We start from the raw sequence: 54,436 nt of genomic DNA, 5'->3' as shown, positions 1-54,436 counted from the left end.
ACGCTGTCGTCCTCGCGGATGCCGACGCCTGCCGGCTCGTTGCCAACCATCCAGGCGCCGACCACGGGATACTTGCCCGCGAAGATGGGCGGCGGGTGATAGGCCTGCACGATTGCGCCCTCCTGGCCGTAGCCCTGGTCAAGCACCGGCTCGGCGCCCCCGACGATCTCGACATTGGCGCCTTCCCGCGAGAACAGCGGCTTGCGCACATGGCGAGATCCGAGGTTCGAGGCCTGCGCGTCGCCCTCGAAATAGGCTTCCAGCAGATTAGGATGGCCCGGATGCCGTTCCCACAGCAGCGGCAAGATACCCTTGTTCGACAGGATCGCCTTCCACGGCGGCTCAAGCCAACGCACCCCGGCGGTCTTCAAGTGCGCGGCATAGGGCTCGCGTAGCATGAACTCCCACGGATAGAGCTTGAACGCCGCCTGGACGATGAAGCCTTCGTGGTCGACAAACTGGCCCTCGCCGTTGACGCCGATCGCATCGATGGCCACGAACTTCGGGTCCAGCCCCGCCTGTAGCGCCAGGTCCTCAAGGAACCGCACCGTCTGGCGGTCCTCGATGGCTTGGGCGTCACTCGCGAAGTGGACGAACCCGCCCCCGGGGAACAGCGTAGCGAAACGATCCCGCAAAGCCTCGAACAGGCTGTTGAACTGATCTGTCCCCGCCGGAAACGCGCCTGAGGCCAGCAGTTCCTCCAGCCACAGCCACTGGAAGGTGGCGGCCTCGAAAACGCTGGTCGGCGTGTCGGCGTTGTATTCGTAGAGCTTGGGCTTGGAGACGCCGTCATAGCCGAAGTCGAAACGGCCATAGAGCGGCGGTTCCTTGGCGCGCCACGAGGCGGCGATGAAATCCTGGTGTTCGGCGGGGATCGCTAGCCGCGTCATCAAGGCTTCGCTGCCGACCGCCTCGTCGACGAGATCCAGGCAAAGCTCATGCAACTCCGCCGCCGCCGGCTCCAGATCGTCCTCGATCTGGGCCAAAGTGAAGGCGTAGGCCGCCGACTCGTCCCAATAGGGCTGGCCGTCGGTGTGATGGTAGACGAAGCCGACGGCGTCGGCCTTTGCCTGCCAGTCGGCGCGCGGCGTCAGGTCAAGTCGGCGCATGCGTTCTAGGTTTCGCTCGACTTCTGCTCGATCTGCAGCGGCGCGGCGGCCGGCGGAGCCAGACGGGCCAGGATGTCGTCAGCCGAGGACTGGCCCGGGCCGATGCCGGCCAGTCGGAGCTTCTCGTCCAGATCAGCGCCCGTTCGACGGTCTTCCAGTTCGCCGGCGGCCTTGATGCGCTCGCCGCGAATGGCCTGCTTTTCCTTGATGCGGGCCAGGCTGTCGGCGGCCGAGCCGAGCGAGGATCCGGCGCCCGCGCCGCGGGCGGCGACCGAGGCCTGGGCCTTCTGAACCGACTCATTGACTTTCACGACGTCGACTTCACGACGCAAAGTCTCGACGCGGCGGTCAGTGGCGGTGATGGCCTGGTGAAGCTGGTCTTCGGCCTGACGCATGCCCTCGATCTGGGGCTCCTTCAGGGCGATGTCCTGCTCGAGATCGGCGATGCGCTGGGCCACCTGGCGGGCCAGGTCCATGTCGCCCTTGGTGACGGCGGCGCGGGCCGAGCCCTCGTACTTGGTCACCTGCTCGCGGAAGCTGGAGACTTCCTTTTCCAGGATGCGGCGACGGGCCACCAGGGTGGCCATGTCGTCGCGGGCCTTGCCCTGGGCGGTGTCGGCGTCGCGGATTTCCTGATCCAGGATCCGGATGGCGTTGGCGTCGACGACGGCGGCCGAGGCTTCATGCGCGCCCGCGCGGCCCAGGGTGAACAGCTTGCGCCAGATGGACATCGGTGAGTCTCCGGGAACGGTATTAGGCGGGGGTGAAGGACGAGCGCAGGTCGGAAGCGGCCTCGATGGCGTTCTCGGCCAGCACACGCAGCTCGATCAGGATGTCGTCCAGCGACGAAGACGGGGCCAGTTCGCCGAACAGCTCGTAATAGTCGCGGTCGCCGACCGTTCCGATGCCGAAGTTCGACAGCGGCACCAGCTTCTGTGCCTTGAGCAGGAATTCGTTGAAGGCATGGCGATCTTCCTGTTCGTCCACCGGCCACAGCAGGACCGAGGCGGCGATCTGATGGTCGCTGACGCTGACGAAGATCTCCAGGTCGCCCTGTTCGTGCATGGTGACCAGCAAGATGGGATCGGAGCCCTCGACGACACGGGCCGTCATGGCGTCGCTGAGACCATCCGAGAGGGCGGTTTGAAGCGAGCGAACAGTCCAGGCGGGGGTCGTCATCGGGTCGTGTCCTCCAAGGGATGGCGTTTCATACAAGATGGGAGGGCGAACGCCAGTCGTCGAGAGCATCGTCCGTTTGATAGGCATGACAAGTTGGTAATCGCGCAGCCCCTTTTGCGCGAGCGGCGCGCGTCGTAGAGGTAGAACGAGTCGCCACTGGGTCCGCTTTCGATGTTCAGCAAGCTTTTCGGACGCAAGGACACAGCGCCAACCGCGCCGGCCCTGCCCGCCATCCGCAATGTCACGCTGGGGCGGACCGTATGGCTCGACACCCTGGCCTGGCGGCGGTTCGGCGCCGACACCCGATTCTCGCTGGACCGCGACACGCTGGAGATTACGGCCCAGGGGCTGGTCGATCTCAAGGACGGCGGCTTCGTCCATCGCTTCTACACCGACGACCATCTGATGTTTCAGGCGGTTTCCGATGATCGCGAAGGTCAGCGCCTGACCGATGTGACCGTTTTCATGCCCTGGGACAGCGCCTATCCGGGCGGCCAAGCCGATCGCGACGCCTGGGCGGCGCGTCTGCGCGCCCGCACCTTCACCGCCAAGGGTCTGGACGAGTATCCTCGGCTGTGGTTCGGCGACGAGGCCGAAAGCCAGGACCCGGTGACCTTCTGGGAAGACCTGCACGACGACCGGGACGGTGTTCCCGATCGGCGGATCTATCAGACCTCCATGCTGTTCGCCCGCGATCTGCCGGACGAAGGGCGTGAATTGCTGCTCGCCATCGAGCAAGAGACCGAAGACCATGAGGTCTCGTTCGAGATCATGCTCGGCATCCCGCTGGAAGCCGGCGAATTCAAAGCCTGACTAGAGAGACGGAAACATCATGTTCGATCTTCACGGGTTCGCCGCCAGCGCCCTCGCCTTCCTGGTGGCCTTCATCGCCGCCGGCCTTTTCACCGTGGCCTTCAAGGTCATCTACCAGTGGGTGACGCCCTATCACGAGGGCACCCTGATCCGTGAAGGCAATGCCGCCGCCGCCTTGGCCCTCGGCGGAGCGCTTGTCGGCTATGTGCTGCCGCTAGCCTCGGCGCTGAGCCACACGGTTTCGCTGGTCGAGTTCTGCGCCTGGGCCGCTCTGGCCGGCGTGATCCAGATCGCCGCCTTCACCCTGATCCGGGTGTTGGTGATGAAGGACGTCGCCGCCCGCATCGAGCGTGGTGAACTGGCGGCTGGCGTCTATCTGGCCAGCATCTCCATCGCGGTGGGCCTTCTCAACGCCGCCTGCATGACGTCGTGAGCCGCGCCATGACCGATCAATCCCAATCCCTTCAAGCCAAGCCTCGCCTGAAGCGCTCGCGCAGCCTTACCCTGACTACCCTGATGGCCGGCGCAGCGGTGTCGATCACCGCCTGCGACAGCGCTCCCGCCGTAACCCAGTGGGGCGACCCGCCTGCCGCCGCGGCGGGCAAGGCCGTCGAGGCCCGCACCTTCACCAGCCTGGACGAATGCAAGGCCTCGGGCGATTTCACCGCCCAGCAGTGTGAAACCACCCTGGCCCAGGCCCAGAAGGACAGCGCCGAGAACGCGCCGAAGTTCAACGACCAGCAAAGCTGCGAGGAGCGCTACGGCGTCGATCAGTGCGTGCCGCGCTCAAGCCAGGGCGGCGGCAGCTTCTTCACGCCGCTACTGACCGGCTTCATCATCGGTCAGGCGCTGAACAACATGGGCGGCGGCTTCCGCGGCGCGCCGATGTACCGCGACCGCAACGGGTCCTATTACGGCGGCAACGGTTATCCGCTCTCGCGTGACTACGTCACCGGTCGCACGCGGGTGCGCTCGGAGAGCTTCGACGTCCCCCGCGCCAACGCGCCCACCCGGGTCCAGAGCCGCAGTTCAGTGATCTCGCGCGGCGGCTTCGGCGGCGGTCGCTCGTTCGGCGGCTGACGCCTAAGGCGCCGGCCTGGGTCGTGTCAGGTCGAAAGACACGCGAAACAGCCGCCCCGGTCGCGCCAGTTGGTAGGTGAAAGCCTCTGCGCCCAACCCCAGCGACCAGACGTTGGTGTTGGACACGGCGCGATCCAGCCGCGTGAACAGGGCGCGCGACTCCGCATCGACCGGAAAGCTCTGCAAAGTGGCGGAGCCAACTTCGACGGTACCGCCGCCATAGCGTGACAGCTCGTCCTCGACGCCGTCGGCATGGCGGTGATCGTGCTTTAGACGCAGGCGTCCCTCCCCCACCCGGGTGATCACCCAGGTCCGCGAGCGATCCTCACCGACCCGGAAGGGAATGCGGATTTCCCGGGCGTCGCAGGCGGCCACGGTCATCACCAGTTCGGCCTTGCGGAACGAGTCGTCGATCGGATCGCCGGTCACGACCTGGCCCGTGAAGCTCTGGCCGCAGAGGCCAGCAAGCTGCTCGAAGAACCGGTCGGCGGCGGTCTGCGCCGACGCGGCCGTCGGAGCGGCGACCAGCCAAGCTATCGCGCAGAGCGCCATGATCGGTTTCATTCGCATCTCCTCTGGGTCGGCCAGCCGCCGGACGATTACCCACCGCCTGCGCGAAGGACGTGTGGGAGTGTCGATCGTCGCGTTGCACGGATCGCCACTGAGGCGGCGCACATCCGGCAATATTGCCACGAAATGCTCGAAGCGCGGCCAGATTCGGCGGCGGAGGTTATGGTTTTTCCGCGTTCAGTGCGTCGGTGATCTTTCGCTTGGCCATCTCGTATCGGCTCTCTCGGAGATGGGAATTGGGACTTGGCGACGCCTCGGCGCCGGCTTCTCGCGCCATGGTTTCCGCCGCAGCCTCATCGATTGCGCGCCGGAGCTCGTCCAATCGCCGGTCGGCGCTGGCCATGGCGGCCCAAAAGGCCTTGTCCTGAGGCGTGAGGTCCCACGGGACGCCCGCGTCGGGTTCGGAGGCGCCTGGCGAAACCTCCGGCCGCGCCGACGCAACGCCATTGTCGTCGCCCGGGGCAAGACCCTTGGCATCGTCCAGCACCACGCCAGGGGCCTTGAACAATGACGGACTAGGCAACGGCCTGGACCTTGCGTTTACAGTCGAGGAGCGCCGAATAGGTGAAGGTCACGACCCTGTCGGTCAGGCTGGAAACGTCGTCTTCAGCGAAGCCGTGATCGCGCGCCCAGATCTTCACGGCATGCTTGAGGATGCTCGCCGCAGGGTCGGAGGCGAGAGCTTCGGAAAAGGCGTCTTCGGCGATCTGGGGTTCCGTGAGGACGGCGGCGTCGAAAGACATGGCGAGGTTTCCTGATGCGACGGAAAAAGCCGCGTTCCGTTGGCGGCGCGACCTGAAATATGTTCGGGGAGCGGACCCGACCGAAGGGGGAGGTCGGGTCCTGAGGCGGCGAAACGGCCAGCGGTGGCAGGCCGTGTGCAGTGTAGGTCTTGGCGGCACTCCAACGATGGCGGTCGACAGAGAGGTTCGGCTGCCGCCCGGACTGTTGTCGTCACGGCCTACGCCCGGAACATGTCTCGAGCCGCCGGCGCATGATGTGCGGATTTGCACATCGCTCGACCATAGAACCGCGGGTTCATCCGCGTGGAAGTGGTCAGGCGCGCGTGAGATTGAAGATAGGGGTCGAAGGAAAGCCCTTGCGCCCCTGGGTGCGTCCTACATAGCCGCAACAAACGCGGTCGCCGTGAAAGGTCGCCAGCGCCCCGGCCAGGGCTTCGCTGACGCAGGCCGAGCCGGGCGCGACGTCCGGCTCGATGCGGGCGGCGACCACCACGTGAGCGCCGACCACGGCCGGGGCCTTGGTCAGCGGATTGGTGGTCAGATGCACGGGGCCATAGTGGCCGCCGATCCTGAGGCCAAGACTGCGCGGCAGGCCGAGGCTTCGAAGATCCAGCGCGCGATGGGCTTCCTGCAGAGCCAGGGCCGCGACGGCGGCGTCGATCGGCTGGTCGAAGACGAGAAAAAGACCGTCACCCCAGGTCTCGACGTGGAGTGGGCGGGCGTCGAGCTCTTCGATCACCTGCGCCATCCGCCCCATCACCGCTTCGATGAAAGCTGGGATCTGATCGTCGCGCAGCGCTCCGAACCCTTTCACGTCGGCGAAGAGCATGGCCTTCATGGCTCGCGAGTCGAGCCCGGCTGATCCCGACGCGGGAGACGGCGGCGGACGCCGAACCGAGATAACGACCTGCTGCCGGCGGCCCTTTGCCCAATAGGCCAGATCCACGGCCACACCGGACGGTCCCACGGCCGCGTGACCGTCCCACACCGCCACCTGCACCGCCTCGGTCGACAAGGTCTGGGCGCGCAACACCGCGCAACCCATCGCGATCTGGCTGGCATAGGCGAAGACCTGCTCGTCGCCGGCATAGGGATCCTGCGAGGCGTAGCGCACGGACGCGGCGCGGGCGAAGCAGCGCTCGAAGCGTTCGCTCCAAGCTGGCCCAAAGGGCGCGACCGACACCGCGATAAAGGATTCCAGGTTCACCGGCAGAACCAGATGCAGTTCGGCGCCCGCGTCCAGCAGGGCCTCCGCAAAAACGATGTCGGCCCCGGCGGCCAGACCGCCATAGGCGAAACCGATCCCCTGCTCGCGCACCGTGCGGTCGGCCTCGTCTCGCAGATCGCCGGCCAGTCCGTCGGTCAGGGCGCCTTCGCGCGAGGCGTCCAGGATGTGGCCGGTGAAGTGGGCGCAGGCCGGCGGCCGGAAGGGGGCCAGCCAGGCGGTATCGACGCCGGTCTCGCGGCACAACATTTCCAGCTGGCGCAGGGTCGAGGCATGGGCCGCGTAGGCTCGCGGCGCGCTGGCCTGGGCTTCGGCCAGAGCCTCGCGCGCGGCCTCCTGGCAGCCCGTCAGGAACAGCGCCTCGGCCCGGCTGGCGGCCTCGTAATAGGCGGCCTCCCCCGTCAGTCCCGACGGGGACGGAGCGATCATTGTCGCCGCCAGGGCCTGCGCACCCGCGCGATCTCCGGCGACGAGCGTCATCGTCGCGGCGTTGACCGCGCCGTAGAGACCGCCAAAGCGCTGGAAGAGGGCCTGGTAGCGACGGGCCGAGGCTCTGGCGAAAGCCGTCCGACGCGGACCGCGCGCGGCAAGGGCGACATCCTTCAGAAGTCGCGCGCCCAGGGCGATCGCGTCGGGATCGTCATCGACCCGATCCAGCCCGAGGCGAACATATTCGGTACGCGCGAAATCGCTCGCTCCCGCCCTCGCCAGGCAAAGCACCGCCTTGTAGGCGATCTCGCGCGACGCATCCCCCGCCTCCAGGGCGGCGCGGGCGATGTCATAGGCGGCGAGGATCTCGCCGCGCTGGATCAGCGCTGCGAGGTCTCTATCGACAACCGCCGGCTCGATCAGGGAACCCTGCCCGTGCCGTTCTCGATCTTTGGATCCAGGGTGATGTGCTGATCATGCGAGTCGGCCATGAAAAGGCTGTATTCATACTCGCCCATCCGGGCGCATTCGTAGATGATCTTGAAGCACGAGCGCGGGGCCAGTGACGTGTCGAGCCATTGCGTGACCCAGACAAAGCTCGAAAAGTTCAGCCCGAAATCGTCCTTGATGGAGATAGGCCGCCGCTGGAACTTCCAGCCAGCGCCGACGAGGGTGTCGCTGAGCCTGAAGACCAGTTCGCAACGTTGACTCAGGCCCATCGACAGCGGAGTCGGGTTCTCCGGATCGAGGACGTTCATGAAGTTGATGTTGTCGGCGATGCCGACGACCAGTTCGACGACGCGGGTCGGTGTTGATTCTTTCATTTGGGGTCCCCTTGACCTGTGGCGCCAGCTAGAGGCGACTCTCGCCAAAATGCAAGAAACCCGGGATGTGCGTAACCTTGCGCCTTCAGATCTCGCACGATAGCGGCGGCCAGGTCGCGTCGCCCCTGGGCCACGTGCGCGCGCGCCAGAATATCGAGGCCGACGGGCGAAAGCGATCCGCGCCGCAGCGCCAACGCTGACACTGCCGCGGCGGATCGCTCCGACGCCAGATAGGCGACGCCGTAGAGAACGGCTCGCTCCGACATCGCCTCGCGCGAGCCCGGCGCGGCGTCCAGGCGATCCCGCAGCGCCAGCGCCAGGCGTTTGGCGAGCGGCCCGTCGTTCCCGAGACGCGCCAAATGGATCGCCTGCTGTTCAAGACGCCCGTCCAGGTCGACGCGCCAGGTGTTGGCCTCGTCGCCCGTCCGCAGCTTCGCCAGGATCGCAGCGGCCTCGGCATGGGCGCTACGCGCCTGGACCGGCTGGCCAGACCAGGCAGCGAGGTCGACGGCGTCCATTTGCCCGGCCAGCAAGAATTCCAGCCATTGCGTGTTTGTCGGGTCCAGAGCCACTAGTTCGCGCAAGCCTCGCATGGCGCCGCCCGACCGGGTGCGCGCCTGCGCCACTCTCCCCAGATCCAGCTCCAGACGCGCGAGCGCCAACTGAGCGCCCAGGCTGCGAGCGGCCAGCGGCTTGTCCGCGGGCGCCTTCGCCGAGGTCTGGGCCAGGAGGTTCGCAGCGCCCTCGCGCTCGGCATAGGCTTCGCGAGGACGACCCAGCTTGACCAGGGAGTCGGCCACCCAGGCATGGGCGTCCACAGCGTCGACCACGCGGTCCTGGTTGTCGGGGTCCCGGGCGCGTTCGGCTTCGAAAGCGGTCAACGCGGCGCGGAAGGTTGTCAGCGCCTCCTGCGCCCGTCCCTGCTCCAGCAACAGAGTGCCGAGATTGCTACGGGCATAGGCGACCTCCAGCCGCCAGTCGGCGCGCGCCGGGTCGAGTGCGACAAGGGTTTGGGCCAACTCGCCGTACCGCTTGAAGCCATGCTCGGCCCCGGCGACGTTGCCCTGGCGCCATTCCATATAGGCCAGCCAGTAGACGTTTTGCGCTTCTTCGAAGATGCGCTCGCCGTTGCCGGGAGCGCGGACGGCTAGTTCGTGGGTGGTGGATGCGGCCTGACCGAAGGCGTCGCGGGCGCCGACCAGATCGCCGCGCCGCACCCGGATCGTGCCCAGCAGCGTCTGGGCCTTGGCGCGTTGGGTCAGTGCCCTGTCGTCGAGCTGATCGGTGCGCGACTTGCCATAATAGGCCAACACCCTGGCGCCCACGCCGTCCAGGACGTCCAGCCGCCCCACCGGTTCCAATTTCTCGCGCAGATCGCCCAACATATAGGCCACGAGGGCTTCGGTCTCGTCGCGCTGGTCGCGGGCGATCTGACGTGACTTCAGGGTGACCAGGGTCATCGCCCCCATGGCGATGGTCACCATCAACGCCGCGGCGGTGAAGCCCGCCATCAGTCGCATGCCGCGGCGGGCGTCGCGCTGGACCAGTTGGTCGAGGCTGACGTCCAATAGCTTCGCCACGATCTTCAGCCGCGACAGCCGCAGCCCGTCGCCGTCGCGCCTAGGATCCACGGCCAGCGGTTCGGCGCCCGGCGGCAGCCCCGCGAGCAACGCCGGCGGCAGTGTCTCGGTCAGCGACGTTCCTGCTGGCGTCGCTGGCGCGATCACGCAGATGATCTGGCCGAGCCCGTGGTTCTTCAGGAAATAGGCCACCTCCTGGTCCACCCAGTGCGAGCTCGCCGAGGCGGGGGAACATAGCAAGATCAGGGCGTCCGAGCGGTCCAGTGCGTCACGGATCACCTCGCCCAGGTCGGGCGAGGCGCTCAGCTCGTCGCGGTCCCGGAAGATCGGCCTTAGCCTCTGGGCTGACGCAGCACCGCCAGTCGTGGTCAAGCGGCGCGGCGCACGGTAGGTCTCCAGCGCGCGATGAACCCATCCGGCGGCTTTGCGGTCTTGGTGGCTGTAGCTGATAAAGGCGCGGTACCGCGGTCGGCTATCCATTCGTCGTCCCCAGATCGACTGTGCAGGAGCGTTCTCGATGGCCGTGATTCCCCCCTCTCCCCCGCTCGCTCCCAGCCATAGGCCGATCACGCCGGCATCTGAAGGCGACTATCGCGCCAACAGGCTTTTCCGGCACATGGCGCCCGACGAAATCGAGGCCTTGGCTCCACGGATCGAACATCTTCACTATGGCAAGGGAGAGCTTATCGTCCAACGCCTGGATGAGAGCGGCGGCATTCATCTGTTGCTGAAGGGCGCCTTGCTGGCCAACCAATACGCCCGTTCGGGCCGCGAGGTCGGCTATCGGCGTATTCCGGCGGGAAGCTATTTTGGCGAAATCTCGGCGATCGACGGCTTGCCGCGTTCGGCGAACATCGTGGCGCTGGAAGACGTGCGCCTCGCCCGGCTCCCTCAACCCCTGATCCGGACTCTTTTCGAAAGATCACCCCATTTCATGCGGGCGATCCTGGAGGACCTGGCCAGCCTGACGCGCTCGCTCACCGATCGCTTGTTCGAACTGAACGCCGTCTCGGTCGCCTGTCGCGTCGACATCGAGCTTTTGCGCATGGCGACCTCGGCCGGCGGCGACGGCCAACAGGCCACGATCCATCCCTGCCCCACCCATGCCGAGCTGGCCGTTCTGGTTGGCAGCCAGCGCGAGGTGGTGACCCGCGAACTGAACCGCCTGGCCAGCCTTAAGATCATCTCCCAGACCGGTCGCACTCTGCGGATTCTCAACCTTCCGGCCCTTGCCGACGAGATCGAACGCATCGGCGGAGAAGCCTAGTCTGGCCGACGCGCCACCTACGAGATCATTCCTGAAGGAAACGCCGCACCTCGCCAGCGAAGTCTTCTACGCCGCCCGGAACGGTTTTGGGCGGGACGCGAGCGTCCTCCGGGCATCAATTGATCGCGCCCATCCGTAGCTGCAACTGCGCAGAGCCAAAGGGCGTTGCATCCGAAATGCATGCCCGAGCCAAGCCCATCTTGGGCGCCCGACACCATGACGGGGGCCGGCACATGGGGCTGCCATATGAACCCGACGGCATTACTCGAAATGGACTCGCCGGAGGGATGGCTCGTCGCGATCGCCCGAGCCAAAGATCGGTCGGCTTTTGCGGCCCTGTTCTGTCACTTCGCACCCCGTCTGAAGACTTATCTTTTGCGCCGGGGTATGCCCGAAGGAGTCGCCGAAGAGTTGGTTCAGGAAACAATGTTGCGTGTATGGACCAAGGCCGATCAGTTCGATCCCGCCCGGGCTAGTGCCGCAGCGTGGATTTATTCGATAGCCAGAAATCTGCTGGTGGACACCCTCAGGCGAGAGCATGGCTCCGGCGATAATCGGATCGGGGAGCTGAGCGCCGGTTGCGATACGCCCGAGGACGAGTTGGGCGCCGCACAAAGCGACGAGCACTTGCACACGGCGCTGGGGCGCATCCCAAACGACCAAGCCGAGCTTTTGCGGCTATCGTTTTTCGAAGAGCGCTCTCACGCCCAGATCGCCAACCGCCTCGTGATCCCCTTGGGTACAGTGAAGTCTCGGCTGCGACGCGCGACCGCCCAACTAAGACTGGCGCTGGGCGCAACCCATTGAATGCTCCAGTTCATCCCGCGCACGTCTGGCTCGCGCAATACGCCGCGGCCGCGCTCGAAGCAGGACCTGCCCTCGTCGTCGCATCGCACCTGGAAACGTGCTTGTCCTGCCGCGCGACGGTTCAAGCGCTGGATGAGACCCATGCCTCCGCTCTGGACGCTCTGCCGCCAGCAGCCTTGTCGCACGATGCGTTGCATCGAACGCTGCTCCGTATCGATTCCCCCCGCCAGGATCCTGAGCCGTCACTCACGCGATCCAGGTTAGGCGACGTGCTGCTTCCGTCAGCCCTCGCTGAGGCGCAGTTCCACGCGCGACGGTGGATGTCTCCCGGTCTGTGGGCGGCTCACCTCAAGGCTGGGCGACAGGGCGACTGGCGGACGTTCATCCTCCGCGCGCCCGCAAACACGACAATTCCCCTGCATGAGCATCGCGGCGACGAACTGATCGGCGTGCTGCAGGGCGCCTTTCAGGATGGGCAGACCTATCGCGCAGGAGATTTCGCCACCAACATCAATGGCAGCGCCCATGCCATGCGTGTCGAGGGCGACGGGCCATGCGTGTGTTTCATCGCGGTCCGCGGCGCGTTGCAGTGGCGCGGCTGGTCGCGGGCAATCGGGCCCATCCTTGGGATATGACCGAGGCAACGGGCACGGAACGGTTGTTGGGAGGACATGATCCTCCCCTAATCCATATCAAGGGCTCACCGCCCGCCCGAAGCCGCCGGCGGGCCGGACGATCGGCAGGCATTGTGCTTGCCAGCCTGGCCGGGCATCTGCTGGTCTCGCTCATCCTTCTGCGCCCCGATCTGCCGGAACCGCCCCGTCTTCTCGATGACATCGGCTCGATCGACGCTTCACTCATCGATGGGGTCAGCGCCGCGCCCGAGGCGCCGAAGACCGCCGTTGCGCCGCGCCCAAACTCACCCGAGCAAGATCAAGCGGTACAGACACCACCCCCGCCGGACATTTTGTCCCTTGTCACCGGCCTGCTGTCGTCCGTCACCCCCACCGCCGAGCCCCAATCGGCGCCTCAGCCCGACCCTGCCGCGCATGTCGCGATAGCAGCCGCCACAACGGCGACGGCAGCGTCGGGGCAGAGGTGCAAGCTGGGGGAATGGCTGCAGGGCGCTCTGCAGCAAGACGAACAGATTGGGCTCGCGCTTGCCCGGATACCGCGACCATCACGCTCGGTGGCCAACGCGCTGATGCTATGGGACGGGTCGTGGGTCGAAGCGCCGGGCGCCGGCGCGGGCTTGCTGGTGATCCGTGGCGCGATCCTGTCGGGCGTGCAGTCGGCTCCGCAGCCCTGCAGGACTGAACTGATGACAGGGCCGGTCCTGATCACCCTGAACGACCCATCCGGCGCCACGCTGCTGGCGATAGGATCGGGCCAGTGGCGGTGGGATGATCTTCTGTCGGACGGCGGCGGCTCCGCGCCATGACGCGTCCTGGTGGCCCACGCTGGTCAAGGCCATTTTTTTGTTTCGGCTGTGACATATTTTCGCACACGCCGAGATCCAATGCATCGCGACCTTCGTAGAAAGCTTTGACCTCGCCGCTAGACCGGAGAGGAGCGCATCCGCGTAAAGCTTAGCGAGGGCAACATGAAAAGACGTTCTGGATACCTCTTGGGAACGGTGGCCTGCGCCGCCCTAGTGTCTATCGCGAGCCCCAGCTTGGCCTCGAGCCACCGCGAAGCGCCCAATCTCACCAAGATGTCGAAGGTCGACTCGACCGACCTCTACATGTTCCGTAGCTATGAGCCCGGCCGCGCGGCTTTCGTGACGCTCATCGCCAACTTCCAGCCTGGCCAAAACCCCGGCGACGGCCCGAACTATTATACGATGGATCCGGACGCGATCTACGAGATCCACATCGACAGCGACGGCGACGCCAAGGAAGACCTGACCTACCAATTCAAGTTCACCAACACCCTGCGCAACGGCGGCAAGGGTATCACGCTGAACATCGGCGGCAAGGAATTGCCAATCGCCCTGCGTCAGGCCGGCCAGATCACCCTGGCCGACGATCCGGACCTGGGCGAGGTCGAGGACTACACCCTCACCCAGATCACGGGCGATCGTCGCTCGGGCACCCGCGCCTCGGTCGCCAACGCCACGGGCGGCGCTACGACCTTCCGCAAGCCCTTCGACAACGCCGGCAAGAAGACGCTTCCGGACTACCCGGCCTACGCCAACCAATACATCTACAACATCACGGTGCCGGGTTGCGCGACGCCAGGCCGGGTATTTGTGGGCCAGCGCGCCGAAGCCTTCGCGGTCAATATCGGTCCGACCTTCGACCTGATCAATTACGTGCCGATCGACGGCGCCTCCTTCCCGGGCGGCATCACCCAGAGCCGCGACAACGACGACTTGGTCGGCAAAAAGAACGTCACCTCGATCGCGCTGGAACTGCCGATCTCCTGCGTGACCGGCACGGGCAATGGCGTCATCGGCGCATGGCAGACCGCCAGCCTGCCCCAGGCGCGGCTGCTCAATCCCAAGGCCAGCTACGCCTCGATGAGCCAGTCGGGCGGCGCCTATACTCAGGTGTCCCGCCTCTCAGCGCCGCTGGTCAACGAGCTGGTGATCGGCCTGCCGCAGAAGGATACCTTCAACGCCGCTAAGCCGACCGGCGACGCGGCCCTGGCCGACTACGTCACCAATCCGACGTTCCCGGCCATCGTCGATCTGTTGTTCCGCGCACCCATCAACGCAACCCTGGGCACGAGCTTCACCAATATCGCGCCTTCGAACCTGCCGCGTAACGATCTGGTCGCCGCCTTCCTGACCGGCATCAAGACGCTGAACCAGCAGAAGACCGTGACGGCCTCGGAAATGATGCGTCTGAACACGGCCATCAACCCGACCCCGCGCGACCAGCAGAAGACCCTCGGCGTCGCCGCCGACGATCTGGCCGGCTATCCCAACGGCCGCCGGCCGGGGGACGACGCTGTCGACCTGACCCTGCGCGTCGCTATGGGACGGCTCTGCTATCCCGTGCCGATCAACGGCGTCCAGACCGACCTTGGCCTTTGCAAGCCCGCCGATGCGCCAGTGGGCAACGCGCCCCTGACCGACGGCGCGCCGATCAGCGCCACCGAGTTTCAGAACGTCTTCCCCTATCTGAACTCGCCGCTGTCCAACTCGCCGCGCACCGCCGCGCCGCATTCGTGAGGATGACGCAATGAAGCGATCACTTTTCACGGGCGCGGCTATCGTCGCTCTCGCGGTCGGACTTTCTGCATGCGGCGGCGGCGGCAACAACGACGTCGCTGTCACACAACCGCCGTCGGCCAAGTTCGAAGATCAGTTCGGGGCCAGCTTCGGCATGGCTTTCCGAGCCGATCCCAATACCGAAGCGCGGGACATCGCCTCTGGCGACATAATCGCGCCCAACCTGACGGCCGAACCTGTCACGCTTCAGGGAAGCTGAATTGCGCGCGACTGTAGTGTCTCGCAAAGTGGGTGTCGCCGGCGGTTCACGCCGCCGGCGAGGTCCTCTGGGTCTTTGCGGCGCGCTCGTCCTTGTGACGAGCGCGAGCGCGAGCCAATGCCTGTCTCAAGTTCTGGAAATCGCCGACGACGGCGCGGTGATCACCTACGCCGCGCCGACGCGGTTCTACCAGGACGGCGCCTCGCCGATCGCCTCCTCCAGCCAGAGTGCGGTCGCTGAGAGCGCGCCAACCTCGGCGCGAGACGGCGCGCCCGACATCGCGCGCCTGATCGCGGCGGCCGCCAGTCGCCACGCCGTCAGCGCCGACCTGATAACCGAAGTCGCCCGGCGCGAGTCAGGCTTTCGCCAGACCGCCGTCTCCAACCGCGACGCCGTGGGGGTCATGCAACTGACCCAGGGCGCGGCCCGCGAGGTCGGCGTCGATCGCCACGATATCGGCCAGAACATCGACGGCGGCGCGGCCTATCTGCGCCGGATGCTCGACCGATACGGCGGCGACGTGTCCCTCGCCCTTGCCGCCTACAACGCCGGCCCCGGCGCGGTGGACCGTTATCGCGGCGTGCCGCCCTACCGGGAAACCACAGCCTATGTCAGCGCGATCCTGACGCGGCTGGCACAGCGCGCCCTCGCCGACACCTCTTCTCTGCTCGTCAATCGCTAGGAGCCCCGAGCATGCGCCTGTCCCTCAAAAACCAACTCGCCGCCGGGCTGGTCCTGATCGCCAACACCTCGGTCGCCCACGCGCAGAACCTCGACCCCGCAGGCTCGAATGTCATCGTCGGGGCCCTGTCGTGGATGCAGGGAACCTTGCTGGGCACCGTCGCAACGGTCGCCGCAGTCATCGCCATCGCCGCTGTCGGCTTCATGATGCTCACCGGCCGGCTGAACTGGCGCTACGGAGCCACCGTGATCCTCGGGTGCTTCATCCTGTTTGGCGCCGGCGCGATCGTTTCCGGCATTCGCCAGTCCGCGACGGGCTTCTGACCGGTGGCCGCGCAGTTACATCGCGATCCAGTCTTCGGCGCCCTGACCCGGCCGCAGATGTTCGCCGGCGTGACCTATAATTTCTTCGTGCTCAACGCGATTGTCACCGCCGAGCTGTTCCTGATCACCAAGTCGTTCTGGGCTCTGCTCGCCGCGCTGGTCGTCCATGCCGTGGGCTACGCCGCCTGCCTGAAGGAGCCGCGGATCTTCGAGCTGTGGCTGACCCGCGTCAGTCGTTGCCCGAGGGTCCGGAACTGGTCGGTCTGGCGCTGCAACTCGTATCGCCCGTGAGCCAGGCCCCCGACAACCGTCCAAAGGCCCGCCGCGCCCGCCCGCAACATGAGGCGCGCGCCGGCGCCCGCCTGCCCTATGCTCGCCACGTCGACGATGCGACCTTGATCACGCGGGACGGCCTGCTGATGCAGGTCATCCATCTGGCAGGCCTGCCCTTCGAGACCGCCGACACCGAGGAGCTGAACTACCGCTTGGCCCTGCGCGAAGGCGCCTTGCGGGCCTTCGCCAGCTCGCGCTTCGCGATCTATCACCACGTTGTCCGCCGCGAGGTCGTCCCCGCCAGCGAAGGTGTGTTCGACGACGATTTCAGCCGAACGCTCGACGAGGCCTGGAAGCTGCGTCTGGGCGCCAAGAAGCTCTATGTGAACGAGCTGTTCGTCACCCTAGTGCGTCGGCCGGTCCAGGGCCGCGTCGGTCTGATCGAAGGTGCGCTGCGGGCAATCACTGGCGGCGGCTCGGCCCAGAGCGCCGCGGCCTTCGCCGTGGAACAGCGCGAGCTGAACGGCGCGCGCGACGCCCTGCTGGCCAGCCTGGCCCCCTATGGCGCGCGGCTGCTGTCGGTCTATGACACGCCCGCCGGACCCTGCTCCGAACCGCTGGAGTTCCTGTCCACCCTCTACAATGGCGAAATGCGGCCGGTGCTGCTGCCCCATGCCGACCTGGGCGAGCACATCCCCTATCGCCGCGTGAGCTTCGGCGCCGAGACGGTAGAACTGTCGCGCGGCGGCGCCCTGGAGCGGGGGTTCGCGGCCCTGATATCGATCAAGGATTACCCGCCCCAGACCACCGCCGGCATGCTGGACGATCTCCTGCGCCTGCCGCACGAACTCGTCGTCAGCCAGAGCTTCGCCTTCGTCGATCGCCAGGCGGGCCTGGACCGAATGAATCTCGCCCTGCGCCGCATGCGCGCCTCCGACGAAGAGGCCGTGTCGCTACGCCAAGGCCTGGCCCAGGCCAAGGACGATGTTTCCGTCGGTCGCGCCGCCTTTGGCGAACACCACCTCACGGTCATGATCCGTTCGGCCTCCATCGAAGGGCTCGACGCGGCCGTGGCCGAGGTTCAGTCCAGCTTTACCGAGATGGGGATCATCGCCGTGCGCGAGGACGTCAATCTCGAAGCCGCGTTCTGGGCGCAGTTTCCAGGCAACTTCAAGGACATCGGTCGCCGCGCCCTGATCTCTACCGCCAACTTCGCCGGCTTTGCCTCGTCGCACAATTTCCCGACCGGCCAGGCCCGGGCCAACCACTGGGGTCCGGCGGTGACGCTGCTGGAAACCACCTCGGCAGGCCCCTACCACTTCAATTTCCACAAGGGCGACTTGGGCAATTTCACCATCATCGGGCCGTCGGGCTCGGGCAAGACCGTGGTGCTGAGCTTCCTTCTGGCCCAGGCTCGGAAGTTTGATCCCCGGATCATCTTCTTCGACAAGGACCGGGGCGCGGAGATCTTCCTGCGGGCGATCGGCGGGCGCTACGAGGCGATCCGCCCTGGCCATCCGACCGGTTTCAATCCGCTGCAGCTGGACGACACGCCCGCCAACCGCGCCTTCCTCACCGACTGGATCGCCCGGCTGGTCGCCCAGCCCGGCGAAACGCTGAGCACCGACGACATCGACCGGGTCAAGGAAGCGGTCGACGCCAATTTCGACCAGCAACCCGACTTCCGGCGACTGCGCTATTTCGCCCAGCTGTTCCGCGGCGACCGCCGCCCCCAGAGCGCCGATCTGGCGGCGCGTCTCAAGCCCTGGTGGGGCGATGGCGAGCGCGCCTGGCTGTTTGACAATCCGCGCGACGGTCTCGACCTGGAGGCGCGCACCCTGGGCTTCGACATGACCCAGATCCTGGACGAGCCCGCCCTGCGGACGCCGGCCATGATGTACCTCTTCCACCGCGTGGAGCAGCGGCTGGACGGCGATCCGACGGTGATCGTCATCGACGAGGGCTGGAAGGCCCTGGACGATGAGGTGTTCCTGGCGCGCATCAAGGATTGGGAAAAGACCATCCGCAAGCGCAACGGCCTGGTCGGCTTCGCCACCCAGAGCGCCCAGGACGCGCTGGAGAGCAAGATCGCCAGCGCCATCATCGAACAGGCCGCCACCCAGATCTTCATGGCCAACCCCAAGGCCCAGGCGAAGGACTATTGCGAAGGCTTCGGGCTGACCGAGCATGAGTTTGGCTTGGTGCGCGGCCTGCCCGACACTGCCCACTGCTTCCTGATCAAGCATGGCGCCGACAGCGTGGTCGCCCGGCTCAACCTGTCGGGCGAGCCCGATTTGCTGACAGTGCTGTCGGGTCGTGAGCGCACCGTACGCCTGCTCGACACCCTGCGCGAAGAGCTGGGCGAGGACCCCGCCGTCTGGCTGCCCCGCCTGCTGGAGAAGGCATGATGGCCGGCTTCTGCCCCACTCCCGAAGCCGATATTGGCATGGTCCAGGGCCTGCTCGGCTCGGTCGATTGCAATGTCCGGGTCATGGCCGAGATGGGCTATGGCGCCCTGGCGCAACCGGGCTCGCCCTTCGCCCCGGCCCTGACCGCGATGCTGACCCTCTATGTCGGCTTCCTGGGCTTTCAGCTGCTGCTCGGGCGCGGATCGCTGCGGGTCGGCGACCTCACCGTCACCGTCCTGAAGATCGGCGTGATCCTGGCCCTCGCCACCAGCTGGCCGACCTATCAGAGGGTGGTGTTCGACGTCCTGTTCCTGGGGCCGCAGCAGTTGGCGACCTCGATGCTCGACGCGGTCCAGCCGCCCGGCTCGGCGCTGCGCGGCAATCCGTTCGACGGCTTGCAGGTGGCCTATGACGAGATGCAACGCGCCGCCGCCTTCTATAGCCGCAGCAGCGTGGGCCTCGCCTCACCCCTGCAAGGCGGCTCGGCGGGCGCGGCCTTTGCCTTGAACGCGGCGTCACTGATGATGCTGGTCACCAGCTTAGGCGTGATGCTGGCGGCCAAGATCGTGCTGGGGCTGCTGCTGGCGCTGGGGCCAATCTTCGTGGCCTTGCTGCTGTTCGACGCCACCCGGGGCGTCTTCGAGGGCTGGCTGCGCGCCTGCGTCGCCTTCGCCCTCGCGCCCTTGCTGGCGACCCTGAGCCTGATCGTCCAGCTGATCCTGATCGAGCCCCATCTGCTGCGCCTGGCTGAGATGCAGGCGACCGGCCTGACGGATCCGGCCCCGGCCAGCGCCATCTTCCTGCTGACCCTGGTCGCGACCGGTGTGGCCGTGGCGCTGATGGCGGCCACGGCAATCGTGGCGACAGGCCTTCGCCTGCCATGGTCGCAACGCCAACAGGCCTCAAACACGGCGACCGGCGCCTTGGCCACACCACTCCATGCTCAGCCCGCTCAAGCGGCGGCCGCTGCCAGGATGGAGGCCCAGCCGCGCGTTGCGGCCGTCGCCGCCGCCGTCACCGCTCAGGACCGGCGTGAAAGTCTTCGTGTCGTGGCCGAGGACGCTGGTCCGCGGCGGATGTCGACGGGCCAACGACGCGACGAGACCGGAGGCGGCGTCTCGGTGGGCACGCCGATCGGACAGGCCTACCGCCGGGCCGCCCAGCCTCGGCGCGCGGCAAGTAATGTGCGGAGGGATCGATGAAACTGGACAAGCCTCCGAAGCCGGACCGCGACGCCTACTACGCCCAGGCCACGTCCTGGTCGCAGGACGTCAACGGCGCCTTGCGCGCCTCGCGTCGCCTTGCATGGATCGTGGCGGCTGGAGCCGGCGCCATCGCGGTCCTCGAAGCCATCGCCCTCGTCAGCCTGGCGCCGCTCAAGACGGTGGTGCCTTACACGATCACCGTCGATCGCCAGACGGGCTATATCGAAACCGCCCAAGGCCTGCGCCCGGGAACCCTCTCGCAGGACGCCGCCGTCACCCAAGCCTTCCTGGCGCAATATGTCATGGCGCGTGAAGGCTATGACGTGGTCGATCTGCAGGCCACCTATCGCAAGGTCGCACTGTGGTCGGCCGGCGACGCCAAGACCGACTATCTGCGGGCCATGGCCGTCGCCAATCCGGTCAGTCCGATGAAGCTCTATGGCCCCACCACCATCGTGCAGCCGGTGATCAAGAGCATCTCTCTGCTGTCGCGCAACAGCGCCCTGGTGCGGTTCGACGCCGAAAAGCGCCAGAACGGCGCGGCGACGGGCGAGCGGACGGCCTACGCCGCCGTGGTTGGTTATCGCTATACCGGCGCGCCGATGCGCATGGGTGATCGCTTCCTCAACCCGCTCGGATTCCAGGTCACCTCCTATCGCCGCGACTCCGAGATGATCGGCTCGACCGCCGCCTCGCAGGGCGTGCGGTGATGAAGGCCGCGATCTTCTTGTCAGCCATGGCTCTCGCCGGCGCGCCGATGGCGGCCGAGGCCGCGGTCGTTCCCAGACCGGGTCACGCCGATCCGCACATCCAGACCGTGGAATACGACCCGAACCAGACCGTCATTCTCAGCGGCGTGCTGGGCTTCCAGCTGATGCTGGAATTTGCGCCAGACGAGCGGCTGGAGAACGTCTCGATCGGCGACTCCCTGGGCTGGCAGGTCACGCCCAATCGCAAGGCCAACCTGCTGTTCCTCAAGCCGATCGAACGCCGCGCCACCAACATGGTCGTGGTCACCAGCCAGCGCCGTTACACTTTCGACCTTCGTGTCGCCGCCAAGGGGGCCAGCGCCGCTCGCGCCGCCTATGTAGTTCGCTTCCTCTATCCGCAGGCCGCCGTGGCGATGGCCGCCATCGACCCGCCGCCGGAACTGCGGCCGGAAGAGGTCAACACCGCCTATTTAGTCACGGGCTCGACCGAGAGCATGCCCGCCAGGGTCTTCGACGACGGCCGCATGACCTATTTTGCCTGGGCCCCGCAATCGGCCGTTCCGGCGATCTTTGCGGTCGGCTCCGACGGCAAGGAAAACTTGGTTAATCACGGCGTTCGGCACGGCTACACCGTGGTCGAGCAACTGGCCGGGCGCTTTGTGCTGCGCAACGGCAAGCTGGTGGCGACCGTCGACAACAAGGCCTATGGCGCGCTCGCGCCGGCCGCCCGGAGCGCGCGATGACCAGATCACCCGATCGCGTCGAATACGCGCCGCCGCCCGCCGACGACCTGACCTTGGCATCGACCGAGGCCGATCCCGTCGTCGGCGTCGAAGGCCGGAGCCTCAATCCAGTCTGGATCCTTGGGGGCTTCGCGGTGCTGGCCATCGTGCTCTTCATGTGGCTGAACGCCAGCCGGCTGGAGCGCGCCAAGCCAACCATGGCCATGTCCGCCGAGTCCGGCCGGTTCATCGCCGAGCCGCCGCCGCTGCAACTGTCGGCGATCCCGGTGGCCATGACCGGTCCCGCCGCGTTCAGCGATCTGCCAACCCAGGTCGGTATGCCGCCCCCACCGCCGTTTCCGGTCAATCCGGCCCTTTATGTAGACAATGCGTCGCCACGCGCCTCAACCGGACCGTCAGGCGATGTGATGGCCCGGCTCCGCGCGCCGGCCGTCGTCGTCGATCTCGGCGTCGCCGCCGCCCCTGACCGTACGATGTTGGCCCAGGCCACTGGCGGCGCGCCCGCCTTGGGAGCCGCAGCCGGCGCTCAGGCGGGGCCGCGCCTGAACGAGAGCGAGGCCTTCGCTGCGCGGGTCGGCGACGAGAGCCCGGAGAGCGCCCGCGCCACGACACTACGCAATCTCTCCTCCCTCGCGCCGCAAGGCACGATCATTCCTGGCGTGCTGGAGACGGCGATCAATTCGGACCTGCCGGGCTTCACCCGCGCCGTGGTCAGTCGCGATGTGCTCAGCTTCGATGGCAAGTCAGTGCTGATACCGCGCGGCAGCCGCCTGATCGGCCAATACAAGAGCGCCGTGGCCTTGGGCCAGTCGCGCGCCTTTATCATCTGGACCCGAGTGATCCGCCCCGACGGGGTGTCGATCCAGATCGGCTCGCCCGGCACCGACGCCCTCGGCCGCGGCGGACTGCAAGGCGATGTCGATCGGCACTTCTTCCGGCGCTTCAGCGGCTCGATCCTGTTGTCGGTGCTGAACGCCGGCGTCGCCTCCGTGGGCCAGACCGCCTCCACCCAGATCAGCATCGGCTCGCCCGGGGCCGCCGCCGGCTTGGCCAGCTCGGCGCTGCAGGGCGAAGCCATTCCGCCAACGATCAAGGTGCCGCAGGGCGAGGCCATCCGCATCTTCGTCTCGCGCGACCTGGATTTCTCGGGCGTGGAGCCGATCAGATGAGCGCCGACTCCGCCACCGTCTATCTGCGGACCTATCTGGCGCCTCTGGCCTTTCTGCTGGAGCGCGCCGAGGTCACCGACATCTTCATCAACAAACCCGGCGAGGTGTGGGTCGAGACGGTTCTGGGCTCGATCGAGCGCCATCTCGCGCCTGAACTGGACGAGACTACCCTGTGGCGCCTGGCCCGCCAGATCGCCAGCTTCTCAAACCAGGGCGTCAACCGCGAGCATCCGCTGCTGGCGGCGACCCTGCCCAGCGGCGAGCGCGTGCAGATCATCGCGCCTCCGGCCACGCGCGGCGACATCGCCATCGCAGTGCGCAAGCACGTGGTCGCTAATCTGAGCCTGGAAGACTACGACCGCTCCGACGCCTTCGCCCACGCCCGCACTGACGGTCGCTCTGACAGCGAGGCTCTGGACCGCGATCTGCGCAGTCTACTCGACGCCCGCAATATGGCCGGCTTCCTGCGGGCGGCGGTAAAGGGCCGCAAGAATATCATCGTCTCGGGCGGCACCTCGACCGGCAAGACCACCTTCCTCAACGCGCTCCTGAAGGAAGTTCCGCGCGAGGAGCGCCTGATCCTGATCGAGGACGCCGCCGAGGTTCAGCTGGACCATCCCAACGCCATCGGCCTGGTCGCCGTGCGAGGCGAAACCGGCGAGGCCAAGGTCACGACCGAGGATCTGGTCCAGGCCTCGTTGCGCATGCGGCCCGACCGGATCATCCTGGGCGAACTGCGCGGCAAGGAGGCCACCAGCTTTCTGCGCGCGGTCAACACCGGCCACCCGGGCTCGATCACGACCCTGCACGCCGACAGCCCCGCGGGGGCCGTCGATCAGCTGAGCCTGCTGGTGCTGCAGGCCGGCCTGCAGCTCAGCCGCGCCGAGATCGCCGACTATGTCCGCAGCGTCGTCGATGTCTTCGTGCAGCTGTCACGCCGCGACGGCCGCCGGATGATCTCTGAAATCGTCTTCAAGCCGAGCACCTAGCCATGAGGCCCTCCCCCGATCCCAGGCGCGTCGCCCTGCTCGTCCTGGCAGCCGGCGTCCTGTCGGCCGGACCGGCCTGGGCCCATGACGGCACCGGCCTGGCTGGCGGTTTCCTGTCCGGGTTCCTGCATCCGCTGGGCGGCCTGGACCATCTGCTGGCCATGGTGTCGGTGGGGCTGTGGGGAGCCTTCCTGGGCCGTCCGCTGGTCATCGCCCTGCCGGTGGTCTTTCCCGCGCTGATGGCGGTGGGCGGCGTGCTGGGCATGGCCAACGCGCCCATGCCTCCGGTCGAGATCGGCATCGCCGTCTCGGTGCTGGTATTGGGCGCGGCGATCGCCGGCGCGATCAGGGCGCCAGTCTGGGCCGCGTCGCTGATCGTCGCCGTATTCGCGATCTTCCATGGCTACGCCCATGGCCAGGAATTGCCGTCGACCGCCGACCCGGTCGGCTACAGCGTCGGTTTCGTGCTGGCGACAGGTCTTCTGCACGTGGCGGGGATTGGCCTGGGTTTGCTCAACACCCGCCCGGGCGGCATGGTCATCACGCGATCGATGGGCGGCTTGGTCACCTTGGCCGGCGGCTATTTCCTGTTCCTAGCGGCCGTCCCTTGAGAGGCGGAGCGCTCACCCCCGCCCTGCTCGCCGCGGCTCTGGGGTTCGCCCTGAGTTACGCCCCGGCGCGCGCCCGGCTCTGGGGAGTCGCCATCTTCGGCCTGGCGGCGCTGGGCGTCAGTTTCGCCAAGCTGTCGCCTTCCACCACCGACGGGATCTTCCTCGCCTGCTGGGCCAGCATCCTGATCACGGCGGCGACCGTCCACTTGCCGCGCGGGCGAACCCTGGTCGCCATCGCGCTGCTGAGCCTGAACGCCGGCGTCTGGACAGGAGCCGTCCTGGCAGCGACGGGCAAGCCGATCGATCGGCTGATCGCCCTGCCCGTCGTCCTGCTGTGCCTCCCCGGCGCCTGGCTGGTGTCCCGCCGCTGGGGCCTGGGCGTCAAAGTGTTGGCCAGCTGGCTGGTGGCCGTCGCGATCCTGGGCGCCAGCCTGCCTCTTCTCACGCCCACCCCGGGCTATGTCGCGGACCACATGGAATGACAGTCAAAACCCATCGATGCGCCGTCATGCTGGGCGCGGTGTTCTTCGGCCTCTTGGCCAGCGCCGCCCTGGCCCATGACTTCTGGATCCAACCCTCCGCCTTCTGGGTTGCGCCGCAAAGCGTCATGCCAGTGTCGCTGCAGGTGGGGCATGGGCCAAATCGCCAGCGCTGGGACGCCGATCCTGGCCGCGTGACCGCGTTCTACAGTGTCGGGACCTTCGGCAAGTTCGACCACATGGCCGAGTTTCGCGCCTCGGACATGAGCAAGGACCATCCCCTCAGGTTCACGACGCCCGGCGCCCAGATCCTGGTCCTGACGACCAGCAACGCCGGAAGCGAACTGCCGGGCTTACGGTTTGACACCTACCTCAAGGAAGAAGGCTTGACCCCGGCAATCAAAGCTCGCGCCGCCGCCAGGGCCAACGACAAGCCCGGCCGGGAGCTTTACAGCCGGCGGGCCAAGGCGCTGATCCAGGTCGGCCCCGCGCCCGCCAAGCCCCAGCCGCTGGTCACCCGCCCCGTGGGGCTGACCCTTGAGATCGTCCCCGAGGTCGATCCGTATGTGGCGAGCGCCGGCGATAGCATCCCGGTCCGCGTGATCTATCAGGGCAAGCCCTTGGCCGGCGCGCTGGTCAAGCTCAACAACCTCGATTTCGACGGCAAACCGGTGCAACAGCTCAGGACCGACGCCGCCGGTCGCGCTGTGTTCAGGATCCCGCGCGTTGGCGCCTGGCAGCTGAACGTCATCTGGACCAAGGCGCTGCGCGGCGATCCGAACGTCGATTTCGAAACGGTGTTCTCCAGCCTGACCCTGGGATTTCCGCGCGAGGGCGCCGCGCGCTGACCACCGCCGCCAGTTGACCCGGAAACGGTTATCCTGAAGGGCCACGCCCTGGAGGTGCGCGCCTTCGCCGACAAGGTGCAGTCAGAGCGTGGCGTGCGGTCATGCAAGCTCAACCTGGTCGCCCAGGACGCTTAGTCGGCCAAGCTCGGGTCAGGGCGCCACGCCGGCCCCGCAAAGCGCGGGATCGGCGGCCTCCAGGCCACGCTGGACCGCGGCGATGCGTTCACCGTCGGCGCCGTGCAGCCGGGTCATGACGCGAGGCGGCGCGTCCAGCCGCCGATGGTGCAGCGTGTACAACGCCTGGAAAAGCCTCGGCAACTGACGCTCCAGACCTTCGGTCGAAAACCGCGCCGCCCCCGTGGTTGCCAGGTGACGGGCGTTGGCCCGACCCAGCCACCAACCCGCCGCGCAGTCGGCCTCCAGTTCATGGGCGGGAGCGGACGATGCTGCGGGCCGACCGTCCCGGATATTGAGGAATTGCACGTGGTGGGCCACCTCGTGGGCGACGACCAGCGCCGTCAAGGTCTCGCTCTCTCGCGGAAACAGCGCTTCGATGTCCTCGATCTCGCCCAGGTCGATGGCCACTGCCAGACCGCGATAGTAGCCTGCTGCGCGCTCCGGATGATGGCGCGGATGACGGGTGAGCATCACACGCGGCGCAGGATAGCGTCTGTCTTGAGCGGTGAAGGCCTCTGACCATTCGATCGTTGCGGACTCCAGGGCCGACCGAACCCTGGGCGCCGGATCATTAGGATAGGCCGACGCATCGTGGCTCGCCAGCCAGACCATCGCGCCAAGCAGAAATCCGGCGGCGCGCGTTGAAATGAAATTCGCCCGGCGAAGATCCAAACGGGGCGTATGAACGTAAGTCCAGAAGTTCATACCAAACATTCTGGAGGATCGATACGAGACGTCCTAGCGGCGATTTCCGTGGTTGGCGCCGCGATCGCCCTCATGCCCGCCTCGGCTATGGCGGCCGATGTCTCCGCCGGGTGCGCCGCCGGCTATTCGGTCGACTCGGTGCTGGTCACCGGCCGTCGCAGGAACCTGGTCGGCGAAGCCATCTCGGCGTCCGAGGGCTAGGTGAGACAGGCCGAAATCGCCGCGCGGCCCCTGCTGCGCAATGGCGACTTGCTGGAATTCGTCCCTAGCCTGATCGCCACCCAGCACTCCGGAAGCGGCAAGGCCAACCAGTCGCTGACCTTCCTGCAGCAGCATTTCGGCAAGTCGGGGCCTTGGTATTACGCCATCGCGCGCGGCGAAGACCATCGTCCGGTCAATGGCGAGCGTGTGCGCAAGTCATCGGGCCCGGAGACCACCTTCGAGACCAACCTGACCGATCCGGCCGCCATCGTGGCGGAGGTTCTGGCCCTGGCCGACAAGGTCTGGGGCTGGTGCGAGACCGCCCAGGCCTTCGGGCGCACGGTGACGGCGAAGATCAAGTTCGCCGATTTCCAGCAGGCGACCCGCAGCCGCTCGGCGCCCGGCGCCGTGGCGGACCGCGAGCACCTGCGTCGCCTGGGCCGCGACCTGATCGGCTCGGTCCTGCCCTCGCCCAAGGGCATCCGTTTGGTTGGGGTGACGGTATCCAATTTCCAAGCCGCGCCGGTCGAGCGCCTGGCCCAACCGGCGCTGATCGGCTAGCACGCCGTCCCGCCCTGCTCAAGGTTCAGTCCATGCCCCCTCGCCTTCGCCCCACCGCCCGCCTGCTGACCCCCGCCGGTTGGGCCAGCCTGCTCGCCGTGGCGCTGATTGTCGGCGCGGCCGCCTGGGCGCTGATGTTCGTCCTACCCGATGTCTAGCGCGACTAGAAACGTGGACCTCGTCGTGGGCGGTCTCCCGGTGAAGGCCTCGCCGTTCGCATCCGGAGATCGCGGCCGGTGCGTCAGACTAGATAAGCGCTATGGCTACCGCGGGCGGATATTTGGCCGTGACTCGACGGGCTGGCCTGAGACGAATCCGAAAGGCTGGCTGGCGAGACGATTCGACTCCGGATCGCGCATATGTTCTTATTATGTTCTTTTTCATTCCGCAGACTCAACAAGCGAGACGCGCGATGATCGACGACGTCGAACTCTATGGCGTGGCCTTCATGAGCCTCTACCACCGCGACGGCCGGTTCGTGCGCAGCGGCGGAGTGTTTGCTTTCTCGCGCCGCGACCTCGACGGCGGTCGCACCATCCTGCACCTCGAACCCGTCCCCGATATCAGTCGCCATGCCGACAGCAGCCACCCGAGGTGGGACGGGGGATGTCAACGGCATGAACGAATTGCTCGGGCATCTGGCGGGGTCGCAACAAACACTTGGTGAGTTGGCGCCTGGGGTGGGCTCGCCGCCGATCCGCTGGCGTCTCCATCCCGATGAGCTGGCCGGCGACGACCAGCTCATCGACGACAGCCAGGAGATCGGCAGGTCGGCGACCAGATCCTGATCGTCGGGTCAGCGGCGCCGTACCCTCGGCTGGGTACGGCGCGAAACGCACCGCCCGCGCGACACGGGTGACGCTCAGGTAGCCCTGATGAACCAGGCTCTAACCTATGGGACGGTGGCTGCGCCGATCCGTCAATTCGCGGCGAGCGCGCGCAGCACAGCCAAGGGGCTGTCGAGCTGGTACACCATCCCGGCGGGCTCATATCGCACTTGAACCTCACCATGAAGTTGCCCGGCCAGGGCGCCGAGCAGACGCGTGCCAAAGCCTCTCCGGGTTGGCTCGACGACCGCCGGCCCGCCGCTTTCCGCCCATCTCAGGCTGAATAGCTGGGCGTGCTCATCGACCATGGACGTGATTTCGATGCGCCCCGTTGCGTTGGACAAGGCGCCGTATTTTACCGCGTTCGTGCAGAGTTCGTTGAGCGTCAAGGTGAGGGGCAGAACCGACGAGGGGCCGATTTCGACAAGCGCTGATCGGACCACAAAGCGCGGCCGTTCCCGGTTCTCGAAGGGTTCGACGGCCGCGGCGACGAGGTCGATCAGTTTCGCGCCGGCTTCGTTGGCTTGGAGCATCAGATCCTGGGCTCGGCCCATCGCGGTCAGGCGGCTGGCGATGGCCTCTCTCGCCTCGTCCAAGCTTCCCGCCGACCGCAAGCTTTGGGACGTGATCGCCATGACCGTCGCCAGCATGTTCTTCATGCGGTGGTGTAGTTCCTCAAACAGGAGGCGCTGCAGGCGCTTGGCGCCCTCCTGTTCGGTGGCGTCGATTCCTGCTTCCGCCAGAAGGCGCGCTGAATCGCGTTTCGCGACCTGCAGCAATCCCCGCAGATCGGAATTCTCTGACTCAAGCAGATCTCTTTTGGAAGTGTTTGTGATCTCCCGCATCGCGACGATCACAACGGGCCCGTCGGTAGATTGATACGGACTTAAGCTGATCTCCACCCGAATTTCACCGCCGTCCTTGCGTCGCGCGGCGAGGCCCAACCCGGCAGCCATCATCCGCGGACTCGGATTCCGTACGAACCGATCCATATGGCTCGAATGCAGGCTTTTGTAGCGATCGGGTACAAGCTCGTTCGCTGATTTGCCAAGCAGCTCGCTGGGGCGGTAGCCCAACAGGGCTTCGACACGACCATTGGCGAAGTTAATACGGCCAGCCTGATCCACGACGACCACCGCATCCGGGTTGGACTCCGAGACTTCGCGATAGCCAAGTTGCCTCACGCGCGGCACAACCGGGCTGTAATGCGACTGGCGGCCACCTTATGGCGCACACGCTTGGCGTCCGACAGGCTGCAGTCCAAGCGCCACAGGACGCTGCCCTGGCATCGGCTGCCGTCACTCAGTGAAACCGAACAGGTCAACCTCGGCGCATCCTTACCTGGACGACACCCGTCCTCGCTCCACCCTAGCGCGGTATTCGACAAGTCCCGCCATCCTGAGTTCAGTCCGTCCGCGGCGCCAAGACGACGGTCGCTCCGCGTCGGTCGTCTTGGCGCCGGCAATCGCTAAATCTTGGCCCGTCTGAAAGAATTTTCGACGCACGGACTTCTCGACTTCCAACAAAGGTAGCGGCGCACACCGATCGCCAGCACGATCAGCAGTTCCGACCACCCAAGCGAGTGGGCGCCAAGGGTTCGGTTGAACAAGAGATGTAGTGAGCGGGAGCTGTTCCGCAGCAGCCGAGGTCAGGCCGATTAAGACGGACCGCGTGCCCAGGAGCCCATCAGAGGACGTCCGACAGCTAATGGGCGCCGAGATGGACCCACGAGAGACTTATCGCGGCGGCGCTCAGACGACGGGTTCGCGCCATCGAGACCTATAGTGCGGCCAACTGTCTTAACCTCTCCTCCAGAAATCGATACGCGCCTTCCAGTAGACCACTTCGCCTTCCGGCATCGACCAACTAACTTCGGCGCCGAACGGCAGCCAGACGCCATGATGATGGCGGTAGTCCAGAAACCGTCCGCCCCAGGGCGTCGGCACGATCGTCTTCCCGACCATCCGGCCCCGGTCGGGGGCGAATGCGCTGTCGATCCGACCATCACTGTCCAGACCCAGTGTCACCTCGGCCGCGCCTTGATCAGAACCCGCGCCGACCACTAGGCGATCGGGCCCGTCCTCGCGCCACCGCAGCGCGGTGTTGTGAAGGATGGCGTCGGGCGTCCAGGCCAGCTCGGCGAGGTAACGCATCAGTTGTCCCCGCGTCAGTTCGGCCGACGGTTTGACATTGACGATCTGAAGGATGCCCAGCGCCAGGACGGCGAACCGTCCCCTTCCGCCGTCGATGGCGTCGCGCACGAAGATCAGGCCGGCGGGGCCGCTTCGCGCTCGCCAGTCAAAATCGCAGCGGTCGGTCGCCAGGGTCTGCCGGGCAGTGAACGGCATCCAAGCCTTGGTGGCATCCTGCCGCATCTGTCCCGATTGCCCAAGTCGCACGCGGCTTCGGGTTGCAATCGGATCGGCGCCGAGGCGTAGGGCCAGATCAACGACCGCGGACGGGAGCCGGGCGCGAAAACGGTCAGTCATTTTGGGATCCTCGACATCATGGGCCAGCCAGCATGCCGAACCGGCGCGCGGCCAGCAGAAGCAATGCGAGCACCAGCATGGGCCCGAAGATCCAGAGCGTGCGGCGCGTCAGGCCTTCCGGCAGGAAGGTGTCCGGGAAGCGACCAGGCCCACCGGCGTACCGATCGACGACCGCAGTCAAAGGGCATTTGAGGCCATTGCCAGCCAAGACGGCGACCTCGATCGCCAGCAGCGGCGCCGCGCCCCATAGCCAGGCGGCATGGCGGCCAGTGACACCGATATAGAGCAGGATCACGGTCGAGGCCGCCATCACGCCGTAGATACTAGTGTGAAGGCCGCGGATGACCGCCACGCTGCGGCCTTGTGCGGTCATCACGTGGCGACGCCGTCGGCGGGGGCGATGATCCTGGCCGGCCGCCGCGCCGAAAATGGAAGCGTGGGGCCATGCCCGAAGCGCATCACCAGATCGGGCCGCCGTCCCGGCATTCCGACCAGGTCGGCCAATTCCGGTCGCAAACCCGCCACCTCGACCGGTTGGTTGACGAAAGCGTGCCGGAGTCCGAGCGCTGTGGCGTGAAGGGCGAAGCGTTGGCAGGCCCGCCCCGTGCGGATCCAATGATCATGATCCTCCCGCTGGGCAACGAAAACCGCGAGGCCGGCCGACGATTTCAGCTGGCGGGCATATTTGTCGTTCTCGGCTTTCGCCGTGAAGGTCGCGTCGAGCAGCCTCGGACCCAACCAGTCCGGAAGCGCGGGATTGCCGCTTGAGACGCTGAACAGGCCATCGCCAGTATCGATGGCCTGGCGTGGACTGAAGCGAATCCACTGCTTGAGTTCCCGCACGAAGGCGGGATCGGCCAGCTGAGCGCTATTGCCAGCCACGATCAGGTCGCGGACCTTGCCCCTACGGGGTTGATCGGTGATCAAGACAAGGTCAACGCCGGGAACGGCCGCTGCGGCCGCCAAGGTTCTCAGATCAGCCGCGCTGACCGGCCGTCCATCATAGTCAGCGCGTGTGGATTGGCGGGCGGGGATAGCGTCAAACAGCGCCGAGCCTTGGCTTGGTCCTTTGCCAAACCGGAACATCGCGGAGCCATCGCCGGACGTATCGAAGCCGACCTCGCCAGGAAGCCCGCGCGCGGCTGCGGCAAGCGCCAGATTCTCGGCGGCGCACCCAAGGCTGACGAAGAGATGATGATCGTCCGGATCGACGACAGGCGTGCGCAGCGCCCTGTCCGGGAGAATATCGACCCGCCCTTCACTGAGCCGAAACCGCCACGGCTGGGTGTTGTGACCGCTCGCTGCGAGGGTCGCATATCGGACGATGTCCGACAGTTCGGGTTGAGCCGAGAGCGCGGACCTTGTCGCCGCGACAGCAGCGACATAGGCGTCCATGGAGCCCATCTGGCGCGCGCCCAGCCACGCCGCGCCGACGCCCGCCAAGGCCACGGCGCCGCTCCCGACCAAGATGTCTCGCCGTTTCATCCGCAGCCTCCAATCCACCGAGGAAGGCGCCCCGCGCGGTATCAACGCATTGATCGTAGTCAAGGTCAGAAGGCTTCAAGGATGAAACCAACCAAACGGCGGCTTGCGGTCGCCGGAATTTGCGCGCCACGATCCGCGACCAAGCCTTTGGACAACCCAGTGACCGGTTACGATTTCAGAGTCCGGACGGTGGCCATTTGCCTTGCGAGCCTCGCCGGCTACATCGACGCCTTGGGCTTCATGGAATTGGGCGGATTTTTCGTCTCGTTCATGAGTGGAAATTCGACCCGGCTCGCGGTGGGCATGACCGCCGATCTCGCCAATGCCGCCTTGGCGGCGTCGCTGATCTTGACCTTCCTTCTAGGCGTGATCGCCGGATCGCTCGTTGCCCGTTTTGCGAAGCATCACCGCCGCGCGGCCGTCATGTCGTTTGTCGCGGCGCTGCTTTTTACAGCCGCGAGCCTCAACGCTGTCGGGTTCCAGCACGCCGCCATCGTCGCCATGGGCTTGGCAATGGGCGCCGAAAACACGGTGTTCGAGCGCGATGGCGAGGTCAGCATCGGCCTGACCTATATGACCGGCGCCCTTGTCAAACTTGGGCAACGCTTGGCGATCGCATTGACGGGCGGCAGCAAGACGGCGTGGGGGCCCTATTTCTTGCTCTGGAGCGGCTTGGTCGGCGGCGCTGTTTTGGGCTCATCCGCCTACGCTCACCTTGGCCTGAAGGCTCTGTGGCCGGCGGCGATCGCTTCGGTAGGACTTTCCATAGCCCTCGCCCGTATCGGTCACGGTGAGATAAGCCCTCGCGAAGACCCGTAGTGTCCGGGAACATTGGATAACAGTTGCAACGCCGAGAAACGGCTGGGGCGCCCCCCCTGCCCTCTAAGGCTGGAGCTTCACCGCGCGGAGTCGCAGTGCGTTGCCGATCACGCTGACCGAAGACAAGGCCATGGCCAGGGCGGCTATGGCCGGAGAGAGCAGCCATCCGAAGGTCGGATAGAGCACGCCCGCCGCGATCGGAATGCCGGCGACGTTGTAGGCGAAGGCGAAGATCAGGTTCTGGCGAATATTGCGCATCACGGCCCGCGATAGTCGCCGGGCCCGGACAATCCCCTGCAGGTCACCCTGCAGCAGGGTCACCCCAGCGCTCTCGATGGCGACGTCGGCGCCCGCGCCCATGGCGATACCCACCTCGGCGGCGGCCAGGGCCGGCGCGTCATTGACGCCATCGCCGGCCATGGCGACCGACCGGCCCTCGGCGCGCAGCTTCTGCACGACCTTGGCCTTGTCCTCCGGCAGCACCTCGGCCTCGACCTCGTCGATGCCCAGCCTGGCCGCCACGGCCAGGGCGGTCGTGCGGTTGTCGCCGGTCATCATCACCAGCCGCACACCGTCGGCCTTCAAGGCGCGGATGGCCTCGGCCGTTGTTGGCTTGATCGGATCGGCGATCCCCAAGACACCGGCCAGCCTACCATCGACAGCCGCGAAGATCGTCGTTGTGCCGTCCTTGCGCAAGGCATCAGCCATGGCCTCCAACGGCGAAAAATCCACGCCCTGTTCTGCCATCAAGCGGGTGCCGCCCAGGGTCACGCGCTTGCCATCGACCACACCGACCACGCCCTTGCCGACGGGCGAGCCGAATTCCGAGGCTTCGGACAAGGTTAGCTGGCGATCCTTGGCGGCCCGCAGAATGGCGTCGGCGAGAGGGTGCTCGCTACCGCGCTCCAAACTGGCGGCGAGGCGCAGCAATTCGACCTCATCAAAGCCGGCGGCCGGTTTGATCGCCGTCACCGCCGGTCGCCCCTCGGTCAGGGTGCCGGTCTTGTCGATCACCAGGGTGTCGATCTTCTCGAAGCGCTCGAGCGCCTCGGCGTTCTTGATCAGGACGCCGACCTGGGCGCCGCGTCCGACCCCGACCATGATCGACATCGGTGTCGCCAGCCCCAGCGCGCAGGGGCAGGCAATGATCATCACCGACACCGCCGCCACAAGCGCATAGGCCAAGCGCGGCTCGGGTCCGACCAACGCCCAGACAACGGCGGCCGTCAACGCCGCGCCGATTACCGCCGGCACGAACCATGCAGAAACCTGGTCGGCCATGCGCTGGATTGGAGCGCGGCTCCGTTGAGCCTCCGCGACCATCTGGACGATACGCGACAGCAAGGTCTCGGCGCCGACTTTTTCGGCCCGCATGACGAAGGACCCGGTCTTGTTGATCGAGCCGGCGATCACCTTGGCCCCGGCCTCCTTGGTGACAGGCATCGATTCGCCGGTGACCAACGACTCGTCAATCGACACCCGGCCTTCGGTCAATTCTCCATCCACGGGGACCTTCTCGCCGGGGCGCACGCGCAGACGATCGCCCACCGCCACCAGGTCCAGCGTCACCTCTTCGTCCGATCCGTCGGCCTTGATGCGCCGGGCGGTCTTGGGCGCGAGGTCCAGCAAGGCCTTGATCGCGCCCGACGTCCGCTCGCGCGCCCGTAATTCCAGCACCTGGCCCAGCAGCACCAGGACGGTGATCACCGCGGCGGCTTCGAAATAAACCGGCACGGCGCCCATGGCGCCGCGGAAGGCCGGTGGAAACAGCCCCGGCGCGAACACACCAAACAGGCTGTAGCCATAGGCCACGCCCACGCCCATAGCGATCAAGGTGAACATGTTGAGCTTGCGCGTCACCAACGATGTCCAGCCGCGGGTGAAGAACGGCCAGCCGGCCCACAGCACCACCGGGGTCGAGAGGGCGAACTGGATCCAGCTGGAGATCTGAGCCGGAACCCATCGGCCATGGCCCATGACGTGGGCGCCCATCTCTAGGACAAAGACCGGCAGGGCGAGCGCCAGACCGACCCAGAAGCGCCGGGTCATGTCGGCCAGTTCGGGGTTGGGGCCGCTGTCGGCCGTCACCGTCACGGGCTCAAGAGCCATGCCGCAGATTGGACAGACGCCGGGACCGACCTGGCGGATTTGCGGGTGCATCGGGCAGGTGTAGAGCGCCCCGCCTGACGCGGCGGCCCGAGGGGGCTCGGGCTTGGCCTGGTAGGCTCCTGGATCGGCGACAAACTTGCCCAGGCACCTGGCTGAACAGAAATAGACCGTTGCTCCCTGGGCCTCGACATGGTGACGCGCGGTTTCCGGATCGACGCTCATGCCACAGACCGGATCCTTGACGGTGACCGGTGAGGGCGAAGGGGTCAGGTGCGAGTTCATAAAGTCTCCAAATGCGCTCCCAAGGCCAAGGTTAGCTCCAGTCGCTTGAGCGGTGAAGCAAGTCTTGGCTCAGCGTCGAGCTTCAGCGGCCCGGCGTGGCCAGCGAGCGGGGATCGAGGTTTCTCAGATAGGCTTTGAGCTGAGCTATCTCGTCATCGTCGAGGTCGGCCATCGGCATGCGCGGGTGGAATTTCGGTGGACCTTCCTCGGGCATGCGGCTCGGACGCAACATGCCCTCTTGCAGGATCTCGTCGAGACCGCGGGGGGGATAGCGATCATGCAGCGTGCGGAACGGCGGCGCGTCGGCGAGCTTGCTGTCGCCCGATCCCACCGCGTGACAGCCGCCGCAGTTACGTTCCGCGATCCGTTGGCCACCGGAGATGCCGGGCGGCTCCCGTTGAGGCTGGGCCCCGGCCAGCGTGCAGCCTCCGACCAGACTGGCCAGCAAAACACCGATGGCCAGCGTCGCGACATGGAACGTCTTCATCAGGCGCGATCCTGAAAATCGAGCACCACACGGCCCTCGATCTCGCCACGTCCCATGCGATCGAAGATGCTGTTGATGTTCGACAGGCCTTCGGCGTGGACGATGGCCTTCACCCGGCCGTCGGCGGCGAAGGCCAGCGCCTCCTGGAGGTCCAGGCGCGTGCCGACGATCGAACCGCGCACGGTGATCCCGCGCAGCACGGTGTCGAAGATTGACAGAGGGAAGTCACCGGGCGGCAGGCCGTTCAGCGCCACCGTTCCGCCGCGCCGGACCATCCCCATCGCCTGGGCGAACGCCGTGGGTGACACCGCCGTGACCAGGACGCCCTGGGCGCCGCCGATCTCCTTTTGCAGGAACGGACCCGGATCGATGTCGCGGGCGTTGACGGTGACGGACGCGCCCAGGCTCTTGGCCAGGTTCAGCTTGTCGTCGTCGATATCGACGGCCGCGACTTTGAAGCCCATGGCCTTGGCGTACTGGACCGCCATGTGGCCCAGGCCACCGATCCCGGAGATCGCCACCCAGTCACCCGGCTTGGCGTCAGTGACCTTCAGTCCTTTGTAAACTGTGACGCCGGCGCAGAGGATCGGCGCGATCTCCACGAAGCCGATATTGTCGGGCAGATGACCCAGATAATCGGCGTCGGCGACGACATACTCGGCAAAGCCGCCGTTGACCGAATAGCCGGTGTTCTGCTGGGCCTCGCACAGCGTCTCCCAGCCGCCCAGGCAGTGGACACAGTGACCGCAGGCCGAGAACAACCAGGGCACGCCGACCCGGTCGCCTTCCTTAACGTGCTCGACGCTCTCGCCCACCGCGACCACGGTTCCCACGCCCTCGTGGCCCGGAATGAACGGCGGGGACGGCTTGATGGGCCAGTCGCCGTGCGCGGCGTGAAGGTCGGTATGGCAAACCCCGCAGGCGGCGATCTTCACCAAGACCTGGCCGCGGCCGGGTTGAGGAATCTTGACCTCCTCGATGACCAGCGGCTGGCCGAACGACCGCACGAAGGCGGCCTTCATGGTCGTTTCCATGGCATATCTCCAAAGGCGCAGGACCGCGCAAAGCGTCAGCCGGCCGCATATCCTCCCTCGATATCGCCCGATGGCCTCGAGCGCATTTGGGACTATTACTTAGGTCGCTGGATCTAGAGGGGCCCTGGTCAAACGCTTCACGGCCTCAAGCAGCACGCTATCCACCAGCGGCTTTTCGACCACATGGCTGAACCCCGCCTCGTGGGCGCGTGCCACGAGTTCGGCGGAATGAAAGCCGGTGATCAGCAGCGCCTGACCCCTCCAGCCCAGATCCCGCAGTCCCCGCAGAACGTCGAAACCGCTCAGCTCCGGCATCTTGTAGTCGGCCACCAGACAGGATGCCGAGAGCGCGCGCGGGTCGGCGAGCAGCGCCGCCCCTGAGGCATAGGCGCGGACATCCAGACCCCGGCCGCGGAACAACAATTGAAGCGAGCGTCGGACCCCGTGGTCATCCTCGACGAGCAACATCTGGGGGCGATTTTGCGCGGATGACATCAACTCGTGGATCATTTTACGGCCTGTCGGACGCACCCTTACAAGGGTGGCGCTTGGCCTTGTCGCACGGCATGTTTGGACCGTCGTTACGTATTGGTCCTAGGCTGCCCCCGCCTGAGGGCCCGCGGCGAAAGCGATCCTGAGGGCTTCGGAGAGGCTGTTGACCTGCAGCTTGGTCATCAGATTGGCGCGATGCACTTCGACCGTCCTGGGAGAAATGCCCAGATTGAAGGCGATTGTTTTGTTGGGCAGGCCCTGAGCTAGGCCTCTCAGGACGTCCTGCTCGCGTCCCGTCAAGGCCGCGATCGCCACCGCGGCGTCGGTGGCGCGCGCCGAGCGTCCGTTAGCGTCGTCGAGCCGCTCGAAGGCGGCCACGATGGCGCTCAACAAGACGATCTTCTCGAACGGTTTTTCGATGAAATCTACAGCGCCGGCCTTTATCGCTCGCACGGCGATCGACACGTCGCCATGGCCGGTGAGCACGACGATCGGCATCGAGACGCCGCGTTCGGCCAATTGCCGCTGCACCTCCAGGCCGTCTATATCCGGCATGCGGACGTCCAGAAGGACGCACCCGGGCTCGACGGTTTTGGCGGCTAGCAGGAAGGCGACACCCGACGTGAAGGTCGTCACCGCATAGCCCGATGTCTTGAGCATGAAGCCGGCGGACCGCCGTATGGCTTCTTCGTCATCGACGATGTGGACCATTCGCCTATCGGCCATTGTCAGGCTCCAGCTCTGCTCTGACCAGCGTGAAGTGAAATTGCGCGCCACCGCCAGGACGCGCCTCGAACCATATGCGGCCGCCATTGGCTTCGACGATGGTGCGGCAGATCGACAGCCCCAGGCCCATGCCGTCGCTCTTTGTACTGACAAAGGCGGTGAACAGCCCGTCGGCGACAGCCGGCGCGACGCCGGGTCCATTGTCGGCGACGGTGATCCGCACGAACCCTTCACTATCGAGGCGACTACACAGCCACATTCGCCGATCAGGTCGATCAGCCATCGCCTCTGCGGCGTTACGCGCCAGATTGATCAGCACCTGCTGGATCTGCACCTTGTCCACCAGGACGGCGCCGATGTTTGGATCGAAGGAGAATTCGACGGCCACCCCGCTTTCTCGCGCGCCCATCAGGCCTAAGGCGGCGGCCTCATGCATCAGGGCCTCGACATCTTCAGCGGTCTTGTCGACCTCGCCCCTCGCGACGAAGTCACGCAAACGCCTGACGATATGGCCAGCCCGAAGGGCTTGGCCCGCCGCATCGGCCAGAGCCTCGCGGATCATCGGCATATCGTTCAGATCGGGCGCGGCGAGAAGATCCCGCACCGCCTCGACATAGTTGGTCACGGCGGTGATCGGCTGGTTGAGCTCGTGGGCAAGGGTCGAAGCCATGGCCCCCATGCCGCTGACCCGGGCGACGTGGATCAGTTCGGCCTGAAGTTCCTCCACGCGGGCCTGGATGCGCTGTTTTTCGGTGAGGTCGCGGATGAAGCCGGTGAACACCCTCTGCCCCTCCCCGACCGCCTCGCCGACCGACAGCTCCATGGGAAAGGTGGATCCGTCCCGCCGCTTGCCGACCACCACCCGGCCGACGCCAATGATCCGACGCTCGCCTGTCGTGATGTAACGTTCAAGGTAGCCGTCATGTCGCTCGCGATCGGGCGGCGGCATCAGACATCTGATGTTGTGGCCCAGCATCTGCGCCTCTGTACTGCCAAACAAACGCTCCGCCGCGGCGCTGAACGACAGGATGGATCCGCCTTGGTCGATGACGATCATGGCGTCCGGGACTGTCGCGAGGATGGACCGCAGATGGTTGGCGCCGGCGTTCAAGGACTGCTCGCTGGCCCGTTGGTCGGTGATGTCCCGCAGAACCTTGGCGAACCCCTGGAGCGCGCCGGTCTCGTCCAGCAGCGCGGTGATCGAGACATGGGCCAGGAACTCCGAACCATCCTTGCGCAGCCGCCAGTCTTCTTCCTCGAACTTCCCCTGCGACTTGGCCCGCGCCAGATCGGCTTGAGGTTTACCCGCTTGCCGGGCGTCCTCCGGATAGAAGGTCGATAGATCAAGACCGATCGCCTCGCCCTCCTGCCATCCCTTCAGGCGCTCGGCGCCCGCGTTCCAGATCATCACGCGGCCATGCGGATCGAGCATGTAAATCGCGTATTCCGTTGCGCCGTCGATCAGCAGGTTGAGCTCGCGAGCGACGCGGGCGGCGTCCTGGGCGCGGTGTTCGGCGCCGCGCTCGCTGACGACCGCACGCCTTCGAAAGCCCCCGATCTGGCTTCCGATATAGATCACCCCACCGGCTGCGATCACGAAGCTGACCGGTTCGATCAGCCCTTCCCCCTGCGGCGAAAGGCCGTCGCTGATAAGGACGCTCGCCAACAGCCCCAGGACCGCCGCGCACATACCAGCGCCGACCCCGCCAAGCGCGGCGGCGGCGACGACTGGAACCATGAACAGAAGATAGGATGAGCGAAGCCCGAACCAGGCTTGCAAGACCCAAACCACCAGAGCCGCGAGCACGACCGTAACGAATGCGGCGCCATAGCCTTGCGCGAGCATATGGGTTTGACGACGGATGTCTGGCATGGGCCCTCCGCCAGGCATCGCAGGCGCGCGACGCGGACGGGGCGCCCCGGACCGCGCACCAGATATCAACCATGCACGTCAAGCGAGCATGGCGCAAACGGGAACCGTGCCGATGCCCTCGATTGAGGGACTCTACGGATAGCCGAGGTGAGCTTGCGTGAGGCAAGTCCCTGCGACTTTCGCGCGCCGTGCGCGCGCCGTTCCGAGGCCATCATGTCCCTGCACAATCTGTCCAACCTGCTGTCGCCGACGTCCGTGGTTGTTGTCGGCGGCTCGAACCGTCCAGGCTCGGTAGGACAGGTCGTGGTTTCTAACTTGATGATTGGGGGCTTCGCTGGGTCCGTTCACATCGTCAATCCACGTCGGGTGACGATCGCCGGCGCCCTGTGGTCGGCCAGCATTGCGAGTCTCCCGTCGGTTCCCGACCTGGCCGTGGTGATCACACCAGGACCGGCGGTGCCCGAGGTCATCGCTCAGCTCGGCGCGCAGGGCGTCAAGGTGGCGGTCGTGATTTCCTCCGGGATCACACATGCCAATGGACTGCGCGAAGCGATGCTGGCGGCGGCCGAACCGTCGGGCTTGCGGATCATCGGTCCCAACGGCCTGGGCCTGCTGGTTCCGCCGGCGCGGCTCAACGCCTCCTTCGCGCGCGGTGCGGCCGCGCCCGGGCGACTGGCCTTGATCTCCCAGAGCGGGGCGCTGATCAGCGGCGTGATCGATTGGGCCTCGACGCGGGATATCGGCTTTTCGGGGATCGTCTCGGTGGGCGACATGGCCGAGGCGGACTTAGGCGACCTCATCGACCTGTTCGCCGCCGACCCGCACACCGACGCCATCCTGATGTATGTCGAGGGCGTGACTAACACGGCCAAGTTCATGTCGGCAGCACGGGCGGCGACACGCATCAAGCCGGTGATCGCCTTAAAGGCCGGACGGACCGCGGCCGCGGGCAAGGCGGCGCTTTCCCATACCGGCGCCTTGGCCGGGGCCTATGACGTCCATGCCGCCGCGTTCGAGCGCGCGGGCATCATTCTGGTCGAGACCCTGAGCGACCTGCTCGACGCGGCCACCGCCCTGTCGTCACGCACGGCGCTGCCTGGTCCCCGGCTGGCGATCGTCACCAACGGCGGGGGGGCGGGAATCCTGGCGCTCGACGCCATGACAGCCACCGGCCCGAGACTGGCCGATCTCTCCCCCGAGACGCTTTCACGACTCGATGCCGCGCTTCCTGAAGGCTGGTCGCACGGTCATCCGATCGATGTGATGGGCGATGCCCATGCCGACCGCTATCGCGCGGCGCTCGATATCGTGCTCGATGACTCTGGGGTCGATGCGGTCCTGGTGATCAACTGTCCGACAGCCCTCTCCTCGCCCGACGAAATCGCCAGGGACATGGTAGCCGGCCTTGCGCAGACCCCGGCGCGCGGATCGCGCAAACCGATCCTGGCCTGCTGGCTGGGCGACACCAACCGGCAGGCCGTCAGCCCGATCTTCGCGGCAGCCAGGATCCCGCTGTTCGCCACGCCGGAGGCCGCGATCCGCGGGTTTGGCTACCTCGTCGCCGCGCAACGCGCCCGCGCGAGCTTGACGGATGCGCTGACCGGTCATGTCGAGCTGGGCGGCGGCCAAGCCGCTGCCGCGGCCCAGGCGCTGATCGCCTCGGCGCGAGTCGAAGGCCGCACCCTGCTCAGCGAGGTCGAGGCCAAGGCGCTACTCGCCGCTTACGGTGTTCCCGTGGTCCCGACCCGGTTCGCCGCCACAGCAGACGATGTCGGCCAAGCCTGCGAGGGCCTCAAGGCGCCCTACGCCGTCAAGATCATCTCCCCACGGATCAGTCACAAGTCGGACGTTGGCGGCGTGATCCTCGACCTCGAGGGCGCCGATGAAGCGGTGGCGGCGGCCCGGGCCATGGCGGAGCGGATCGGTCGGGAGCATCCGGAATTCGACATCAAGGGCTTCGCCGTCGAAACCATGGTCATCCGCGCGGGAAGCCACGAATTAATCGTCGGGATCGCCGACGACGCGACCTTCGGCCCGGTGATAATGGTCGGGGTCGGCGGCAAGGCCGTCGAGGTCGTGAACGACAAGGCGCTCGGCCTGCCGCCCCTTGATGACGCCCTGGCGCGCGCCATGATCGACCGGACCCTTATATCACGGCTCCTAGCAGGCTATCGCGACGAGCCGCCCGCCGATGTGTCGGGCGTGGTTGCCGTGCTGGAGGCGCTGTCGGCGATCACCGTCGACCTGCCCGATATCCTGGAGCTCGACATCAACCCCCTGCTGGTCGATGCCCAAGGCGCCCTGGCGCTCGACGCCCGGATCGTCATAACAACCCATGCCAGCCAAGGCACACGCATGGTCATCGCGCCGGCGCCCAGGGACTGAGCGGCCGATCAGAAGACCCGCTCTGGCCTCGCCTTCCACGTTCGCCCGGTTTGCCCCGACGACGAGCCGGCGATCGCCGCGTTCTTCGCCGATCTGACGCCCGAGGACCTGCGCTTCCGGTTCCTCAGCAGCCTGAGCAACGTCGATGATGGCCGCCTGGCGATGATAACCCAGGTGGACTATTGCCGGCCGGCTGAGATGGGAAGGACTTGGGGCCATTTCGCGCCGCACGGACGCAGACCACCTGGCCCGACCGCTCAAATGAAACGGCCGGTTCCGCAGATCGCGAGCCGGCCTTCTTCATGAATGGCAGGTCGCGCGGTCCTACTCTAATGCCCAAGCAGAAGCGGCAGTTGGGCGGCGTCCAGCATCCGCCGGGTGACGCCGCCAAACAGCTCTTCGCGTAGCCGCCCGTGACCGAACGCGCCCATCAGGCAATATCGCGCGCCGCGCGCCGCGCATTCCTCGAGGATCAGGCTGTCGGGGGTGTGACCCTGGGCCTTCACGCGATGCACGCTGGCATGGACGTCATGGCGCGACAGATAGGCTGCGGCCGCCTCGGCGGGCACGGCCTCCGGATCGCTGGATCCATCCTCGACGCTGAAGAGATGCACCGAGGAGGCGAGTTTTATAAGCGGCGCGCTGGCCCTTAGGGTCGCCATGACCGGCTCTGAACCATCCCACGCAATGACGACCGGCCCATTAGCCTCCAAGCCTCGAACATTGTCCGGGACAGCCATGATCGGGCAACGTGCGTCAGCGGCGAGCGTGCTCGAAACGCCGCGCGGATCGATCGCGAGGAAGGCATCTCGCTTGCAGTTGATGACGATCAGATCTGCCAGGCCCGACTCGCGCAGCACACAGCTGGCCATGTCGCCCAGGCTGCCGATCCAGTCCCAGGGAATCTCTTCGTGGGCGAGGCGGATTTCCATGGCGACGCGATTGGCCGATTCCGCCTGTCGTCCTTCCATCAACATCAGGCCTTGCGCGGCGCCGTCGTAGTCCCCGACGAACAGCGGCAGGGGCGTGACGTCAACGCGCTTCAAATGCCCCTCCAGGGCGCGAGCGATATCGAGGGCCGCCTGCAAGCGCGCCTCCTGACCGGGATCTTCATGCACCAGGCTGACCACGCCGTCGGTCACGGCCACGCCGATGTCAGCGTGGTCGATGCGGGGATCCCAGGCGAGCTCGGCCATGACGTCATGCTGAAGCTTGTTGTCGTTGGTCAATGGAGGTCTCCTTGAAGGCCGCGGCGCTGTCGCGCCGCGGACTGAGCGACAGTCCCGAATGGCGACATCGGTAAAATGATCGAGATTACGGCGCCCTGGCCCTCGCGGCTGCGGATGCGGACATGTCCGCCAGCCTGCCTCGCGAAATGCTGGACCCGCCCAAGGCCCGTGCCGTGAGCGGAAGCCGTTTTGAAAGCATTAAGCGCGCCCTGTAGGGCCAAAGGGCTCATGCCACGGCCGGTGTCGGCAACGGTCAGCCAGATGCGATCGCCGACCGACCGGGCTCGGACCGTGATCGCACCGTTGCCGTCGATCGCTGTCCGGGCATTACGAACCAGCTCCAGGATCGCCGCATCGAAGGTCTCCGGCGCCAGGCAGGCGGGCAGCGATCGGCGGGAGGCGCCTACCCCCGCACCTCGATCCTAGGATCCGCCAGTGCAAGGAGCAGGGGGGCGACGCCGGCCAGGCGGGCGCCCACATCGACGATTTGAGCCGTCTCCTGCACGTCCCTCGCCAAGAGGTTCGTCGTCAGCTGGCTTCCGCGAAAGGCCGCGTCTTCAATAGTGGCCAGCAGGTCCTCCCTCCGCTCGGAGGCGCGATCCTTGCCCAGCAGGCGTCGAGCGCAGACGATGACAGTGAAGAGATTGCGCAGGTCGTGAACGGTTTCGCGATGAGCGCTTTCGGCAGCATCGAAGTCCGATTGTGAGCTGAGCATAGAGATCTCCTGCGGCGGCATGGCTTGTTGTCGTTCACCCTGATCGCCGCCGACATCCGCAATTTCCCGTAGCCGGTCGTCGCCGATCTCCCCCCTCCCCAAGATCTTGAAGGCGCATGATCAGGATCAAGGTAAGACGCCCTTTCACCGTTAGCGATGGTCACCAGCCGCCCGTTCACCCCATGGGAAGTCTCATCATGAAGACCGCCGTCATCCTCGCCCACCCCAACCCGTCAAGCTTCTGCGCCGCAGTCAGCCGCACCTGTGTTGAGACGCTTGAGGCGTCGGGCGCAGAGGTCGCACTGCGGGACCTCTATGCGATGGACTTCGATCCTCGTCTCAGGACCGCCGAGCTCCCAACGCCGCAAGGCTGGACCATGGCGCCCGACGTCATCGCCGAGCGCGCGCTCCTGGCCGACGTCGATCATTTTGTGTTCGTCTACCCCTTCTGGTTCAACGCTCCGCCGGCCATCCTCAAGGGCTATGCCGATCGGGTGCTCAGCATGGGTTTTGGCTACCAACCTGGGTCCCACGGTGGCGATCCCCTTCTGGTCGGCAAGACCTTGATGACCTTTTCAACCTCTGGCGCACCGGAACACTGGATCGACTCCACCGGCGCGCTCAACGCCCTGATGACCGTGTTCGATCTGCATTTGGCGGCGGTGACTGGCCTTCGGGTCCTGGGACATGAGCACCTGGGCGGCATCGCCGCTACCATGCGTCAGGACGCTGCCGACGACCTTCTCCAGCGGGTTAGCGCTTCGATCTTGGCGGTGCAGCCGACGCTATCGGCGGCCGCGCTCTAAGTATTGTCACCAATGTCACCCATTCCCGGGACGCCATAACCATAACGGCGCTCCTGGAGACGCCGGATGACCTTCTGCACCCTCACGCCTGATCGCGCGCCGATCTCGATCGCCGGACGCACCCTGCAAGATCCCTTCCAGGCCATCGGCGCGCACCTGCGCTTCGATGCGGGCGAGGAGATCTATGCTCAGGAGGCAAACGCGGATCTGCTCTATCGGGTCCTGGTGGGTTCGGTCCGCCGGACCCGCCTGCTGGAAGACGGCCGCAGGCACGTCGGCGGCTTCTACTTTCCCGGCGACTTCTTTGGCCTTGAGATCGGCGGCCAGCACCGATCCTCGGCAGAAGCCTTGGATGCGGCGCAGGTGCTCGTCATCCAGCGCTCGGCTCTCAAATATCACGGCGAAGACGGCGCCCGCGTTGAGCAGATGTGCTGGCTGGCCACGGGGCTCGAACTTCGGCGCGCCGAGGACCACATGATGCTTCTCACCCGAAAAAGCGCTTTCGAGCGTGTGTCGGGCTTCCTGTTCGAGATCGGCGCTCCGGCGCGGGGCGCGTGGACCCAGTTGCCAATGAGCCGCCAGGACATTGCCGATTATCTGGGCCTGACGATCGAAACTGTCTCGCGGATGGTCACCCAGGTCCAGGCTGAAGGCTTGATGGTGTTCGACGGAGCCCGCCGCTTTCGGGTCTTGCAACACACCCGGTGGGCCTACCTGACGGCAGCCTGAAGGACCGTATGCCCCACCCTCCTGAAGCCCCGGGCCTTGGCCTTGGACCCATCGCCTGGTGCGAACCCAGAACGCTAGCCGCCGTCATCCTCGACGTCGATGGCGTGCTGCTGGCTTCGCCCCATGAGCAGGCCTGGCGCGAGGCGCTGACCGGCTTTGGTGATCCGGCGCGATTTACGACAGCGCTCTATCAAGCCAAGGTTGCTGGAAAATCGCGCCAGGATGGGGCGCGGGCCGCGCTTGAGGCTGTGGGCGTGGCCAATTGGGAAACCCAGGCGAGTGCCTATGCCAAAGCCAAGCAGGCCCGCCTGGAGGCCCTGATCGCTAAGGGCGGCGCGCGCGCTTTTCCTGACGCCCTAAGTTTGGTGGCGGCAATGGCGAGCCTTGGCCTTCCTATGGCGGTCGCCTCGGCCTCCAAGAACGCGAGCGCCATGTTGCGGGCGATTACGTTAGCGGATGGCGGCAGTCTCGCCGACGCTTTTGCCGTCAAGGTCTGTGGCCGTGACCTGGCGCGGGGAAAGCCGGACCCCGAGATTTTCAGCCTGGCCGCAGCGGAACTCGGCATTGGCCCCCGTCATTGTCTGGTGATCGAGGATGCGTCGGCCGGAATCATGGCGGCGCGGGCGGCAGGCATGATGGCCCTAGGCGTCGCGCGATTGAACGATGCGGCGGCGCTCCACGCGGCCGGCGCCGATCTGGTGGTCTCCAGTCTCGATGAAATCAGCCTGAGCAGCCTCAAGCATGGCCGGCTTGGCCTTCGCCTCGCGGTCTCGGACCCTGGGCCATGACCGACCCGTTCGCACCGACGCTCGATCCAGCCTGGCTGTGGACGGAAGCGGGCTGCGACACCGTTCGCCAGAGCAGCCGCGAGACCCGTCTAGCGGTCAGCAACGGCTTTCTGGGGGTCAGGGGCGTCCCGGCGCTGAACCGCGGCGGAGGCCGGGTCGCGCCTGGCCGCACCTATGTCGCGGGCCTGTTCGACACCGCGTCGGCGCAGGGGTCGGTTTCAGCCTTTGCGCCCGGCCCCGATTGGCTACGGGTTCGGCTCGCGACCGCCGCGGGGCTCCTCGCCCACGATCCCGAGGCGGTCTCCGAGCACAGCATGACGCTCGACATGAGGCGCGGTCTTGTGTCGAGCCATTGCCACTCCGTCGAGGCTAGGGGCTTGCGCCTCAGTCTGCGGTCGCTGCGCCTGGTGTCGCTGAGCCAACGACAGATCGGGCTTCAGGGGCTGCGCCTCCGCGTCGAAGACGGCGAGAGTGACCTGACGCTGGAGGCCGACTTCGAAGGTCTCGATCTGGTGCTTATCCCTGAAAGCCTGGAGCGGGACCTGGGCGTTTGGCGCACGCGGCGCTCGGTCAAGCGACTGGCGATCGCCTCGACGGCGTCCGTGTTGATCGATGGCCAAACGCTGGCGGGCGAAGTCTTGGGTCCCTTCCATCGGCGCTGGACGTGGAAGGCCAGTCCGGGGCAGCAGATCGATTTCGAGCGGATCGTTGCTTTTGTCCGCACGGACGCCGCCGACTTAGACGTAGATGTTGTCAAGGCGGCCCCGTTGATCCTGGCCCGAGCCGTCCGACGCGGCTTTGCGGGCTTGATCGCGGACCATGCCGCCGCCTGGGCCGAGCGATGGACTTCAAGCGACGTGCAAATCGACGGCGACCCGGCCGCTCAGCAGGCCCTGCGGTTCGCCCTGCATCACCTGAACGGTGCGGCCGACCCGGAGGATGAGCACGTGTCCATCGGCGCGCGGGCCCTGACCGGCGACGATTATCTGGGTCACACCTTCTGGGACACCGAGATCTTCCTGCTGCCCTTCTACACCTTCACCTGGCCAAGCGCGGCAAGGGCGCTGTTGATGTACCGCTTCCACACCCTGGACGGCGCGCGCGCCAAGGCGGCGGCCATGGGCTGGCGCGGGGCCCTCTACGCTTGGGAGTCGGCGGACACTGGCGCGGAGACGACCCCGGAACAGTGGGTCGGCCCCGATCGCGAGGTCCTTCATATCCTCACTGGCGAGCAGGAACAGCACATCAGCGCCGACGTCGCCTATGCGGTCTGGCAATACTGGCGGGTGACCGACGATGAGGCGTTCCTGCGCGGGGCGGGTGCGGAAATCCTGCTGGAGACCGCACGTTTCTGGGCCAGCCGAGCGACTTTGGAACCAGACTGCCTGCATCACATCCAGCGCGTGATCGGGCCTGACGAGTATCACGAAGGCGTCGATGACAACGCTTACACCAACCTCATGGCGCGCTGGAACATCCGCCGGGCCCTCGAGGTAGCGGCCCTTTACTCCGGGCGGTGGCCAGCGGAGTGGACGGCGCTCTCGAGTCAACTCGGCTTGACGCCGGCCGAGATGACCGATTGGCGCCGTGTCGCCGACTCGATGGCCACCGGCGACGATGCAGCGACAGGCCTGATAGCGCAGTTCAAAGGTTTCCTCGATCTGGAAGACATCGAGCTGGCCGCCTATGCCGGGCGGTCCGTGCCGATGGATGTGGTTTTGGGCCGCGATCGCACCGCCCGGTCCCAGGTAATCAAGCAGGCCGATGTCGTGGCCCTGCTGGCGCTACTGCCGGACGAGTTCACTCGGAAGGCCACAGGCGCCAACTTCGCCTATTACGAGGCGCGATGCGGCCACGGCAGCTCGCTCAGCCGCGCCTTGCATGGCCTGGTCGCCGCTCGTTTGGGACAAGCCGACAAAGCGTTGTCCTACCTGCGGCAGTCCTCCGCCATCGATCTTGGCGACACCCATGTGGCCATCGCCGGCGGCATCCACACCGCCGCCCAGGGCGGCGTCTGGATGATCACAGTGCTCGGGCTTGCGGGCCTGAGCCTGCGCGACGACGGCCTGTCGCTGGAGCCGCGACTGCCCGCCACCTGGCTCGGCCTGACGTTCCCTGTCCAATGGCGCGGGCGCCGGATCAAGATCAGGATCGAACCCGGGGCCTGCCGGCTGGAGGCGACCCTGGAATCGGGCGCGGCGATGGTGCTCTGGGTCTACGGTAGACCTTATGACCTCAGCCTTGGGCCACCGGTCATCGTCGAGCTCGTTCCCTTGGCCTCTGGTCCTAGGCAAGCCGCGTGATCTGCTCTCCCCACCAATACGCTGTCGTCGATATCGGCCGCCGGGCATGCGCGCCGCCCGATGGCGCCTTAGATCCCACCCAAATGCGGAGCTGCCGGAATGACCTTTCATGATCTCCTGCTGCATATCGACACCTATCCAACACCAACGCCGGACGCGGCGGTCGAAGAAGCAGTCCTCTTGGCAGCCAGCTTGGGCGGCCAACTGACGGCCTTGGCGCTGGAAATCGAAATCCCGGTGCACAGCAATCGCCTGGCCGACTACCTCATCGGGCTGAGCGACATGGCGACCGCCGAAGAGGCGCGCAGCCGCAAGGCCTGCAAGGACGCGCTGGCTCACTTCACCGCCCTAGCGATCAAGGCGGACGTGTATCAGGCGGCCGCCTCGGCCAGGGCCAATCACTACGACGCCGCCGACTATGTGGCCAAGATCGCCAGGACCTACGATCTTTGCCTGTTACCGCGGATCGACGGCTCCGACGGGCAGTTTGAAGTCGCTCAAAGCGTGGTCTTCGGATCCGGTCGACCCATCCTGACTTTCAAAATGGACACGGCGGCGCCCTTGATTCAAGGGCCGGGCGAGGTGGTGATCGCATGGGACGGCAGCCGCAACGCCGCCCGCGCCCTGGCTGACGCCTTGCCGATTCTGGTTCGCGCCAAGTCCGTTCGGATCTTGACCGTGGTGAACGAAAAGCCAGGCCTTCCCGCCACCATCGGTGCCGACGCTCAGCGCCATCTTCACGCCCACGGCGTCAACGCCGCGCTGGATGAGGTGGATGCGGACGGGGGGACAATTGCAGCCGCCTTCGACTGCTACCTAGAACGGATCCGACCAGACCTGCTGGTGATGGGCGCCTACGGTCATTCCCGAGCGCGAGAGTTCCTGCTCGGTGGCGCGACCCAGCACATTCTGACGCGCCTCCCTTGCCCCGCCCTTTTCTCGCATTGACCTGTAGGGCCGGCGAGCGCCGGCAGAACGGATCAGCCTCATGGCGCGCGACGTCGTAAGCGGACTGACCACGGCCGAGGCCGCCCGGCGCCTGTCCGAGTTTGGTCCCAACGCCCTTCCGCAAGCCTCGGGCCGAAGGCTGGCGCGGATCATCCTCGACACCCTGCGCGAGCCGATGTTCCTGCTGTTGATCGGAGCTGCCGGCCTCTATCTGGTGCTCGGAGACCTGGGCGAGGGCCTGTTCCTGATGGCCGGGGCCGTGGCCACCATCGGTCTGGTGATCTTCCAGGAAGCCCGCAGTGAGCGCGCCCTGGCGGCGCTGCGTGATCTCTCGCAACCTCACGCCCGGGTGATCCGCGACGGGGTCGAAGCGCGCCTGGCCGCGCGCGACCTTGTCCCGGGCGACATCGTGTTGGTCGGCGAAGGCGAGCGGCTGCCCGCCGATGGCGCGCTAGTGGCGGGTGATGTCCTGAGCGTCGACGAGTCCGCGTTGACCGGCGAATCCGCGCCGGTTTCAAAACGGCCGCTGACCGACGGCGAAGCGGCCGACGCCGACACCCAACCTGGCGCCGAGACGGGCCCCTATCTGTTCTCTGGCACTTTGGTCGTCCGCGGACAGGCCGTGGCGCGGATCGGCAAGACTGGTCCCCGGACGGCGCTGGGCAAGATTGGCGTGTCGCTTGCGGCAATCGTCCATGAGCCGACGCCGCTGCAGAAGACGGCCGGACGCCTGGTCACGCTGCTTGGCCTGGCGGCCATCGCCTTCTGTGGCCTCGTCACCCTTGCCTACGGTCTGCTGCGTCAGGACTGGGTCGGCGGCATGCTGGCCGGGATCACCGTCGCCATCGCCCTGATCCCCGAGGAATTCCCGATGGTCCTGGCCGTCTTCCTGGCGCTGGGCGCCGGGCGGCTGGCCAGGCAAAAGGTGCTGGTCCGTCGCAGCGCGGCGATTGAGGCGCTGGGCGGCGCCTCTTTCCTCTGCGTGGATAAGACCGGCACCCTCACCGAAAACAGGATGCGCGTCGCGCGCCTGTGGACGGAAGACGGCGACTGCCTCGTCGAGCCGGATACAGCGCCTGGCGGCTCTGCGGCGCAACTGCTGGAGATCGCCGGGCTGGCCTGCGCCGTCCTCCCGGTCGATCCGATGGACAAGGCCGTTCGGGCGCTTCTAACGCCACCCAACCAGATCCCTCCTGGTGCCGCGAGCGAGCCGGACAGGACCTGGCCGCTTCGCCCCGAAATGATGGCCATGATTCAGGTTTGGCGAGCGCCCGGAGACCAGTGGCGCGCCGCCGCCAAAGGCGCGCCCGAGGCGATCTTTAGGCTTTGCCGTTTGCCCGATGACCAGGTCGCGCGTTTTACCGGACTTGTCGAGGAGTTCGCCGTCCAAGGACTGCGCGTCCTGGGCGTGGCCTCCTGCCAGACGAAAACGGCCTTTCCCGATGACCCGGGGCAGGCGCCGTTCGTGTTCGCTGGGCTGGTCGGCTTCCTCGATCCCGTCCGAGCTGACGTGCCCGCGGCCCTGAAAGAGGCGCGGGAAGCCGGGATCTCCGTGCTGATGATCACCGGCGATCATCCCGCCACCGCCCTGGCAATCGCCAAGGCGGCGGGCCTGGACACCTCGGACGGCGTATTGCTCGGCGACGAGATCGCCGCCCTGGACGAAGCCGCTCTGGCGGAGCGCCTTGGCCGGACGCGGGTCTTCGCTCGCATCATGCCCGAGCAGAAGCTTCGCATCGTCCAGGCTCTTAAGGCAGGCGGCGAGGTCGTCGCCATGACCGGCGACGGCGTCAATGACGCTCCCGCCCTTGAAGCGGCACATATCGGCATCGCCATGGGTCAGAAGGGCACCGACGTGGCCCGCGAAGCCGCCGACCTGATCATTCTTGACGACAGTTTCGCCTCGATCGTCGGCGGCGTCCGGCTAGGCCGACGGATCTTCGTCAATCTGCGCAAGGCACTGGTCTATATCACCGCCATCCACGTTCCCATCGCCGGGGTGGCGCTGATCCCGATCGTCATGGGCCTGCCGCCCCTGCTCTATCCCATGCACGTCGTGTTTCTGGAACTGATCATCGATCCGGTCTGCGCCATGGTGTTCGAGGCCGAACCGGGCGGCGCCAGTGCGATGAAGCAGCCGCCCAGACCGCGTGATGAGCCGCTGTTTGGCCCCAGGCAACTTGGCCTGGCCCTGTTGCAAGGCGCGGGCGTCCTGGCCGGGGTGTTGGGTGTCTATCTCTGGTCGCTGGGCCATCACCCGGAAGACCAGGCTAGAGGCGCGGCCTTCCTGACACTTGTCGCCGGCAACCTGACCCTGGCCTTGGCCGACGCCTCGTCGTCAGGGGGGCGTCTGTTCGCGCCGCATCGCAAGATTTACTGGCTGATCGCCTCGGCCGCTGCGGGATTCCTGGCCCTGATCTTCGCTGTGCCGACTCTGGACGCCATCTTCAAGGTCGCGCCGCCCTCATCGGGACTGTTGGCCGGCGCCCTGCTGGTCGCGCTCGCCAGTGGCGGCTGGTTTGGCTTGGTCCGAAGCCTGGGCTCACGCCTGCCAAGCCGTTCAACCTCATGACCCCATCTCAGCCGCTCACAGAATAAGACCACCATGCCCCTTGCCCCCTCCGTCGAGCGAAATCCCGCGGAGCGCCGATGAGGCCAGTCTACAGGCGCGCATCCTTTTCGTCCTCGACAGCCGCCATCTGATGGCCCTGGCGACGAACCGGGCCGACGGTTGGCCCCAGGTCACGCTGGTGAACTATTTCGGCATGAGCACGCGCTCTATTTCGTGGTCGCCACCGACAGCCAGAAGTTCGCCAACATCACTCGAGACCCGCGGGTCTCGAGTGATGTTGGCGGTAGCGCGACGGGTCCCCACGGCCTGTCGATAACCGCGACAGTATATACCTCTGCTCAGGCGTTGGCGGCTGGAGAGCTTGACCATCGGCAGGCGGAGCTGGTTTCCCGGATCGAAACCTGTGCCTCTAGAGCCCTTTCCGACCTGATGGCTTCATCAGGGTCGGGCGAAAAGGGCTCTAAATCAAAAGTTTAGAGCATTTTTCGATCCGATAGCCGTTTCACACTTATCGGAAAATGCTCTAGCGTCAATCTGCTGGTTACCGACACGATTGATGCCGTCCGCGTCCGTAGTGGTGGGGGTCTGCCGATCAAGCTGGCGCCTATCGATGTAGGAAGCGCTGCAAAGGACGCAGCGAGGGAATTTCAGGCGGCGCATCCCGATCGGAGAATTGGTCGAAACAGCCGGCAATCTTGAGGGGAGTTGGGACCGTTCCCGAATTCAGCAGATCCTGTCAATTTTGATTGGTAGCGCGGTGCAGCACGGATTGGAGGGGTCGGAGATTACAGTCGCGGCGAGGGCCGGAGATCAGGAAATCTTCCTGTCAGTTCATAGCGAAGGCGTCATGGCCCCCGATGCTGTCGCTACTTTTTTTGATCCGCTGCTACGCGGGCTGCGCGAGAAAGTGGCGCAAAGCGACACAGCTCGACTTAACCTCGGACTTTTCATCTCCATGGGTATCGCCGCCGCCCTGCTGGAGGAGTCGCGGATCTATTTCGATACAATTGGCGATACAGAGCCGCCCGGCTAGGCGTCCGCCGCTGCTAAATTGCGTCGCCCCTAAACCTAGGGACGAGCGAGAGTTCAGATGCGCGATCCGCTGCGGCGCTAGGCCGCAGCAGCGGAGGTAGCGCGTTTAGCGGGCGGTAAAGTCCGCAGTGTGACAGTTCACGCTTGAGGACGAGGTCGGGAGGCGATGATGCAAGTGCTCTTTGTTGACGACAACGCGATGAACCGAACCGTCGTGAAGAGCATGTTGGCCGCCGCCGATGTTCCCATGGTCGAGGCCTCGAACGCCGAGATTGGCCTAGCCCTGATCGAAGCCAGCAATTTTGACGTGATCCTCATGGATTATCGCATGCCAGGGGTAGACGGGCTGGCCGCGATCAGGTCGATCCGGGCCCGATCCGACGCCAAGGCGCGCCTGCCGATCATTATGATCACCGCCGACGACGGGCCCGGCTTGCGAGCCGAGGCGCTGGCGGCCGGCGCCAGCGATCTCCTGCACAAGCCGGTTCAGATGCAGCCCCTCTTTGACGCCATCGCTCGAACCATGGCCGAGACCGAACAAGACGCCGGGATCCTCGTTTAGGGTCGCTGATCCCATCTACTCCGGACGGGTTCAAGCCGTGAATGATTGGCTCCAGGCGAGCCATTTCCTTAGCGACCTCTGTTTTCGCATTCGCGACTTGGGTCGCATTGGCCGGATTGTCGACATGCGACGTGACGCGCGCCTCACTTCCCGAGTTATTCGCAGGCGCGCTCGATGATGGTCAAGGCCCTGGACCTCGGACAGGGCGGCTGCAGGTCGCCCAAGCGCGCCAAGTAGGCCCAGGTCATCGCTCAATAAAGGGTACGCGTCCGGTGACGACCCTGGACACGGCGTCGGCGCAGCCGGCAGAGATCACTTCTTTGGTGGCGGTTGAGGCTTCAGGCCCGGATTGTTGCGGTATTCGCGGATGACGTCGACGAGGCTGTCGACCCCCGCGTCGGTGAACGCCTCGATGTGATGATCGCCGACATCGTGGATCCAGAGATGCCCCGCTTCCGGGCCCAGCTCGTCCGTGACTTCGGCGATCCAGTCGGCGTCCTCACCAAGCATATCGGCGACGTAGGCCAGCGTGTAGACGCGTCCGATCCCAGCCATGGTCAGGCAGCCTCTGCGGCCGCACGGTCACGCGGCTGCCAG

The 54,436-nt window shown here is 66.2% G+C and carries 60 protein-coding genes (1 of these 60 cut by a window edge); 36 read left to right on the top strand and 24 right to left on the bottom strand.

Going from position 1 to position 54,436, the window contains the following annotated elements:
* The 3 genes in view from ACP69S_RS13605 to ACP69S_RS13595 are tightly spaced (at most 22 nt apart) and all read right to left on the bottom strand, a layout consistent with a single transcriptional unit that may run on beyond the window.
* Positions 1–1,109: the 5' portion of a glutathionylspermidine synthase family protein gene (locus ACP69S_RS13605; protein ID WP_425998049.1), read on the bottom strand. The gene continues 49 nt to the left of window position 1, outside the view; the window shows 1,109 of its 1,158 coding nt (coding positions 1–1,109); the start codon lies at positions 1,107–1,109; its stop codon lies off the left edge, out of view.
* Positions 1,110–1,114: 5 nt separating this feature from the next.
* A complete protein-coding gene (locus ACP69S_RS13600) occupies positions 1,115–1,840 on the bottom strand; it encodes a PspA/IM30 family protein (protein ID WP_425998047.1) in 726 nt (241 codons plus the stop codon).
* A gap of 22 nt (positions 1,841–1,862) precedes the next feature.
* Positions 1,863–2,288 (bottom strand): YjfI family protein, encoded by a 426-nt coding sequence (locus ACP69S_RS13595; RefSeq protein WP_425998045.1) that lies wholly within the window; start codon positions 2,286–2,288, stop codon positions 1,863–1,865.
* Positions 2,289–2,459: 171 nt separating this feature from the next.
* Here ACP69S_RS13595 and ACP69S_RS13590 point away from each other — a divergent pair, with 171 nt between their 5' ends.
* Genes ACP69S_RS13590 through ACP69S_RS13580 form a run of 3 tightly spaced genes read left to right on the top strand, consistent with a single transcriptional unit; the run spans position 2,460 to position 4,181 of the window.
* The gene (locus tag ACP69S_RS13590) at positions 2,460–3,101 is read left to right on the top strand and encodes a DUF2491 family protein (RefSeq protein ID WP_425998043.1); all 642 of its coding nucleotides are present in this window, start codon (positions 2,460–2,462) and stop codon (positions 3,099–3,101) included.
* A gap of 19 nt (positions 3,102–3,120) precedes the next feature.
* Positions 3,121–3,534, top strand: a complete 414-nt coding sequence (locus tag ACP69S_RS13585; RefSeq protein WP_425998041.1) for a DUF350 domain-containing protein — start codon at positions 3,121–3,123, stop codon at positions 3,532–3,534.
* A gap of 8 nt (positions 3,535–3,542) precedes the next feature.
* Positions 3,543–4,181 carry a DUF1190 domain-containing protein gene (locus tag ACP69S_RS13580; protein WP_425998040.1) on the top strand — a complete coding sequence of 213 codons (639 nt, stop codon included), beginning with the start codon at positions 3,543–3,545 and terminating at the stop codon, positions 4,179–4,181.
* Between the two features lie 3 nt (positions 4,182–4,184).
* Here ACP69S_RS13580 and ACP69S_RS13575 read toward each other — a convergent pair whose 3' ends face one another.
* The 6 genes from ACP69S_RS13575 to ACP69S_RS13550 all read right to left on the bottom strand — a co-directional run bounded on the left by ACP69S_RS13575 (position 4,185) and on the right by ACP69S_RS13550 (position 10,032).
* Positions 4,185–4,745 carry a hypothetical protein gene (locus tag ACP69S_RS13575; RefSeq protein ID WP_425998038.1) on the bottom strand — a complete coding sequence of 187 codons (561 nt, stop codon included), beginning with the start codon at positions 4,743–4,745 and terminating at the stop codon, positions 4,185–4,187.
* Positions 4,746–4,911: 166 nt separating this feature from the next.
* On the bottom strand, positions 4,912–5,259 hold the full coding sequence (locus tag ACP69S_RS13570; RefSeq protein ID WP_425998036.1) for a hypothetical protein: 348 nt from the start codon (positions 5,257–5,259) through the stop codon (positions 4,912–4,914).
* 7 nt (positions 5,260–5,266) lie between these two features.
* Positions 5,267–5,494 carry a hypothetical protein gene (locus ACP69S_RS13565; protein WP_425998034.1) on the bottom strand — a complete coding sequence of 76 codons (228 nt, stop codon included), beginning with the start codon at positions 5,492–5,494 and terminating at the stop codon, positions 5,267–5,269.
* Between the two features lie 313 nt (positions 5,495–5,807).
* On the bottom strand, positions 5,808–7,571 hold the full coding sequence (locus ACP69S_RS13560; protein ID WP_425998126.1) for a tetratricopeptide repeat-containing protein: 1,764 nt from the start codon (positions 7,569–7,571) through the stop codon (positions 5,808–5,810).
* Complete coding sequence (locus ACP69S_RS13555; RefSeq protein ID WP_425998032.1) at positions 7,568–7,972, bottom strand: hypothetical protein; 405 nt, start codon at positions 7,970–7,972, stop codon at positions 7,568–7,570. The genes ACP69S_RS13560 and ACP69S_RS13555 overlap by 4 nt, the downstream gene beginning before the upstream one ends.
* Entirely contained in the window at positions 7,969–10,032 is a 2,064-nt protein-coding gene (locus tag ACP69S_RS13550; protein WP_425998031.1) for a TIR domain-containing protein, read from the bottom strand. The genes ACP69S_RS13555 and ACP69S_RS13550 overlap by 4 nt, the downstream gene beginning before the upstream one ends.
* Before the next feature lie 37 nt (positions 10,033–10,069).
* On the opposite strand from ACP69S_RS13550, the gene ACP69S_RS13545 reads away from it, so the two are divergent.
* The 19 genes from ACP69S_RS13545 to ACP69S_RS13455 all read left to right on the top strand — a co-directional run bounded on the left by ACP69S_RS13545 (position 10,070) and on the right by ACP69S_RS13455 (position 25,638).
* Entirely contained in the window at positions 10,070–10,819 is a 750-nt protein-coding gene (locus tag ACP69S_RS13545; RefSeq protein WP_425998029.1) for a Crp/Fnr family transcriptional regulator, read from the top strand.
* Between the two features lie 246 nt (positions 10,820–11,065).
* A complete protein-coding gene (locus ACP69S_RS13540; protein WP_425998028.1) occupies positions 11,066–11,626 on the top strand; it encodes a sigma-70 family RNA polymerase sigma factor in 561 nt (186 codons plus the stop codon).
* The gene (locus ACP69S_RS13535) at positions 11,623–12,261 is read left to right on the top strand and encodes a cupin domain-containing protein (protein WP_425998026.1); all 639 of its coding nucleotides are present in this window, start codon (positions 11,623–11,625) and stop codon (positions 12,259–12,261) included. Before ACP69S_RS13540 ends, ACP69S_RS13535 begins: the two co-directional genes overlap by 4 nt.
* A gap of 113 nt (positions 12,262–12,374) precedes the next feature.
* On the top strand, positions 12,375–13,067 hold the full coding sequence (locus ACP69S_RS13530; RefSeq protein ID WP_425998024.1) for a hypothetical protein: 693 nt from the start codon (positions 12,375–12,377) through the stop codon (positions 13,065–13,067).
* Positions 13,068–13,301: 234 nt separating this feature from the next.
* Complete coding sequence (locus tag ACP69S_RS13525; protein ID WP_425998023.1) at positions 13,302–14,804, top strand: DUF4331 domain-containing protein; 1,503 nt, start codon at positions 13,302–13,304, stop codon at positions 14,802–14,804.
* A 10-nt stretch (positions 14,805–14,814) separates the two neighbouring features.
* The gene (locus tag ACP69S_RS13520) at positions 14,815–15,063 is read left to right on the top strand and encodes a hypothetical protein (protein WP_425998021.1); all 249 of its coding nucleotides are present in this window, start codon (positions 14,815–14,817) and stop codon (positions 15,061–15,063) included.
* Between the two features lie 94 nt (positions 15,064–15,157).
* On the top strand, positions 15,158–15,745 hold the full coding sequence (locus ACP69S_RS13515; protein ID WP_425998019.1) for a lytic transglycosylase domain-containing protein: 588 nt from the start codon (positions 15,158–15,160) through the stop codon (positions 15,743–15,745).
* A gap of 11 nt (positions 15,746–15,756) precedes the next feature.
* Complete coding sequence (locus tag ACP69S_RS13510; protein ID WP_425998018.1) at positions 15,757–16,068, top strand: TrbC/VirB2 family protein; 312 nt, start codon at positions 15,757–15,759, stop codon at positions 16,066–16,068.
* A gap of 3 nt (positions 16,069–16,071) precedes the next feature.
* Positions 16,072–16,359 (top strand): type IV secretion system protein VirB3, encoded by a 288-nt coding sequence (locus tag ACP69S_RS13505; protein WP_425998016.1) that lies wholly within the window; start codon positions 16,072–16,074, stop codon positions 16,357–16,359.
* Positions 16,356–18,749, top strand: coding sequence for a VirB4 family type IV secretion/conjugal transfer ATPase (locus ACP69S_RS13500; RefSeq protein WP_425998125.1), 2,394 nt, complete (start codon positions 16,356–16,358; stop codon positions 18,747–18,749). Before ACP69S_RS13505 ends, ACP69S_RS13500 begins: the two co-directional genes overlap by 4 nt.
* Positions 18,746–19,951 (top strand): type IV secretion system protein, encoded by a 1,206-nt coding sequence (locus ACP69S_RS13495; RefSeq protein WP_425998014.1) that lies wholly within the window; start codon positions 18,746–18,748, stop codon positions 19,949–19,951. The genes ACP69S_RS13500 and ACP69S_RS13495 overlap by 4 nt, the downstream gene beginning before the upstream one ends.
* Positions 19,948–20,664, top strand: a complete 717-nt coding sequence (locus ACP69S_RS13490) for a virB8 family protein (RefSeq protein ID WP_425998012.1) — start codon at positions 19,948–19,950, stop codon at positions 20,662–20,664. Before ACP69S_RS13495 ends, ACP69S_RS13490 begins: the two co-directional genes overlap by 4 nt.
* Complete coding sequence (locus ACP69S_RS13485) at positions 20,664–21,407, top strand: TrbG/VirB9 family P-type conjugative transfer protein (protein ID WP_425998011.1); 744 nt, start codon at positions 20,664–20,666, stop codon at positions 21,405–21,407. Before ACP69S_RS13490 ends, ACP69S_RS13485 begins: the two co-directional genes overlap by 1 nt.
* Entirely contained in the window at positions 21,404–22,576 is a 1,173-nt protein-coding gene (locus ACP69S_RS13480; protein WP_425998009.1) for a TrbI/VirB10 family protein, read from the top strand. Before ACP69S_RS13485 ends, ACP69S_RS13480 begins: the two co-directional genes overlap by 4 nt.
* On the top strand, positions 22,573–23,565 hold the full coding sequence (virB11, locus tag ACP69S_RS13475; protein ID WP_425998007.1) for a P-type DNA transfer ATPase VirB11: 993 nt from the start codon (positions 22,573–22,575) through the stop codon (positions 23,563–23,565). Before ACP69S_RS13480 ends, virB11 begins: the two co-directional genes overlap by 4 nt.
* Positions 23,566–23,567: 2 nt before the next feature.
* Positions 23,568–24,176 carry a HupE/UreJ family protein gene (locus ACP69S_RS13470; protein ID WP_425998005.1) on the top strand — a complete coding sequence of 203 codons (609 nt, stop codon included), beginning with the start codon at positions 23,568–23,570 and terminating at the stop codon, positions 24,174–24,176.
* Positions 24,173–24,658, top strand: a complete 486-nt coding sequence (locus ACP69S_RS13465) for a hypothetical protein (RefSeq protein WP_425998003.1) — start codon at positions 24,173–24,175, stop codon at positions 24,656–24,658. Before ACP69S_RS13470 ends, ACP69S_RS13465 begins: the two co-directional genes overlap by 4 nt.
* Positions 24,655–25,503, top strand: coding sequence for a DUF4198 domain-containing protein (locus tag ACP69S_RS13460; protein ID WP_425998001.1), 849 nt, complete (start codon positions 24,655–24,657; stop codon positions 25,501–25,503). Before ACP69S_RS13465 ends, ACP69S_RS13460 begins: the two co-directional genes overlap by 4 nt.
* Positions 25,504–25,533: 30 nt before the next feature.
* Positions 25,534–25,638: a hypothetical protein gene (locus tag ACP69S_RS13455; protein ID WP_425998124.1), complete on the top strand. Its 105-nt coding sequence runs from the start codon at positions 25,534–25,536 to the stop codon at positions 25,636–25,638.
* A gap of 15 nt (positions 25,639–25,653) precedes the next feature.
* Here the strand turns inward: ACP69S_RS13455 and ACP69S_RS13450 are convergent, their stop codons facing one another.
* On the bottom strand, positions 25,654–26,292 hold the full coding sequence (locus ACP69S_RS13450; RefSeq protein WP_425997999.1) for a neutral zinc metallopeptidase: 639 nt from the start codon (positions 26,290–26,292) through the stop codon (positions 25,654–25,656).
* A gap of 141 nt (positions 26,293–26,433) precedes the next feature.
* On the opposite strand from ACP69S_RS13450, the gene ACP69S_RS13445 reads away from it, so the two are divergent.
* The 4 genes from ACP69S_RS13445 to ACP69S_RS13430 all read left to right on the top strand — a co-directional run bounded on the left by ACP69S_RS13445 (position 26,434) and on the right by ACP69S_RS13430 (position 27,814).
* Positions 26,434–26,586: a hypothetical protein gene (locus ACP69S_RS13445; RefSeq protein ID WP_425997997.1), complete on the top strand. Its 153-nt coding sequence runs from the start codon at positions 26,434–26,436 to the stop codon at positions 26,584–26,586.
* Positions 26,587–27,147, top strand: coding sequence for a hypothetical protein (locus tag ACP69S_RS13440; protein ID WP_425997995.1), 561 nt, complete (start codon positions 26,587–26,589; stop codon positions 27,145–27,147).
* Positions 27,148–27,179: 32 nt separating this feature from the next.
* A complete protein-coding gene (locus ACP69S_RS13435; protein ID WP_425997993.1) occupies positions 27,180–27,305 on the top strand; it encodes a hypothetical protein in 126 nt (41 codons plus the stop codon).
* Positions 27,306–27,559: 254 nt separating this feature from the next.
* A complete protein-coding gene (locus ACP69S_RS13430) occupies positions 27,560–27,814 on the top strand; it encodes a hypothetical protein (RefSeq protein ID WP_425997991.1) in 255 nt (84 codons plus the stop codon).
* Between the two features lie 252 nt (positions 27,815–28,066).
* Here the strand turns inward: ACP69S_RS13430 and ACP69S_RS13425 are convergent, their stop codons facing one another.
* From ACP69S_RS13425 to ACP69S_RS13410, 4 genes are all read right to left on the bottom strand, one after another.
* Positions 28,067–29,158: a sensor histidine kinase gene (locus ACP69S_RS13425; protein WP_425997989.1), complete on the bottom strand. Its 1,092-nt coding sequence runs from the start codon at positions 29,156–29,158 to the stop codon at positions 28,067–28,069.
* Positions 29,159–29,773: 615 nt separating this feature from the next.
* A complete protein-coding gene (locus tag ACP69S_RS13420) occupies positions 29,774–30,463 on the bottom strand; it encodes a DUF6544 family protein (protein WP_425997987.1) in 690 nt (229 codons plus the stop codon).
* A gap of 16 nt (positions 30,464–30,479) precedes the next feature.
* On the bottom strand, positions 30,480–30,836 hold the full coding sequence (locus tag ACP69S_RS13415; protein WP_425997985.1) for a hypothetical protein: 357 nt from the start codon (positions 30,834–30,836) through the stop codon (positions 30,480–30,482).
* Positions 30,836–31,948: an Acg family FMN-binding oxidoreductase gene (locus ACP69S_RS13410; protein ID WP_425997983.1), complete on the bottom strand. Its 1,113-nt coding sequence runs from the start codon at positions 31,946–31,948 to the stop codon at positions 30,836–30,838. The genes ACP69S_RS13415 and ACP69S_RS13410 overlap by 1 nt, the downstream gene beginning before the upstream one ends.
* Positions 31,949–32,029: 81 nt before the next feature.
* Between ACP69S_RS13410 and ACP69S_RS13405 the strand changes: the two genes are divergently transcribed.
* Positions 32,030–32,767 (top strand): YoaK family protein, encoded by a 738-nt coding sequence (locus ACP69S_RS13405; RefSeq protein WP_425997981.1) that lies wholly within the window; start codon positions 32,030–32,032, stop codon positions 32,765–32,767.
* 63 nt (positions 32,768–32,830) lie between these two features.
* Here ACP69S_RS13405 and ACP69S_RS13400 read toward each other — a convergent pair whose 3' ends face one another.
* From ACP69S_RS13400 to ACP69S_RS13375, 6 genes are all read right to left on the bottom strand, one after another.
* Positions 32,831–35,158: a heavy metal translocating P-type ATPase gene (locus ACP69S_RS13400; RefSeq protein ID WP_425997979.1), complete on the bottom strand. Its 2,328-nt coding sequence runs from the start codon at positions 35,156–35,158 to the stop codon at positions 32,831–32,833.
* A gap of 82 nt (positions 35,159–35,240) precedes the next feature.
* Positions 35,241–35,645: a c-type cytochrome gene (locus ACP69S_RS13395; RefSeq protein ID WP_425997977.1), complete on the bottom strand. Its 405-nt coding sequence runs from the start codon at positions 35,643–35,645 to the stop codon at positions 35,241–35,243.
* Complete coding sequence (gene adhP / locus ACP69S_RS13390; protein ID WP_425997975.1) at positions 35,645–36,679, bottom strand: alcohol dehydrogenase AdhP; 1,035 nt, start codon at positions 36,677–36,679, stop codon at positions 35,645–35,647. The genes ACP69S_RS13395 and adhP overlap by 1 nt, the downstream gene beginning before the upstream one ends.
* A gap of 99 nt (positions 36,680–36,778) precedes the next feature.
* On the bottom strand, positions 36,779–37,189 hold the full coding sequence (locus tag ACP69S_RS13385; protein WP_425997973.1) for a response regulator: 411 nt from the start codon (positions 37,187–37,189) through the stop codon (positions 36,779–36,781).
* Positions 37,190–37,273: 84 nt separating this feature from the next.
* Positions 37,274–37,897, bottom strand: coding sequence for a response regulator transcription factor (locus ACP69S_RS13380; protein WP_425997971.1), 624 nt, complete (start codon positions 37,895–37,897; stop codon positions 37,274–37,276).
* Positions 37,887–39,770: a PAS domain-containing sensor histidine kinase gene (locus tag ACP69S_RS13375; protein ID WP_425997969.1), complete on the bottom strand. Its 1,884-nt coding sequence runs from the start codon at positions 39,768–39,770 to the stop codon at positions 37,887–37,889. Before ACP69S_RS13375 ends, ACP69S_RS13380 begins: the two co-directional genes overlap by 11 nt.
* 213 nt (positions 39,771–39,983) lie before the next feature.
* On the opposite strand from ACP69S_RS13375, the gene ACP69S_RS13370 reads away from it, so the two are divergent.
* On the top strand, positions 39,984–42,155 hold the full coding sequence (locus ACP69S_RS13370) for an acetate--CoA ligase family protein (protein ID WP_425997967.1): 2,172 nt from the start codon (positions 39,984–39,986) through the stop codon (positions 42,153–42,155).
* Positions 42,156–42,484: 329 nt separating this feature from the next.
* Here the strand turns inward: ACP69S_RS13370 and ACP69S_RS13365 are convergent, their stop codons facing one another.
* From ACP69S_RS13365 to ACP69S_RS13355, 3 genes are read right to left on the bottom strand one after another with little or no spacing between them, the layout of a single operon-like run.
* Complete coding sequence (locus ACP69S_RS13365) at positions 42,485–43,384, bottom strand: universal stress protein (protein WP_425997965.1); 900 nt, start codon at positions 43,382–43,384, stop codon at positions 42,485–42,487.
* The gene (locus ACP69S_RS13360) at positions 43,381–43,728 is read right to left on the bottom strand and encodes an ATP-binding protein (RefSeq protein WP_425998122.1); all 348 of its coding nucleotides are present in this window, start codon (positions 43,726–43,728) and stop codon (positions 43,381–43,383) included. Before ACP69S_RS13360 ends, ACP69S_RS13365 begins: the two co-directional genes overlap by 4 nt.
* Positions 43,729–43,787: 59 nt before the next feature.
* Positions 43,788–44,099 carry a hypothetical protein gene (locus tag ACP69S_RS13355; protein WP_425997963.1) on the bottom strand — a complete coding sequence of 104 codons (312 nt, stop codon included), beginning with the start codon at positions 44,097–44,099 and terminating at the stop codon, positions 43,788–43,790.
* A 197-nt stretch (positions 44,100–44,296) separates the two neighbouring features.
* Here ACP69S_RS13355 and ACP69S_RS13350 point away from each other — a divergent pair, with 197 nt between their 5' ends.
* The 8 genes from ACP69S_RS13350 (at position 44,297) to ACP69S_RS13315 (ending at position 53,839) form a co-directional block, all read left to right on the top strand.
* Complete coding sequence (locus ACP69S_RS13350; RefSeq protein ID WP_425997961.1) at positions 44,297–44,905, top strand: NAD(P)H-dependent oxidoreductase; 609 nt, start codon at positions 44,297–44,299, stop codon at positions 44,903–44,905.
* Between the two features lie 66 nt (positions 44,906–44,971).
* On the top strand, positions 44,972–45,634 hold the full coding sequence (locus ACP69S_RS13345) for a helix-turn-helix domain-containing protein (RefSeq protein ID WP_425997959.1): 663 nt from the start codon (positions 44,972–44,974) through the stop codon (positions 45,632–45,634).
* A gap of 8 nt (positions 45,635–45,642) precedes the next feature.
* A complete protein-coding gene (locus ACP69S_RS13340) occupies positions 45,643–46,422 on the top strand; it encodes an HAD family hydrolase (protein ID WP_425997957.1) in 780 nt (259 codons plus the stop codon).
* Positions 46,419–48,725, top strand: a complete 2,307-nt coding sequence (locus ACP69S_RS13335) for a glycoside hydrolase family 65 protein (RefSeq protein WP_425997955.1) — start codon at positions 46,419–46,421, stop codon at positions 48,723–48,725. Before ACP69S_RS13340 ends, ACP69S_RS13335 begins: the two co-directional genes overlap by 4 nt.
* Positions 48,726–48,824: 99 nt before the next feature.
* The gene (locus ACP69S_RS13330) at positions 48,825–49,673 is read left to right on the top strand and encodes a universal stress protein (protein WP_425997953.1); all 849 of its coding nucleotides are present in this window, start codon (positions 48,825–48,827) and stop codon (positions 49,671–49,673) included.
* Between the two features lie 40 nt (positions 49,674–49,713).
* A complete protein-coding gene (locus tag ACP69S_RS13325; protein ID WP_425997951.1) occupies positions 49,714–52,245 on the top strand; it encodes a cation-translocating P-type ATPase in 2,532 nt (843 codons plus the stop codon).
* A 673-nt stretch (positions 52,246–52,918) separates the two neighbouring features.
* Positions 52,919–53,278, top strand: coding sequence for an ATP-binding protein (locus tag ACP69S_RS13320; RefSeq protein WP_425997949.1), 360 nt, complete (start codon positions 52,919–52,921; stop codon positions 53,276–53,278).
* A 165-nt stretch (positions 53,279–53,443) separates the two neighbouring features.
* A complete protein-coding gene (locus ACP69S_RS13315; protein WP_425997947.1) occupies positions 53,444–53,839 on the top strand; it encodes a response regulator in 396 nt (131 codons plus the stop codon).
* A 312-nt stretch (positions 53,840–54,151) separates the two neighbouring features.
* Here ACP69S_RS13315 and ACP69S_RS13310 read toward each other — a convergent pair whose 3' ends face one another.
* Entirely contained in the window at positions 54,152–54,394 is a 243-nt protein-coding gene (locus ACP69S_RS13310; RefSeq protein ID WP_425997945.1) for a hypothetical protein, read from the bottom strand.
* Positions 54,395–54,436: the final 42 nt, after the last annotated feature.

It is taken from the genome of Caulobacter sp. DWR1-3-2b1 (genome assembly GCF_049895765.1).
Taxonomy (GTDB): domain Bacteria; phylum Pseudomonadota; class Alphaproteobacteria; order Caulobacterales; family Caulobacteraceae; genus Caulobacter.
The sequence above is the reverse complement of the archived record's forward strand: the minus strand, read 5'-3'. Positions and strand labels throughout refer to the sequence as shown.

What these genes read in the sequence shown, in the direction of transcription:
- ACP69S_RS13600 (WP_425998047.1), bottom strand. Translation starts at nt 1,840, where the DNA reads ATGTCCATCTGGCGCAAGCTGTTCACCCTGGGCCGCGCGGGCGCGCAT.
- ACP69S_RS13595 (WP_425998045.1), bottom strand. Translation starts at nt 2,288, where the DNA reads ATGACGACCCCCGCCTGGACTGTTCGCTCGCTTCAAACCGCCCTCTCG.
- ACP69S_RS13590 (WP_425998043.1), top strand. Translation starts at nt 2,460, where the DNA reads ATGTTCAGCAAGCTTTTCGGACGCAAGGACACAGCGCCAACCGCGCCG.
- ACP69S_RS13585 (WP_425998041.1), top strand. Translation starts at nt 3,121, where the DNA reads ATGTTCGATCTTCACGGGTTCGCCGCCAGCGCCCTCGCCTTCCTGGTG.
- ACP69S_RS13580 (WP_425998040.1), top strand. Translation starts at nt 3,543, where the DNA reads ATGACCGATCAATCCCAATCCCTTCAAGCCAAGCCTCGCCTGAAGCGC.
- ACP69S_RS13575 (WP_425998038.1), bottom strand. Translation starts at nt 4,745, where the DNA reads ATGAAACCGATCATGGCGCTCTGCGCGATAGCTTGGCTGGTCGCCGCT.
- ACP69S_RS13565 (WP_425998034.1), bottom strand. Translation starts at nt 5,494, where the DNA reads ATGTCTTTCGACGCCGCCGTCCTCACGGAACCCCAGATCGCCGAAGAC.
- ACP69S_RS13555 (WP_425998032.1), bottom strand. Translation starts at nt 7,972, where the DNA reads ATGAAAGAATCAACACCGACCCGCGTCGTCGAACTGGTCGTCGGCATC.
- ACP69S_RS13550 (WP_425998031.1), bottom strand. Translation starts at nt 10,032, where the DNA reads ATGGATAGCCGACCGCGGTACCGCGCCTTTATCAGCTACAGCCACCAA.
- ACP69S_RS13545 (WP_425998029.1), top strand. Translation starts at nt 10,070, where the DNA reads ATGGCCGTGATTCCCCCCTCTCCCCCGCTCGCTCCCAGCCATAGGCCG.
- ACP69S_RS13540 (WP_425998028.1), top strand. Translation starts at nt 11,066, where the DNA reads ATGAACCCGACGGCATTACTCGAAATGGACTCGCCGGAGGGATGGCTC.
- ACP69S_RS13520 (WP_425998021.1), top strand. Translation starts at nt 14,815, where the DNA reads ATGAAGCGATCACTTTTCACGGGCGCGGCTATCGTCGCTCTCGCGGTC.
- ACP69S_RS13510 (WP_425998018.1), top strand. Translation starts at nt 15,757, where the DNA reads ATGCGCCTGTCCCTCAAAAACCAACTCGCCGCCGGGCTGGTCCTGATC.
- ACP69S_RS13495 (WP_425998014.1), top strand. Translation starts at nt 18,746, where the DNA reads ATGATGGCCGGCTTCTGCCCCACTCCCGAAGCCGATATTGGCATGGTC.
- ACP69S_RS13490 (WP_425998012.1), top strand. Translation starts at nt 19,948, where the DNA reads ATGAAACTGGACAAGCCTCCGAAGCCGGACCGCGACGCCTACTACGCC.
- ACP69S_RS13485 (WP_425998011.1), top strand. Translation starts at nt 20,664, where the DNA reads ATGAAGGCCGCGATCTTCTTGTCAGCCATGGCTCTCGCCGGCGCGCCG.
- ACP69S_RS13480 (WP_425998009.1), top strand. Translation starts at nt 21,404, where the DNA reads ATGACCAGATCACCCGATCGCGTCGAATACGCGCCGCCGCCCGCCGAC.
- virB11 (WP_425998007.1), top strand. Translation starts at nt 22,573, where the DNA reads ATGAGCGCCGACTCCGCCACCGTCTATCTGCGGACCTATCTGGCGCCT.
- ACP69S_RS13470 (WP_425998005.1), top strand. Translation starts at nt 23,568, where the DNA reads ATGAGGCCCTCCCCCGATCCCAGGCGCGTCGCCCTGCTCGTCCTGGCA.
- ACP69S_RS13460 (WP_425998001.1), top strand. Translation starts at nt 24,655, where the DNA reads ATGACAGTCAAAACCCATCGATGCGCCGTCATGCTGGGCGCGGTGTTC.
- ACP69S_RS13450 (WP_425997999.1), bottom strand. Translation starts at nt 26,292, where the DNA reads ATGGTCTGGCTGGCGAGCCACGATGCGTCGGCCTATCCTAATGATCCG.
- ACP69S_RS13435 (WP_425997993.1), top strand. Translation starts at nt 27,180, where the DNA reads ATGCCCCCTCGCCTTCGCCCCACCGCCCGCCTGCTGACCCCCGCCGGT.
- ACP69S_RS13430 (WP_425997991.1), top strand. Translation starts at nt 27,560, where the DNA reads ATGATCGACGACGTCGAACTCTATGGCGTGGCCTTCATGAGCCTCTAC.
- ACP69S_RS13420 (WP_425997987.1), bottom strand. Translation starts at nt 30,463, where the DNA reads ATGACTGACCGTTTTCGCGCCCGGCTCCCGTCCGCGGTCGTTGATCTG.
- ACP69S_RS13415 (WP_425997985.1), bottom strand. Translation starts at nt 30,836, where the DNA reads ATGACCGCACAAGGCCGCAGCGTGGCGGTCATCCGCGGCCTTCACACT.
- ACP69S_RS13410 (WP_425997983.1), bottom strand. Translation starts at nt 31,948, where the DNA reads ATGAAACGGCGAGACATCTTGGTCGGGAGCGGCGCCGTGGCCTTGGCG.
- ACP69S_RS13405 (WP_425997981.1), top strand. Translation starts at nt 32,030, where the DNA reads ATGAAACCAACCAAACGGCGGCTTGCGGTCGCCGGAATTTGCGCGCCA.
- ACP69S_RS13400 (WP_425997979.1), bottom strand. Translation starts at nt 35,158, where the DNA reads ATGAACTCGCACCTGACCCCTTCGCCCTCACCGGTCACCGTCAAGGAT.
- ACP69S_RS13395 (WP_425997977.1), bottom strand. Translation starts at nt 35,645, where the DNA reads ATGAAGACGTTCCATGTCGCGACGCTGGCCATCGGTGTTTTGCTGGCC.
- adhP (WP_425997975.1), bottom strand. Translation starts at nt 36,679, where the DNA reads ATGGAAACGACCATGAAGGCCGCCTTCGTGCGGTCGTTCGGCCAGCCG.
- ACP69S_RS13385 (WP_425997973.1), bottom strand. Translation starts at nt 37,189, where the DNA reads ATGATCCACGAGTTGATGTCATCCGCGCAAAATCGCCCCCAGATGTTG.
- ACP69S_RS13380 (WP_425997971.1), bottom strand. Translation starts at nt 37,897, where the DNA reads ATGGCCGATAGGCGAATGGTCCACATCGTCGATGACGAAGAAGCCATA.
- ACP69S_RS13375 (WP_425997969.1), bottom strand. Translation starts at nt 39,770, where the DNA reads ATGCCAGACATCCGTCGTCAAACCCATATGCTCGCGCAAGGCTATGGC.
- ACP69S_RS13370 (WP_425997967.1), top strand. Translation starts at nt 39,984, where the DNA reads ATGTCCCTGCACAATCTGTCCAACCTGCTGTCGCCGACGTCCGTGGTT.
- ACP69S_RS13355 (WP_425997963.1), bottom strand. Translation starts at nt 44,099, where the DNA reads ATGCTCAGCTCACAATCGGACTTCGATGCTGCCGAAAGCGCTCATCGC.
- ACP69S_RS13350 (WP_425997961.1), top strand. Translation starts at nt 44,297, where the DNA reads ATGAAGACCGCCGTCATCCTCGCCCACCCCAACCCGTCAAGCTTCTGC.
- ACP69S_RS13345 (WP_425997959.1), top strand. Translation starts at nt 44,972, where the DNA reads ATGACCTTCTGCACCCTCACGCCTGATCGCGCGCCGATCTCGATCGCC.
- ACP69S_RS13340 (WP_425997957.1), top strand. Translation starts at nt 45,643, where the DNA reads ATGCCCCACCCTCCTGAAGCCCCGGGCCTTGGCCTTGGACCCATCGCC.
- ACP69S_RS13335 (WP_425997955.1), top strand. Translation starts at nt 46,419, where the DNA reads ATGACCGACCCGTTCGCACCGACGCTCGATCCAGCCTGGCTGTGGACG.
- ACP69S_RS13330 (WP_425997953.1), top strand. Translation starts at nt 48,825, where the DNA reads ATGACCTTTCATGATCTCCTGCTGCATATCGACACCTATCCAACACCA.
- ACP69S_RS13325 (WP_425997951.1), top strand. Translation starts at nt 49,714, where the DNA reads ATGGCGCGCGACGTCGTAAGCGGACTGACCACGGCCGAGGCCGCCCGG.
- ACP69S_RS13315 (WP_425997947.1), top strand. Translation starts at nt 53,444, where the DNA reads ATGATGCAAGTGCTCTTTGTTGACGACAACGCGATGAACCGAACCGTC.
- ACP69S_RS13310 (WP_425997945.1), bottom strand. Translation starts at nt 54,394, where the DNA reads ATGGCTGGGATCGGACGCGTCTACACGCTGGCCTACGTCGCCGATATG.